This is a genomic window from Xenorhabdus siamensis, from assembly GCF_037996745.1.
In the GTDB taxonomy this organism is placed as follows: Bacteria; Pseudomonadota; Gammaproteobacteria; order Enterobacterales; family Enterobacteriaceae; genus Xenorhabdus; species Xenorhabdus indica.
This window is the reverse complement of the sequence record NZ_JBBMXE010000003.1, coordinates 1-57,671: the sequence shown is the minus strand read 5'-3', so window position 1 is coordinate 57,671 and position 57,671 is coordinate 1. Positions and strand designations below refer to the sequence as shown.

The window sequence follows — 57,671 nt, the reverse complement described above, 5'->3', positions numbered from 1 at the left end:
CAGGCTGCTGATAGCAAGCTCATTCAATAAAGTAACATCAAGTACTTTATGGGCAGTCGCTCCCAGCTCTTTACTGATACGGCTGGCAACATCAATTTCAGCTCGGTGGCGTTGACCATAGTCAAAAGTGATACAGTGAACTTCATCATATTGGTGAAGTGCTTGAATTAAACAAGTGGTGGAATCTTGTCCACCACTGAATACAACAACAGCTCGTTTCATGATACCTACCTCTTTAAATTGAAGGAGATATGTTACTCATAACTATTGAGCTTGGGTAGTTGCGTGAGATATAGCGTGATGTCACCGATATTATTTTTGACCCATTCAGGGTTGTAATAAGTATCAAGGTAACGCTCCCCGCTATCACATAACAATGTCACGATTGAACCCTGCTGGTTGTTGTCATGCATTTGTTTGGCTAGTTGCAAAGCACCCCAGACATTGGTTCCTGTTGATGCTCCCGTTTTTTTGCCAATGAGCTTTTCGAGCCAGTAGATGGTGGCAATCGAAGCACAATCAGGAACTTGGAGCATATCATTGATAACATGAGGTATAAAAGATGGTTCGGCACGCGGACGCCCTATACCTTCGATTTTACTGCTTGTATTTTTGCGTATTTGTCTGCAATTTTGGTGATAGCAGTCGTAGAAAACCGAGTTCTCAGGATCAACAACAATGAGCTTAGTGTTATATCCTTGGTAACGCATATAACGGCCAAGTGTTGCGGACGTTCCGCCAGTCCCTGCACTCATGACAATATAAGTTGGCTCAGGGAATGGTTCTAATTCCATTTGACGGAAAATGCTTTCTGCAATGTTATTGTTGCCACGCCAGTCAGTGGCTCGTTCAGCATAAGTGAATTGATCCATATAATGACCATTCAGTTCTTTTGCCAGGCGTTCTGACTCTTCATAAATCTGGGCTGAATGTTCTACAAAGTGGCATTTACCGCCGTAAAATTCGATTTCCTGAATTTTGCGTTTAGCAGTACGAGCGGGCATCACTGCAATAAAAGGCAAGGCAAGTAAACGAGCAAAATAGGCTTCAGAAACAGCAGTACTACCGGATGAGGCTTCAATAATGGGAGTTCCCTCATCTATCCAACCATTACTGAGTGCATAAAGGAAAAGGGAGCGTGCAAGTCGGTGTTTAAGACTACCAGTGGGATGAGTGCTTTCATCTTTGAGATACAGATGAACTCCAGGAAACATGGGGAGGTTGAGTTTAATCAGATGCGTATCAGCACTGCGTTGATAATCAGCTTGAATAGATTTTATGGCATCGGTAGCCCATAAAGACGACATAAATTGACCCCGGATAAAATACATTTTTGATGTATAGATTACTCTTACATTCGGAGAAATAGATTGTTATTTTTCTGATATTTCAGTTTATATTTAGGAAATATTTCTACAGGATATAGGTATGTTAGATAAAATAGACTGTAAGCTACTGGAGCTGCTCCAACAGGATTGTAGTTTGTCCTTAAATGCTTTAGCAGAAGCCGTTAATTTGACATCTACACCGTGCTGGAAGCGTCTTAAACGGCTTGAAGATGAAGGGTATATTGTTGGAAAAGTTGCGTTACTTAATGGTGAAAAACTTGGGTTAGGCTTGACTGTGATTGTGATGATAAAAACTCAACAGCACAGTAGTGAATGGTATGAACAGTTTGTTTCTTTTGTTAAAGAGATGCCGGAAGTCTTAACATTCTATCGTATGGCAGGGGAATATGATTATTTAATGCACGTAGAAGTTGTTGATATGAAAAGTTATGATCATTTTTACAAACGCATGGTTAATGGGATACCTGGTTTGATTGATGTAACATCAAATTTTGCAATGGAAAAAATAAAATATACAACGGCGTTACCCATACCAGATTAGATAATTATTCAAATCTCTTTGGTGAAGTGGTCGCCGATCCTTTCATTTTTACCTCAGGAATAGGTTTGTGAGATTATTTTCTCAATTAAGTTGGTATTTTTTCAGTGAATGGCGTCGCTATTTAGGTGCTGTCATTTTTCTTGTGATGATTGCGATATTGCAATTAATTCCACCTCGTTTGGTTGGAATTATTGTTGATGGCATCAGCGCAAAAACAATGTCATCCAGTCAATTATTGATGTGGATAAGCATTATGCTCATCATTGCGCTGGCCATATATGGCCTACGGTACGTTTGGCGGGTATGGCTATTTGGTGCTTCTTATCGATTAGCTGTTAAGTTGCGCAGTGATTTCTATCAGCGATTGAGCAACCAAGATCCTGAATTCTATTTACGTCATAGAACAGGGGATTTAATCGCCCGGGCGATCAATGATGTTGATAGAGTTGTTTTTGCTGCAGGTGAGGGAGTACTTACTTTAGTTGATGCTTTAGTCATGGGGTGTGCTGTACTTATTGTGATGAGTGTGGAGATCAGTTGGCAATTGACACTATTATCACTGCTACCTATGCCTATTATGGCGTTAGTGATTAAACGATATGGTCAACAACTTCACCATCGTTTCAAGTTGGCTCAAGGCGCATTTTCGACGCTCAATAACCACGCTCAGGAAAGCTTGACCAGTATTCGAATGATAAAGGCTTTTGGACTAGAAGAGTTACAATCCAGTCAGTTCGAGGAAGTAGCCACTGAGGCAGGACGTAAAAATATGCGTGTTGCACGTGTGGATGCACGCTTTGACCCTACTATCTTCATTGCTATTGCGCTTGCAAATTTATTGGCTGTTGGTGGTGGAAGCTGGATGGTTGTGAATGGTTCTCTGACATTGGGAGAGCTGACCAGCTTTGTCATGTACTTGGGGCTAATGATTTGGCCTATGCTAGCGCTAGCATGGATGTTCAATATTGTTGAGCGTGGCAGTGCTGCATATACACGGATCGGTAGCTTATTACAGGAGCCTCTGGTGATCGTGGATGGTTCACACTCTTTATCTGCTGAGCGCGGGACATTGATAGCAAATATCAACTCCTTTGTTTATCCAAAGCATAGTGTACCTGTTCTTCGAGATATTCGTTTTCAGTTACTACCAGGTCAATTATTAGGAATTTGTGGTCCGACGGGGTCAGGAAAAAGTACGTTGCTTGCTTTATTGCAACGCCAGTTTGATATTGCTGATGGCGAAATACTGTTTCAATCCCGCAATGTTTCTACACTCAGGCTGGAAGAATGGCGATCACGATTGGCGGTTGTGAATCAGACTCCTTTTCTGTTTTCGGACACGGTTGCGGGGAATATTGCCTTAGGGTGTCCTGATGCTACTCAACAACAAATTGAAGAAGTGGCTCGTTTGGCGAATGTGCATGATGATATTTTGCAGTTACCACAAGGTTATCAAACCGAAGTCGGAGAGCGTGGAGTGATGCTTTCTGGTGGGCAAAAACAGCGTATTTCTATAGCAAGAGCATTGCTATTAGATGCAGAGATTTTGATCCTGGATGATGCACTTTCTGCTGTAGATGGTCAGACTGAGCATCGTATCATGAAAAATCTCAGCCAATGGCGGCAGAAACGTACTGTTATTATTAGTGCACATAGATTATCAGCTTTAGTAGAAGCAGATAATGTTTTGGTGATGCAAAATGGTACGATTTCTCAGCAAGGGCAGCATAAATGGCTTATTACGCAATCTGGTTGGTATTCAGATATGTACCATTACCAACAACTTGAAGCCGCATTGGATGGTCAATATGAGTAATACTGATATGGAGAAGTCTAGTACACGTAAACTCTGGTCATCGTTAAAACGCCTGTTGGCTTACAGTAAAAACTATCGTAAGCCCATTGGTCTGGCTGTATTGATGTTATGGATTGCTGCATTGGCTGAAGTTAGTGGCCCGATGATTATCAGTTATTTTATCGATAACATAGTTTCAACTGGCAATCTTCCACTTGATGTTGTTAGTGGTCTTGCGGTTGTGTTTTTGATATTACAGTTGGTGGCAGCTACCTTACATTATTTCCAGTCCTTGTTGTTTAATCAGGCATCTATTGGTGTTGTACAGCAGATCAGGACGGATGTCATGGATTCAGCGCTACGCCAGCCTCTGAGTACTTTCGATAACCAACCTGTTGGGCAATTAATATCTCGTGTGACGAATGATACTGAGGTCATCAAAGATCTATTTGTGAATGTCATCCCTACAGTTTTTCGAAGTGTTGCGCTGATTGGAGCAATGTTGATAGCAATGTTCTTTTTGGATTGGCGTATGGCATGTGTTGCACTGACGATCTTTCCTGCTGTTTTTCTTGTGATGATAATTTACCAACGTTTCAGTACACCGATTATTCGACGAGTTCGTGTGTATCTTGCTGATATTAACAATGCTTTTAATGAGTCTATTAATGGCATGACTGTCATTCAGCAATTTCGTCAGCAAGCGCGTTTTGGTGAGAAATTGTTTGCCATTAATCGGGCTCACTATCAGGCGCGTATGCAGGCATTACGATTGGATGGCATTCTGTTAAGGCCTTTATTGAGCCTGTTTTCTGCCGCAGTGTTGTGTGGTCTATTGTTACTGTTTGGCTTACAGGGAACAGATTTTATTGGGGTTGGTGTATTGTATGCATTCATCAGTTATCTTGGACGCCTAAATGAACCACTGATTGAGCTGACAGCTCAGCAATCGTTATTACAGCAAGCTGTGGTCTCAGGCGAACGGGTTTTTGAGTTAATGGATAGTCCACAGCAGCAGTATGGCGTTGATCAACAAGCTTTGGCGAGCGGCAGAATTGATGTCGAAAACTTAAGCTTTTCCTATCGTAATGATAAAGTTGTGTTACATAATATCAATCTGCATGTACCGTCACGGGGCTTTATCGCGCTTGTTGGGCATACAGGAAGTGGCAAAAGTACGTTGGCCAATTTGTTGATGGGGTATTACCCATGGCAAAACGGTGATATTTATCTTGATGGACGATCGGTATCTTCTTTCTCTCATTCTGTCTTGCGTAATGGTGTAGCAATGGTTCAACAAGATCCAGTCGTTCTGGCTGCCTCATTCTTCGATAATATTACGTTAGGACGAGATATTAGTGAGGAAAAAGTTTGGCAGGTTATGGAAGTTGTACAACTGGCTGAGTTTGTTCGCAAGTTACCGGGAGGCATAAATTCAAGATTGGGAGAACAAGGAAATACTCTTTCTGCCGGACAAAAACAGCTTTTGGCAATGGCTCGGGTTTTGGTGCAAACACCGCAAATTCTGATTTTGGATGAAGCGACAGCGAATATTGATTCGGGAACAGAACAATCGGTGCAACAAGCGCTACGGATGATCCGCAAACATACAACATTAGTGGTTATAGCTCACCGCCTTTCAACGATTGTTGAGGCTGATTCTATATTCGTGCTGCATCGTGGTGCAATTGTAGAACAAGGTCAGCATCAACAGTTATTGGCAAGGCGTGGCCGCTATTACCAGATGTACCAGCTTCAACAGGTTGGTGAAACTTTAAATGAACCGCTGCACATTTAGTGTGCATATCGGGAGTGACTGAAAAGGTTACTCCCTGTCTTATATTTCCTATCAATACAAGTTCTTTGTAACTATTTGATTAATATTATTTTTAAATTTTTGGCATTCCCTTTGCAAATATCTTTGTAATGCGTTTCTGCAAATACCATTTTACAAATACAGATAAAGACGGGGGGAGTATGAAATTGATCACTACCATCATTAAGCCTTTTAAATTAGAAGAAGTACGGGAAGCCCTTTCTGATATAGGTATACAAGGCATGACCGTTACAGAAGTAAAGGGATTTGGGCGCCAAAAAGGTCATTCAGAGCTTTACCGGGGAGCTGAATACAGTGTCAATTTCTTGCCCAAAGTAAAAATTGATATTGCTATTCATGATGAACGAGTAGATGAAATCATTCATGTTATAAAACAAACTGCTTTCACTGGGAAAATGGGAGATGGCAAGATTTTTGTCTTTGAATTACAGCATGCTGTCAGGATCAGGACAGATGAAACGAATGATGCAGCACTGTGAATGGGGAGATGAAAAATGAGAAAACAATGGTTCGCTATTATCAGCATTATAGCTGGTGTACCTTCTTGTGCTTTTGCTGCGGGAAACACGGTTGATAAAGCTGATACGGTATTCATGCTGATAAATACGATTCTTGTGATTTTTATGACGATACCCGGCATTGCTTTATTTTATGGTGGGTTGTTGCGTCGTAAGAATGTTTTGTCATTGATGTCGCAAGTGATTGTCAGTTTTTCACTTGTTTGTGTGCTTTGGGTTATTTATGGGTATAGCTTGGCTTTTGAGGCGGGAAACCCTTTCTTTGGGGGATTAAAGCAAGTCATGTTGAAAAATATATCCATTACTGATTTAAATGGCAGTTTTTATCAATTGATTTATGTCGTTTTTCAGGGCGCTTTTGGTTGTATCACTGTAGCTTTGGTTGTTGGGGCTTTGTGTGAAAGAGTCCGTTTTTCTGCTTTATTGATTTTCATTGTCTTGTGGTTTACTGCTTCCTATATTCCTATGGCCCATATGGTATGGGGTGGTGGTTGGCTGGCTCAGGACGGTGCGTTGGATTTTGCAGGTGGAACTGTTGTACATATTAATGCTGCGGTTGCAGGTTTAGTTGGTGCTTACTTACTGGATAAACGTTCAGGATTTGGTAAGGAAGCTTTTAAACCACATAACTTACCCATGACTTTTATTGGCACAGCCATTCTTTACATTGGCTGGTTTGGTTTTAATGTTGGCTCTGCGGGGGCCGTGAATGCTATTGCTGCTCTGGCACTAGTGAACACAATGGTAGCAACAGCGGGGGCAGTACTGTCATGGATTTCTTCAGAATGGTTATTACGCGGTAAGCCTTCTCTTTTGGGTGCATGTTCTGGTTGTATTGCCGGACTGGTTGCTATCACTCCTGCTGCCGCAACGGTTGGCATTGGCGGGGCTCTGGTAATTGGTGCGATTGCCGGGATCACCGGTTTGTGGGGCGTAGTCGTATTAAAACGTTGGTTGCGTGTTGATGATGTTTGTGATGTCTTTGGTGTTCATGGTGTATGCGGTATTGTTGGTTGTTTATTAACAAGTATTTTTACTGCTTCCGCTTTGGGGGGAACCGGGTTTGTGGAAGGAATGACTATGCTAAGACAATTTGGCATACAGGTTATCAGTATATTGGTGTGTGTTGTTTGGTCAGCTATAACTGCTTATTTCTCATTCAAGATTGCTGACCTTGCGGTTGGATTGCGTATTAGCGTTGAATCAGAAAGAGAGGGATTGGATATTACTTCACACGGAGAAAGCGCCTACAACTGATCAATTTGTTTAAACGTTCACCTTTCTATTTTTTGTTTTGTTGACTATGTTAACCCGTTCTCAAGATACCCTAGGGCATAGCTTATCTATGCTCTGGGGTTTCTATATTGGGTGTATTTTATTGAGTATATTTTCATTGGGTATGTTTTCGCTTACGGATCACACCCTCTTGAGCAGCAGAGGCAATAAGTAGACCTGCACGGTTATAAATATGACCACGAACAAAGCCACGACCTCCTGATGCTGAGGGGCTCTCAATTGCATAAAGTAGCCAGTCATCCATCCTAAATGGGCGGTGATACCACATAGAGTGATCAATAGTGGCAACTTGAATACCTTTCTCCATAAAATGAACACCATGAGGTTGTAATGACGTAGGTAAAAAATTTAAATCTGAGGCGTAGCCTAGTAGACAATAGTGAATAAAGAGTTCTTCTGGCAGCTTGCCATTGCTACGAAACCAGACATAACGAATAGGCTCTTCTGATGAATTATTAATAGGACTATGGAAATTAATAGGTCTTATTTCTAACGGGAGAGAAGCTGAAAACACATTTTTCAGTTTGTCAGGTAGTTGATGAGAGATATTTTTAATGATTTCCTGTTGAGGTGCTAACGTTTCAGGAGGAGGAACCTTTGGCATCGAACCCTGGTGTTCAAAACCTTCTTCATGGACCTGAAAAGAAGCTGTCATATAAAAAATAGGATGACCATTTTGTATGGCACTGATTCGGCGGGCACTGAAACTAGATCCATCACGTAATATTTCAACATCGTAAATAATTGGTTTATGACTATCACCTGGTCGGAGAAAATAGCTGTGGAAGGAGTTCAGTATGCGTTCATCTGCAACAGTCTGCTTTGCTGCATATAGAGATTGACCAATAACTTGCCCACCAAAAACTTGAGGTAATCCCAAATCTTCACTTTGTCCCCGGTAAATTCCTTCTTCGATCTTTTCCAGATGCATCAGGTTGATTAAATTTTGCAATGCCTGACTCATAATGTGCCCTTATTTTTGTCATATTAGGTAAGCCTTTATATACCTGTCGTATTTCAAGCTTGCGTCTTTGTTGGCTTCACTCGCTCACCCAAGTTACAGAGTTATCTATGTTCCTGGGAATTAATGAGAGGCTCTTGCCTCTCACCGGAGATCAGCCTTTGGCTGGCAAATTCATTCCCGGCGAATTTGTCGCTCCCTTGCTGTCGTGATGCATTTTGAAATCCATAGGGTGTAAAACAATAATATATTAATTTCTGATAGTATTTTTTACTTTATGAAGAAAATAAAAAATCTATTCAGTCTGTAAATTTTTTCTTTATGTTTTCATCATGAAATGAGATAGGGTGTTATTAATTTTATCAATTCTTATTAAAGAATACGATAAGTATTGGGATTTATTCTTATTTGTTGATTTTTATGGCTATTTTTAGAGTTTTTGTCAGGTTTTTGTGGGTAAGTGACATGATGGTTGACATGAATATATTTTGAGAGATTTCATAAATTTCATTACATCATTTTAAATTGATATCTTGGCTACCGAGTTTGTTTATTGATTATTATGTTTGTTAGTTGTTCCAGTCATTTTTATTGATTAGATATTTAGGTTAATAACTGTTTAGATGTGATCAAACACAAATTTTTAAGCGCAATTATTTAAACAAGCATCTTTCAAACATGATGTTGATTAAATATATTTAAATAGAAAAGTATTAATGATCTATCTTATTAAACTATTTTATTTGTTATTTTGGTTAAGAGTACGATTGTAACTCTTATGTATTAGTCCTTAAAAGATGGCATCTCTATTCTGGTTCTGATATGGAGCTTGTAATTAACTTGATGGTAATGATACTTAATCAAATGAATAGGCCCTGATTTCATGAGGCTTGAGTTGTTTTGTTATTCTATTTGAACAAATTGTCAGTGATGACATGAATCTATCTGTAAGCTGTTTTGTATGTTAAAACAACTTTTCTGAAGATTTACCTATCATTATGGGTAATAAATGGACATTTAAATTGGAGTAGCTTGCTATTTGAGGTTGTATGAAAGATAATAGCTGCCGCTTTGGAGTTTGAAGCTAACGTCAATGGGGGCTCTATTGGTTCTCCCGCAATACTAACTTGTTAACTTGGTCAGGTCTGGAAAGAAGCAGCCATAGCAGGGGATGTGTGTGCTGGGATGTCGCTGGTAGAGCCCTCGCCCATTTTCAAGATGCGGTTTTTAGCCTACCATTTTTAACTCACAGTCAGTTTACATATCACCCAATATATGGGGAGCCGATAATAGTTACCGGCTTTCACTACTTCCTATCTGATCACAGCAGCTTAGCGGACAAATTTCCAAACAGATGACGGGATTTTATCATAGAGTTTATTCATAGTCAGTTCAGCCAAGCGGTGATCAGCGGCGGAATAGAACAATTCTAGTTCATCGTCCGAAAGCTCATATTTATTTTTCTCAATTACACGTTCCAGTGTTTCAATAGAAGTGCATTTTCTCAAACGCATCAGATAGTCAGTTTTAGTCATAATCGCCTTATCTTATTTGGTATAAAAATAGTTAGAAATATATTTATCAGATTTTGCTTAAAGAAGCGTTTAAATCATGTAACAGAATGTTAGTTAAGTGTTTATTTGTTTTTTGCCACTTTGTCAGTTCAACAAAGCTTATCTTATCATTTCCAAACAAATTATATGTTTCATCCAGATATTTATCAATTAAAGTACTGAGGTTGTGGTTGTCAGTATATTTAATTTTAAAACTCCAAACAAACGCCGTAATGTGTTCGATGAATTCATTTAGTCTTAAGCTTTTTTCAGAAGTCAGATCGTTTATCCAATGATTATCAGTGCGATTCAACACTGAAAATGCTTCGTGAATTAAATTTTCACATAAGTACTTTAATTCAGCAATATCATGTCTTTTTGGTGAATATTCATCCATAATCACCTCCCGTAAACAACGCACGGCTTATTTGAGCTAAGGCTTATACATATCAATTATTATAGTCGTTCTTTTAGAATTAAGCCTATCAAAACATGATTATTATTTATTAATAATAAGACTCTATATTTTTTGCGTTCACCAATCCGCTTTTTTAAAGGTGAGCAATTTACACGTAGTTAAGGCTAAAAGCTAGTATGCTACTAAAATATGGATGTAAACACATATGACATCAAATATATTGGATTATACTAATATAGTAGATGTTATAGCAAGTAGGTACAAAAATCATTATATACCCTTCATCTTTCAAATTGCTACTTTTTTGCTGATTATAGCGTTGGCTGCGTTCACTCACATATGTTATCCAAGCACAGTTATCTAGGTATAGTTATCTATGGCTTCTGGAGGTTTGTCAGTTGTTTGTTATCACGCTGCAACTTGAATTCGTCTTGGGTATGAGTAATTGTATTGGAACTTTCAAAATCTATATAACATCATTATTACATATATCATCATCAAGGGGGAACACTTTTTACCATTAAAGGTGTAATCAGAAGAAACAGATGTCAAGTTACCAACTTATCTTCCATTTATTATAAAAAACGTAAAGATATCACATTTTAAATGTAGAGCATTTTTCATAAGTATTTATTTTAACTGTGGTAAAGATGGTTTTCTGAGTTGGATACAAGAGAGGATGTTTTGTTGTTGATGTCATTGGGTTGATATAAAAGGCCACGGATGTGGCCTTTTAAGTTAATTACTGAATTTATTGAGGAGATGAAATGTGTTTTATTTCCTCATTTTTTTGGCTAAAACGGCGTCTAATTACAACAAAGAATACAGGGACGAAATAGATTGCCAGCGATGTTGCAGCAATCATACCTCCCAGTACGCCAGTTCCTACGGCATTTTGAGCACCAGAGCCAGCACCATTGCTTAAAACCAAAGGCATGACACCTAGCATAAAGGCTAAAGAAGTCATCAGAATCGGACGTAAACGCATTCTCGCAGCTTCCAGAGTAGCTTCTATTAGTCCTTTACCTTCCTTCTCCAGCAAGTCCTTGGCGAATTCAACGATAAGGATGGCATTTTTTGCAGACAGACCGATTGTGGTTAGCAACCCGACTTTGAAGTAGATATCGTTGTCCAGACCACGAATTAAAGTTGCCAGCAATGCACCAACAATTCCTAGCGGTACAACTAACATGACAGAGAATGGTATGGACCAACTTTCATACAGCGCTGCCAGACAAAGGAACACGACAATTAATGATAGCGCATATAGTGCCGGAGCCTGGTTACCTGACAGACGTTCCTGATAAGACATTCCCGTCCAGTCATAGCCGACACCCGGTGGCAACTGTGAAGCAAGTTTTTCCATCAGAGCCATTGCATCACCGGTACTTTTCCCGCGGGCGGCTTCACCGACAATTTCCATTGATGGTAATCCGTTATAGCGTTCCAGACGCGGAGGACCATAAATCCACGGATCTTTAGAAGTATCTATGAATGCAGAGAATGGCACCATTTTACCGAAATAGTTACGGACATACAGCTTGCCAATATCTTTTGGCAACATACGGAAAGCTGAATCGGCCTGAATATAGACCTTTTTAACCCGACCCCGGTCGATGAAATCATTGATATAAGCACCACCAAACATCGTACTTAATGTTGTGTTGATATCATTGACGGAAACACCCAGTGCTTCTGCTTTCTCCTGATCAATATAGAAGCGGTACTGAGGAGTATCATCCTGCCCATTAGGACGAACACTCGTGAGCATATCTGGATGTTGAGCAACCATGCCCAGTAATTGGTTACGTGCATTTGTCAGCGCTTCATGTCCGAGGTTTCCTCTATCAATTAGCTGGAAGTCAAAACCGCTGGAGGAGCCTAATTCCACAATCGCCGGAATATTAAATGCGAATACCATCCCTTCCTTGATTTGTGAAAAACGGATGTTAGCCCGTTCTAGGATTGCCGGGACTTTGTCTTTTGCAGCCTTACGCTCATTCCAATCTTTTAAGCTGACAAAGGCCAGCCCCATATTTTGTCCCATACCGGCAAAACCAAAGCCGTTTAAGGTAAATACAGATTGAACAACGTCTTTTTCATCGGTATAGAAGTAATCATTGACTTCATTCAATACTTTTTGTGTCTGCTCCTGAGTTGATCCGGAAGGTAGCTGAACCATTGCCAGCAATACCCCCTGATCTTCTTGTGGAAGGAAAGAAGAGGGGATACGCATGAATATCAGAGCCATAACTGCGATCAGTCCGACATAAATCAGCAGATAACGTCCTGTGCTACGTAGCATACGCCCGATACTATCGGTATAGTGATGCGTACTTTTTTCGAACAAGCGGTTAAACCAGCCAAAGAAACCGGTTTGAATGCCATGGCTGCCTTTAGTAACGGGCTTAAGCATGGTTGCACAGAGTGCGGGTGTCAGGATCAAGGCAACAAAGACAGACAATATCATTGCTGAGACGATTGTCACCGAGAATTGACGGTAAATTGCACCGGTCGATCCACCGAAGAACGCCATTGGAACAAATACCGCAGAAAGTACCAGTGCGATACCGACCAAAGCACTTTGGATCTGTCCCATTGATTTTTTTGTCGCTTCTTTTGGTGAGAGTCCTTCTTCCTGCATGACGCGCTCAACGTTTTCCACCACGACGATTGCATCATCTACGAGTAGCCCAATGGCAAGTACCATAGCAAACATGGTTAACGTATTGATGGAGTAACCAAATGCGGCCAGCACTGAAAATGTACCCAGCAATACGATCGGAACCGCAATAGTTGGGATCAGTGTTGCCCGGAAGTTTTGTAGGAACAGATACATGACAACGAAAACCAGCAGGATAGCTTCTGCCAGTGTTTTCACCACTTCGAAAATAGAAATTTTAACGAAGGGGGTTGTGTCATACGGATATACAACGGTTAAACCATGCGGGAAGAATGGTTGCAGCTCAGCCAGTACTTTTTTGACAGCTTTAGACGTATCTAAGGCGTTGGCACCGGTTGCTAATTTGATACCGAGCCCTGACGAAGCTTTACCATTGAATCGGGCGATGAAGCCATAGTTTTGAGCACCCAGTTCAACAGTGGCAACATCACTCAGACTGATTTTTGAACCATCCGGATTTACACGTATCAGGATTTTGCTGAATTGTTCGGGAGAACTTAGACGTGTCTGGGCAATGATGGAAACATTCAGGCGTTGTCCGGGAACAGGCGGTGTTCCGCCTAGCTGACCGGCTGCAACTTGGTTGTTCTGATCTCTGATGGCCTTCATGACATCTTGTACAGTCATTTTATAATTGACCAACTTGTCAGGATCGAGCCAGATACGCATGGCATACTGAGTACCAAGCAGCATAGCTTCACCCACACCAGTAACGCGGCTGAGTGAGTCTTTGACACTGGCTCCGACATAGTCGGAGATATCATCCTGAGTCATAGAATCATCTTCAGAAATGAAGCCCGCGACCATTAAAAATGAACTGGTTGTTTTATCAACGTTAACGCCTTGCTGTTGAACTTCCTGAGGTAACAAAGGCATTGCCAGTTGCAATTTATTTTGTACCTGCACTTGTGCAATATCAGGATCTGTGTTCGCTTCAAAGGTGAGAGTGATACTCACGTGGCCCGCAGAATCACTATTAGAAGACATGTACACTAAGTTATCGATACCATTCATATTTTGTTCAATAACTTGAGTGACTGTATTCTGTACTGTTGTAGCGTCAGCTCCAGGATAATTTGCTGAAATAGAAATCGATGGCGGTGCAATAGAAGGATATTGCTCCACAGGTAATTTCATTATTGCCAACAGACCAGAAAGCATAGTGATAATTGCAATTACCCATGCAAAGATTGGTCGTTCTATAAAAAACTTAGGCATGAATCCCCAACTCCTTATTGAGATTTTTTGGCTGATTCAGTTTTAGTTGTTGTAGGCTTGGCATCCAAATCAACTTCCGTTGGCTGAACTGTTATTCCCGGCGCGATTTTCTGCAACCCTGTGACGATGACTCTATCACCTGCTTTTAGGCCTTCGGTAACCAGCCATTTGTTCCCAACGGCTTGAGTGGCATTGATATAACGCAATTCCACTTTATTATCTTTATCAACGACTAGTGTCGTTGCCTGACCACGAGGTGTTCTGGTCACTCCTTGTTGAGGAACTAAAATCGCATTTTTGCGTACTCCTTCTTCCAGTTTGGTACGGACAAACATACCGGGAAGTAGTTCTTCATTCGGGTTCGGGAAAACAGCACGCATCGTTATGGAACCTGTTGTTTCATCCACAGTAATGTCTGAAAATTCAAGGTGACCAGTCTGACTATATATTTTCCCTGTATCAGTGATTAAGTGAATTTTGGGTTTACCATTTTCTCTCTGAACTGTGCCTTTTGCGATCTCATTCTTAAGCCGAAGATAGTCATCGCTAGATTGCGTGATATCAACATAGATAGGATCAAGTTGTTGAACCGTTGTCAAAGCATTTGCCTGCCCGCCAGAAACCAGGGCGCCTTCAGAAACGGTAGATTTACCTGCACGTCCTGAAATGGGAGAGGTGACTTTAGTATAAGCTAAGCTTATACGGGCACTTTCCAATGCCGCTTTCAAAGATTGAACATCTGCCGCAGCCTGAGCATATTCAGAATTTGCTTTATCAAATTCCTGTTTACTAACATATTGTGTACCCAGCAATGACTTATAGCGTTCTACAGTTAAACGAGCGACGCTCTCGTTGGCCTCTGCTCTGGCCAGATTTGCTTTGGCCTTACTGTAATCTGCCTGATAGGTTGCTGAATCAATTTGATACAAAGATTCTCCGGCATGAACATCGCTGCCTTCTTTGTAGTTACGTTTCAGAATGATGCCACCGACTTGAGGGCGTACTTCAGCAACACGATAAGCTGAAGTTCTGCCCGGTAATTCTGTGATCACTGTCAGAGGTTCAGCTTTCAGCGTTACGATACCGACTTCAGGAACCTGCTCGCCAGCAGCCCCTTGCTGAAAATCTTGACTGTCATTACATCCTGAGAGAATGAAGCTGCCTGAAAGTACCAGTAATGTGGCCAGAGGCACAACCCCTCTGATTTTTCGCATAAGTAAACCTCAATTTTTCAATGTAAACTCTCGAATTGATGAGTGCTAACGAGTGAAATTATTACTTCATTGATGAGCGATGCTATAGTACAAACATACATGAATGTATGTAAATTAGCCTCGGTTAAAAAACAAAGTTTATGGCATAAAAATGGCACGAAAAACTAAACAGCAAGCTAAAGAAACTCGTCAACAAATTATAGAAGCTGCGATAAAGGTTTTTTCTGAGCGTGGCGTTTCTGCTACGTCATTATCAGATATCGCAATTGCAGCCGGTGTAACACGTGGCGCAATTTATTGGCATTTTAAAAACAAAACTGATTTACTTTTTGCTGCTTGTAAAATGCCCGAAAGCACAATAGATGCTTTTGAAAAAGAGTATCAAGCAAAATATCCTAATAATCCACTACTTGTATTGAGATCTCTGTTGATTTTTCTGTTAAAAATGATGACGGATAATTGCCAGAATCGTTTGTTAATGGAAATTTTTTTCCATAAATGTGAGTTTGTTGGAGAAATGTCTTTATTGGCTAAGCAGATTCGGGAGGTATGTATTTCCGATTATCAAAAAATAGAAGATGTGTTGATTGCTTGTATTCAATCGGGAGAGTTGCCTCATGATATCGATCCCAAACGTTCAGCTATTATGCTAAGAGCATTAATGACTGGGTTATTGGAGAATTGGTTATTTGCACCGGACAGTTTTAATATTCAAGAGCAATCTGTATATCTGGTGGATAGTTTCATTGATACACTAAAATATAGCCGTCACATGCGCCATATTGAAGAAAACAAATTTTGAATAACATGAGATAAATATGAATAGAATCAATTTTTATTATGGCTAGTAATTATATTCTCAAGAGTAAGCTCTTGACACTGACCTGAAAAATAAACATAGCAGTGTTACCCGCACTTCAGTGCTATCCTTCCATTATCTGCAAACGATGAGTAGATGAATTCATGGTTCCATTTAACCACTATTTGAGTGCAGTACTCGATAAGGGGGTCTTGTGCAATAAAAGACCTGGGATACTGTATTTTCGCTTTTTGGGGCTGGTGAGCCTGTTTATTCTTCTGTCATGCTTTTTCCATCCAGCTATAGCTGCATTCAGCAGTGATGTTCCAACGCGTGATGATATCCAGAATCAACTTAAAGTGTTAACAGAGCGTAAAGAGCATACTGTTGAGGAGAAAGCCTCAATAGTCGACTTAGAAAAAACGCTCTCTTTCTTTGATAAAATAGATCAAGTTAAGCTGGACTATGAGCAACTTAAAAAAAATTTACAGGGATTACCACAGAAATCACAACAGCTCACCACTGAATTAGCAAGCCTGAAGAATAATTCCCAACAGAATGAGAATGAATATAAGCAAAATCTGGCTACTTTATCTCTGAAACAACTTGAAACCAAACTGAACAATACACTGAACAATCTGCAAAAAGCACAGGACAATCTCGCCAGTTATAATAGCCAACTGATTGGGTTACAAACGCAGCCAGAGCGAGCACAAAATTTGCTGTACCATAATGTACAACGGTTGCAGCAAATTCGTAATCAGCTTAATAACGCAATCACAGAACAGTCTGAAGTTCGCCATACCGAAATCGAGTTATTATTGGTAGAGCAATCTTTCTTGATGCAACAAAAGGACTACCAAAAAGAGTCCTTGCAAGTAAATACCCAGTTACAAACCCTTTTACAGCTTCAACGTGATTACACTTCTTTTCAAATTGAACAATTAGAGCGGTATGTCCAGTTAATTCAGGATATTGTTAATGGAAGACACCTAATTGTTTCGGAAGAAACTGCCAAAGAGGTGCAGAATTCAGATGATACTAATCCCCATATTCAGTCCAATCCGCTGGTCAAGGAAGAAATCGAGATAAATCGAGATCTCAGTGAACGTTTGGTAGCGGCAACACGGGATAATAACCAACTAGTGCAGAAAAAAATTCAGGTAAAGAATTTTCTGGATAGAGCTATCCAATCTGAACGTGGTTTGAAAGAGCAAGTTAAAGTGTTACGTGGAAGCTTATTGTTATCACGCATTTTATTTCAGGAACAGCTCAAAGTGCCCCGAAATGTCCTGACAAAGGATTTACCAACGAAAATTGCCGACTTGCGGTTAGAACAGTTTGAAATTGCTCAGCAACGTGATCATCTTTACTTGGTTAATGACTATATCAATCAACTATTGAACCAACATGTCAGTGAGATACAAAATGAGCCTCAAGAAGTGGTTGGGGAAATTCGTAATGCGATAGAGCAATTGCTTGAGATCCGTCGGGATTTATTGAACCAATTGAACAACCTGCTTGGTCAGCAGATTACACACGCCATTAATTTGCAGATGGATCAACAGGAGTTGTTGGATGTGAGCCAATCGCTGGAACAGACGCTTGTCCAGCAGATTTTCTGGGTTAATAGCAATAAGCCTATGAACTGGGCATGGTTGAAATCGCTGCCAGCATTAGCTCATGAGGAGCTGACGCATTTTAATATTCATTTTACGATCAGCGGGCTTATCACCGGGTTGCAGAATTCCATTCACTTTGTTATTCCCCTTTTGCTTGTAGGGCTGTTTTTACGCTGGCAGACAAAAAGTATTAATGTACAACTAAAGAAAATTTCTGCTGAGGTAGGGCAACTACGCAGGGATAGTCAATTACATACTCCAATGGCTTTGATTCTGACGCTGATAAAGACACTACCTTTGGCTTTTATTATTCTGGCAATAGGTTACTGGTACTCGAAGTCAGGTGATGAGTTAGGGGAGTTGGTTTGGGGATTTACCCGTCAATTGGCGTTATTCTGGATTGTCTATGGATGCAGTTACCAAATTTTGGATAAAGGAGGGATCGGAGAACAGCATTTCTCACTGAATAAAGAATTGTGTTCACTATTTCGCAAAAACCTCGCGAGATTGTCACTCGCTTTATTGCCGCTTCTGTTCTGGATAACCCTGGGTGTTAAACATCCACTTCGTTTATCTGATGATGTTATTGGTCAATGTACGGTACTGATTTGTTTGTTCTTTGTTTTCATTTTTATTTTTCCATTTTGCCGTCAGGTATGGCGTGAAAAAAGTTCGCATATGATCCAAACCATCGTGGTAACGACATTGACTTTTGCCCCGTTGGTTCTGATTGTGCTGACGGTATCCGGCTACTTCTATACGACATTACGTTTATCTGAACGTTGGCTTTACAGTGCTTATCTGCTACTTCTCTGGCATATTTGCTATCAGTCCTGTCTGCGAGGATTAAGCCTTGCAGCGCGTAGTATTGCGTATCGCCGGGCGGTTGCCCGTCGTCAGGCTCAGGCAAAAGAAGGTGCAGAAGGTGAAGTGGTGGAGGAACCACCAATGGCGTTGGATCTCATTAATCAGCAATCATTACGTTTAACCACGATGGTGCTGTTTCTGATCTTTTTTATGGCATTTTACTGGACTTGGTCTGACTTGGTGACGGTATTCTCTTACCTTGATGGAATTAATCTGTGGCAATACAGCACGGCAACAGAACTGGGAAATGTCCTGCAACACGTCACCTTGAAAGATTTGGCACTTTCCATAGCTATGCTGGTTATCTCATGGGTCATGATGAGAAACCTGCCGGGTTTGTTGGAAGTATTGGTTCTATCCCGTTTACAGTTACAACAGGGTTCCTCTTATGCTATTAAGACAACGCTGACTTATTTTATCATCGGTGTTGGGGGGATTAGTGCACTGGCAACACTGGGTGTTTCATGGAATAAATTACAGTGGCTGGCAGCAGCACTTTCGGTGGGATTGGGATTTGGATTACAGGAAATCTTTGCCAATTTTGTTTCAGGTCTGATTATTTTGTTTGAACGTCCTGTTCGTATCGGCGATACCGTTACTATAGGAACATATTCTGGTTCAGTCAGTAAAATCCGTATTCGCGCAACAACAATCACTGATTTTGATCGTAAAGAGGTCATTATTCCTAACCGGGCATTTGTTACAGAACGCCTGATTAACTGGACACTTTCTGACACAATCACCCGCATTATCATTAAGGTGGGTGTTGCATATGGTTCTGATCTCGATAAGGTGAAAGAAGTGATGTTACAAGCGGCGAAAAGTAATCCTCGCGTAATGAATGAACCAGAACCACAGGTTTATTTTATGAGTTTCGGGGCTAGCACACTGGATCATGAATTAAGGTTATATGTGCGGGAATTAGGTGATCGCAGTCGCACGGTTGATGAAGTTAACCGCAGTATAGATAAATTGTGCAGGGAAAATGATATCAATATTGCGTTCAATCAGTTGGAAGTCTATTTGCATAATGGACAGGGAAATAGTCTGCAAGAAATTCAAAAGACTATGGTTCAAAATTCTGTGGCTCAACCCCTCATGAACAGTGGTCAACGTTATTCAGATGAACCTCCAACCTCTGACGACAAGCCGCTTTTACCTTAAAGAATGACTTTAAAAAATATGCCTGATGATTGTTTATCAGGCATTTTTCTCAGATTGGTGAGACTTTTGTTTTAGTTTCCCTTGAAAGTCATGTTTAACGATTTCCAGTGCAGCTAATGCGATTTCAGGGGAAATGTCATTGCATTCGAGTAGATAAATGAGATCTACTGCAAGTTTAACTTCAACGGGTGCATTTTCGAGAACCATAACGATTATTCCTCTAATTAATCTGAATGTTCCTGCTTTTCTATCGCTTTTTCTATACGCATCAATGCCTGACGGCAACGGGCAAGCCTTCCTGCCAGAGCGGCGATTTCTTTTTGCAGTTTATATTTATTTGCTAATACAACTTGTTGATCTAGTTGTAACTCACGATCATCAATCATTGCCATTAAACGGCGTTCATAATCTTGATGTTCGGCTAATCGTTGGTAAAGATCTCGCTCTTGTGATTGTCGATTAAACTTATCTTCTTGCCTGCGGAGTGATTGGGTGGAAAATTCTCTTTTTAGAGCCTCAATTTGCATTACTAAACGTTCAGAGAGAAACCTGACCTGTACACTACGATTGTTTCTGACACAATGTCTTAACTGAGCCATATTCTGGTTAATTTCCTGCATATATCCACTGAGTTTATTGCTGTGGTGATGAAATAAAGTCTGATCAAAACGAGCAATTGAAAATGGGGTATCGGGCAGGGAAGTTAACTCGGTTGCCAGCATACTGATTTGTTTTTCAAGCACATCTAATAAATTTTGTATACCCATCAGTATCCCGTTATAGTCAATAATCTTCTTGTTAAATTCTATTCCATCCGATCATCAAAGTTATGTTTAATAAAGATGCAGGATGTCATAGAGGATAAGTTTGACACATATCAACAAATATAAGCAGCAACGTGCTTTGTTGTTGCTTTTTTCCGGTGGTTTTCATAGATTTTAGCGTTTTCATTTTTTTAACTGGCTGGCATTAATTATGACCGCTAACGCACAACAACTGCAATTTATTAAAGAGAGTATTGAAACAATACCTGATTATCCCAAAGCAGGCATACTTTTCCGTGATATTACTACGCTATTGGATAATCCCGCGGCGTACCAAGCGACGATTGATTTACTGGTCGCACATTTTGAGGGAAAAGGTATCACCAAAATTGTCGGTACTGAAGCGCGTGGTTTCTTGTTTGGAGCACCTGTAGCACTGCGTTTGGGAGTGGGGTTTGTTCCTGTCCGTAAAAAAGGCAAATTACCCAGAGAGACATTAAGTGAAACTTATGATCTGGAATACGGCACTGATACATTAGAAATTCATAAAGACAGTATCAAAGCTGAAGATAAAGTTCTCGTTATTGATGACCTGCTTGCCACGGGGGGGACAATCGAAGCAACAGTTCGTTTAATCCGCCGTCTTGGTGGCGAGGTTTCTGAAGCAGCCTTTATCATTGGCTTACCTGATTTGGGTGGTGCAGAGCGTTTGAAAAATCAGGGTGTTGACAGCTACATTCTCGTCGAGTTTCCTGGTCACTGATTGTTCTGATTTTTGTATAATTGATACTTCAGCCTCGCCGTCCATGGTGAGGCTGTGCTAGCATGATAGATAGTCGTGTTCAATCTCCTCGGTATTCATGAGCTATCAGGTACTTGCCCGTAAGTGGCGCCCACAAATATTTTCTGATGTGATTGGTCAGCAACATGTGTTGACTGCATTGGCTAATGGTCTTGAACACCAGCGCCTCCATCATGCTTATCTTTTTTCCGGCACGCGTGGTGTAGGAAAAACAACTATTGCGCGTCTGTTGGCAAAGGGGTTGAATTGTGAAACAGGTATCACAAAAACCCCCTGTGGACAGTGTACAAACTGCCTTGAAATTGAGCAGGGACGGTTTGTTGATCTGATAGAAATTGACGCTGCTTCGCGAACAAAAGTAGAAGATACTCGCGAATTGCTGGATAACGTGCAGTATGCACCTGCCAGAGGGCGTTTCAAAGTTTATCTTATTGACGAAGTTCACATGCTATCACGTCATAGCTTTAATGCCTTACTCAAGACATTGGAAGAACCGCCAGAACATGTGAAATTTCTGTTGGCAACGACTGATCCGCAGAAATTGCCAGTAACCATTCTTTCACGTTGTTTACAATTTCATTTGAAAGCACTGGATGTTAATCAAATCAGTGGCCAGTTGGAGCGTGTACTTAAGGCCGAACAAATAGAGAGCGACGCTCGGACCCGTCAGTTATTGGCTCGTGCGGCGGATGGTAGTATGCGTGATGCATTAAGTTTGGCCGATCAAGCCATTGCTCTCGGTGGAGGAAAGCTGACAGCAGAGATTGTCAGCCAGATGCTGGGCACGCTGGATGAAGAACAGCCTCTGGAAATGATAGAAGCGCTAGTTCGTGCTGATGGGAAGATGCTTATGGCTCTGGTTGATCAGGTTGCCGTACGTGGTATGGATTGGGAAAATCTCCTGGTCGAGATGTTATCGTTGTTACATCGCATCGCCATGATCCAATTGCTGCCTCAGCAGCCAGATAGAGAATCGTCTTCAACAGAAGGGCGTTTGCGATTGCTGGCGAAATCAATTTCACCTAGCGATTTACAACTCTATTACCAGGCTTTATTGGTTGGCCGTAAAGATCTTCCCTATGCGCCGGAGCGCAGAATGGGAGTTGAAATGGCATTATTGCGTGCTTTGGCTTTTCATCCTAAAACAGTTGTTGAAGAAACGCCGGAACCCCATAATGTAGAAATGCCTACTGCATCGGCTATTACAACATCAACACCTGCACAGCAGCGTTTTATCGCTCAATCTAAACCTGATAATTCTGGGCCAAATAATTCTGTACCTGATAATAATAATGTTGTGCCTGACAATCATGTTGTACCTGACAATATTGTTAGCAAAAAATCTACTGAACAAAAAATGCCTCAGACATCAGAGGCAGAATCGGTAGCTGACAGCCCGACAGCAAAATTACTGCAAGCGAGGAATCTGCTTTCTCGTCAAGGAAACGCTCCTCCAAAAAAGGCTGAGCCGGCAGAGTCTGTGAAGACGAAGTCGGCAAGTTCGGCACTGGAGCGATTGGTTACGGTGGCTGAACAGCGGCCGCAATCTTTTATTCCCGAGGCGCGGGGATCTAAACCTGTAAAACAAGAAGCTTATCGCTGGCGCGCTAAAAATATTGAAAAAAAACCAGTCGCTACAACACCAAAAGCGATCAAATCAGCGCTTGAATATGAAAAGACACCAGAATTGGTAGAAAAGTTGGCTGTTGAATCTAAGCAAAGAGATCCATGGGCCGCTGAAATTGATAAATTGAATATTCCAAAACTGGTTCAACAGGTGGCATTGAATGCATTTAAAGAACAGGTTAACGAAAGCCAGTTCCGCCTTCATTTACGTTCAAAACAAGGTCATCTTAATTCAGCAACAGCGCAGAAAACGTTAACTGAAGCATTGAGTGAATTACATGGTAAACCTATTGAACTCAGTATCATTGAAGATGATAATCCAGCGGTAAAAACACCGTTGGAGTGGCGACAAGCCATTTATGAAGAAAAATTGGCACAAGCTCGCCAATCCATTATTTCGGATAGAACGATTCAAACACTTCAGCAGCTATTCGATGCAGAATTGGATGAAGAAAGTATCCGGCCTGTTTAACCCCACAGTGTGTATTTATACTGTGTCTACAGCAAAGAGAGAGAATTATGTTTGGTAAAGGTGGTTTGGGCAATTTGATGAAACAGGCCCAGCAGATGCAAGAAAAAATGCAGAAAATGCAGGAAGAAATTGCAAATCTGGAAGTGACCGGTGAATCTGGTGCAGGTCTGGTGAAAGTTACCATTAATGGTGCACATAACTGCCGTCGAATCGAAATCGATCCAAGCCTGATGGACGATGATAAGGATATGCTGGAAGATTTGATTGCTGCGGCATTCAATGATGCAGCCCGCCGTATTGAAGAAACTCAAAAAGAAAAAATGGCCAGTGTTTCCAGTGGAATGCAATTGCCACCTGGCTTTAAGATGCCTTTCTGATGCAAACCAGCCCTCTTCTTGAATCCTTGATGGAAGCATTGCGTTGCTTGCCGGGCGTAGGTCCTAAGTCGGCACAACGAATGGCGTTTTATCTTTTACAACGGGATCGCAGTGGCGGTATGCGGCTTGCGCAAGCATTGACGCGCGCCATGTCTGAAATTGGTCATTGTCAGGACTGCCGGACATTTACAGAGCAGGAACAGTGTACAATTTGTGCCAATCCCCGTCGCCAGCAAAATGGTCAAATCTGCGTGGTGGAAAGCCCTGCGGATATCCACGCAATTGAACAGACTGGTCAATTTGCCGGGCGTTATTTTGTCCTTATGGGGCATTTATCGCCGTTGGATGGTATTGGTCCAATGGATATTGGGTTGGATCGCTTGGAAAAGCGTTTGTCTTCTGAAACTCTGTCAGAAATTATTCTGGCAACCAACCCAACTGTCGAAGGAGAGGCAACAGCAAACTATATTGCGGAAATATGCTCACAATATGGTGTGACTGCCAGTCGTATTGCTCATGGAGTTCCCGTTGGGGGGGAACTTGAAATGGTGGATGGAACAACACTGTCCCATTCTCTTGCTGGCCGGCAGAAAATTACCGATTTGTGATTTTTCTCTCATTATTTTTAATGGGAAACTCCAATGGATGGTGTTGCAGAGAGCGCCACCATCCATAATTTTTCATTTAACTAATTGTTTTTACTGAGTTATATAATTAATTTCACATTCTTCTTGTCATCTGAACTTGAAACTTTCAGTTTTTATCCCCATCTGATTACCATCTTCCGATTTTACATATCTGAACTGGATTTAGATTGAGGTAATAAATGAGCATGAAAGATCAGGAAACCCGTGGATTTCAGTCTGAAGTTAAGCAATTATTGCAGTTGATGATCCACTCTCTCTATTCCAATAAAGAAATTTTTCTCCGCGAGCTGATTTCAAACTCATCAGATGCTGCTGATAAATTGCGTTTTCGAGCATTATCTGCGCCTGAATTGTACGAGAATGATGCTGAACTACGTGTTCGTCTGGCTTTAGATCAAGAGAAGAAAACTATCACCATTAGTGATAATGGTATTGGTATGACCCGTGATGAAGTGATCGATAATTTGGGAACGATTGCAAAATCCGGTACTAAGGCATTTCTTGAATCTATCGGCTCTGACCAGGCTAAAGATAGCCAGTTGATTGGACAATTTGGGGTTGGTTTTTACTCTTCCTTTATTGTTGCTGATAAAGTGACCGTACGTACCCGTGCAGCAGGTGCGAAGTCAGAACAAGGTGTATTCTGGGAATCGACCGGTGAAGGTGATTACACTGTTGCAGATATTGAAAAGACAGATCGTGGTACAGAAATTACCTTGCATCTGCGCGAGGGGGAAAGCGAGTTCCTTAACGCCTGGCGTCTACGTTCTATCATTGGCAAATACTCTGATCACATTGCTTTACCTGTTGAAATTGAAACCCAAACTAAAAACGAAGAAGACGATTCAGTTACAGTTGCATGGGAAAAAATCAATAAGGCTCAAGCCTTGTGGACTCGTGGTAAAGCTGAAATCAGCGATGATGAGTATAAAGAATTCTATAAACACATCTCCCATGATTTTGCTGATCCTCTAAGCTGGAGCCACAATCGTGTTGAAGGTAAGCAGGAATACACCAGCTTACTGTATATCCCTTCTCAAGCTCCGTGGGATTTGTGGAACCGTGAACATAAACATGGTTTGAAACTGTATGTGCAGCGTGTATTCATCATGGATGAAGCTGAACAATTCATGCCAAATTATCTACGTTTTGTGCGTGGCCTAATTGATTCTAATGATCTGCCATTGAACGTTTCCCGTGAAATTCTGCAAGATAGTTCAATCACCCGTAATCTGCGTAGTGCATTGACTAAACGCGCATTGCAAATGCTGGATAAACTGGCAAAAGATGACGCAGAGAAATACCAGACTTTCTGGCAGCAGTTTGGTCTGGTGATGAAAGAAGGCCCCGCTGAAGATGGCGGAAACAAAGAAGCTATCGCTAAGTTGCTGCGTTTTGCAACCACGCATAATGACAGCTCATCACAAACTGTTTCTCTGGAAGAATACGTCAGCCGCATGGCTGAAGGTCAGGAGAAGATTTACTACATTACGGCTGATAGTTATGCTGCGGCGAAGAACAGCCCACATCTGGAACTGTTCCGTAAGAAAGGTATTGAAGTTCTGTTGTTGTCCGACCGTATCGATGAATGGATGATGAGCTATCTGACTGAGTTCGATGGTAAATCATTCCAGTCAGTCAGTAAGGCTGATGAATCCCTTGATAAACTGGCTGATGAGAACAAAGCTGAGCAGGAAGAAGAAGATAAGAAATTAGAGCCATTCGTTGAACGCGTGAAGACACTGCTTGGTGAGCGTGTGAAAGAAGTTAAATTGACTCATCGATTGACTGATACTCCGGCGATAGTCACCACCGATGCCAACGGAATGACGACTCAAATGGCAAAACTGTTTGCAGCAGCAGGTCAATCAGTGCCAGAAGTTAGTTATAATTTTGAACTGAATCCGGATCATAACTTGGTGAAAAGAGCGGCTGACATTCAGGATGATACTCAGTTTGCTGACTGGATAGAATTACTGCTGGATCAGGCACTGTTTGCCGAACGTGGAACATTGGAGGATCCAAACCAATTCATTCGTCGTATGAATCAATTATTATCAGCTGAACAAGCATAATTTCGTTGAAATTATGACAATAAACCACGCTTCAATCGAAAATTGAGCGTGGTTTATTTTTTGATTAATGCGAAAACGTTTACCTGTTTTCTTGAGCCACCCCCCATTCCAATGGTATGGTGGTTCGTTTTCTTTTAAAAATACGAAAAGCAAAATAGCAAGGGGATTTACGCGATGCGTATTATTCTGCTGGGCGCGCCAGGCGCCGGTAAGGGGACTCAGGCGCAATTTATCATGGAGAAATTTGGGATCCCCCAAATTTCAACAGGTGACATGTTGCGTGCCGCAGTAAAGGCAGGCACCGAGTTGGGTTTGAAAGCAAAAGAATTGATGGATAATGGCAAACTGGTCACTGACGAGCTGGTGATTGCCTTGGTTAAAGAGCGTATCAAACAAGATGATTGCCGTAATGGGTTCTTGTTGGATGGGTTCCCACGTACCATTCCTCAGGCTGATGCTATGAAAGAAGCGGGTATCAAGGTTGATTATGTGCTGGAATTTGATGTTCCAGACGATATTATCGTTGAACGCATTATTGGCCGTCGTGTACATGTACCATCAGGCCGTGTTTACCATATCAAATTCAATCCACCAAAAGTGGAAAACCATGACGATATTACAGGCGAAGAATTGACCGTTCGTAAAGACGATCAGGAAGATACAGTTCGTAAACGCCTGGTTGAATACCATGCACAAACAGCCCCTTTGGTTTCTTATTACCAACAAGAAGCTCAGGACGGTAATACAAAATACTTCAAACTTGATGGAACCCGTCAGGTATCTGAAGTCAGTGAAGAATTAGTCAGGATCCTGGGCTAATCATACAACAGTTAGAGCAGGCGGTATGAATGCCGCCTGACTTTTACCTCACATACCATGAGACTCTCGCTCCATAAAATGTAATATGTGACTATCAGAGTGTTTTATTTTAGATTACTAGTCATTTTAATGGAGTGTTGAGGAATGAGTAATCGCAATTATGGTGTTCTATTGGTCAATCTTGGCACGCCAGATGAGCCTACACCAGCAGCAATCAGGCGTTATTTAGCACAATTCCTAAGTGACCGACGGGTAGTAGATATCCCTGCATTGATTTGGAAGCCACTATTACACGGTGTTATTCTTCCCTTCCGTTCTTCCCGTGTCGCTAAACTATACGAGGAAATCTGGACAGAAGAGGGCTCTCCTTTACTGGTTTATAGTATTCGCCAACAAAAGCGATTGAGTGAAAAGCTAAATATTCCTGTGGTTTTAGGGATGACTTATGGCTCACCTTCTTTACATCAGGCAGTAGATACTTTGTTACAACAAGGTGTTGATCATTTCATCATACTTCCTCTTTATCCCCAATATTCCAGCACAACATCGGCAGCTGTATTTGACAGTATCAGCAAAATATTACAGGGATATCGTACTATTCCTCATCTGAATTTTATCCGTGGTTATGCAAGGCACCCTGCTTACATTGCTGCGTTGAAGGAAACAGTAGAGCAAAGTTTTGAAAAGCATGGCCAGCCTGACCGCCTTATTCTTTCTTACCATGGTATTCCTGAACGTTTAGTTAATATGGGGGATATTTATCCAAAAGATTGCCTGGCAACAACTGAGTTTTTGTCGCAAGTGTTGGATTATCCGCCAGATAGAATTATGATGACCTATCAATCACGTTTTGGTCGTTTGCCGTGGTTAACCCCCTTCACGGATAAGACAATGGCATTGCTGCCAAAACAAGGTGTAAAACATGTTCAGGTACTATGTCCGGGATTTGCATCTGATTGTCTTGAGACATTGGAAGAAATTAAGCAACAGAATAAAGTTGTTTTTTTGGGCGCAGGTGGAAAAAAGTTTGAATATATACCTGCACTTAACGATAATGGGGCACACATTTCGCTGTTCGAACAATTGGTTAATAACATCATCAGATAATGAATTATTGGCAATCATGGATTGTTATCGAACTCCATGTTGGCAAGACCTTAGTAGATACGGATATTTTTGCCTATAGTTAACCAGCATATGTTTTGCGAGTTGTGTGATTTTTTAAGGATATTGCTTCAAAATCAACAAATTCCGTGAGTATGGAGTAGAAACTCGGCGGGCAATAATTGAGAAGCAAAATTATTTTGGATTGGAAATGTAGATAATGAGTAATAAACCAGTTAAGCACGCAGATTCTTATGAGGGGCATGCAGATTATTATCATTCAAGGCAAGAAGATGAAATTGATCTGTTTGAATTGTTCTCTGTAATCTTTCAATCAAAATATTTGATTATTGCAGTCTCCTTTGTGTTTGCAGTCATTGGCTTTGGTGTTGCATCATTCTTGCCACAAAAATGGACCAGTACGGCTGCGGTGGTACAACCAGGGCTGGAAGAGTTTCAGCCATTAAAGAACGCTTTAACAGAGCTGCATGTTCTTAATCTCGAATCAAATCTGACAGAAGAATCGTTATATAAGCGTTTTGTTGAAAACTATAACTCACGTGTATTACGTGAAGAATATTTGGTGGATACTGATTATTTCAAAGCACTGCTTGCCAATAAAGATGAAATTACTGCGCAGAGCAAAAGAAGCCTGATCGAACAGATTGTAAATAAAAGTATTTCTTCTTCCGTACCTAAAAAAGATAAAGATGACGAGTTTTATGAAACTACGCTCTCTTTTAGTGCCGATACGGCGGAAGATTCTTACAAACTGTTATCTGGCTATATCAAATTTGTCTCCGCAGTTGTGCGGGATCAGGTGAAAGATGAACTGAATGATACGGTGCGTCAGAAGCTGGCTTACTCGAAAAAACTCTATGAGATTGATTTAGCTCGTATCACAAATATGCGTGCTACAGATATTGAACGATTGAAGTATGCGATTTCCATCGCCAACTCCGCGGGTATCAAAAAACCCGTCTCTAATGGTGGTGCTATCATTAAGGATGATCCCGATTATTCAATTGCATTAGGTTCCGATGCGTTGCAACGAAAGTTGCAGATTACTGAAGGAATTACCGATTCAACAACAATAGATGCGGATTTGCGTAACCGTCTTTTGTATATCAAAAATCTGGAAACTGTGAATATCGATAAACTTGATTTCCATCCATTCAGATATATGCAGGAGCCTTATGAGCCGACAACGAAAGATTCACCTAAGCGTCTGTTGATTCTGATTGGTGCTGGTTTTATTGGTTTTATTCTGTCCATTATGTTTGTCCTGATGCGTCATATGGTGCGTAGCCGTCAGAAACAGCAGACAGCTTAATATGTTTTATAAGCTAATGCTTTGTTAGAGGCTTATAATAATCGTAATTTTAGCGGCCAATGTTTTAATAACATTGGCCGTTTTTCTTTCATAGATACTACTTTCATGGATACTATATAAACACTAGGTTTTTTGTTTCGCTGTGGTATTGTGTCAAACGGGATTATGCTAATATGCCGCATGTTTTGGCTCTATAGCAGCAATCAACTATGAAATTCCCCGGTAAGCGTAAATCTAAACACTATTTTCCTGTCAGCCTCAGAGATCCTCTACTCCAGCCCATCAAAGAGATGATGGATACTGAAAGTAATCGAGCCTATATTGTTGGTATTGACCAAATATTGGTAGATATTGAAGCAAAAGTGGATGAAAGTTTTATTCAACGTTATAACCTGAGTCAAGGGCATTCATTAGTTATTGAGGATGATGTAGCTGAGGCACTCTACAATGAGTTAGTAGAAAATAACTTGATTAGCCATCAGTTTGCAGGTGGAACTATCGGTAATACTTTGCACAATTACTCTGTTTTAGCGGATGATAAATCCGTATTGCTTGGTACGATGTGTAATAACATCCAAATCGGCAGTTATGCCTATTGTTATCTCTGCAATACTTCCAGTCGTATGGACTTAAATCATCTTCAGGGTGTTGATGGCCCGATTGGCCGTTGTTTCACTTTGATAACTGAAAATGGTGAAAGAACATTCGCTATCAGCCCAGGATTAATGAATCAACTCAGTCCAGAAAATATTCCTGAACATATTATTGCGGAAGCATCGGCGTTAGTCATTACAGCCTATTTGGTACGTTGTAAGCCAGGTGAACCTATGCCGGAAGCGACGATGAAAGCCATCGAATATGCGAAAAAACATAATGTCCCTGTTGTACTGACATTAGGAACTAAATATGTCATTGCTGATGATCCTCAATGGTGGCGTGATTTTCTGGCAGAGCACGTTTCTGTAGTAGCCATGAATGAGGATGAAGCTCAGGAACTGACGGGTTTTAGTGATCCCCTGCTGGCGGCAGATATGGTGTTGAATTGGGTGGATCTCGTATTGTGTACTGCCGGGCCGGCTGGATTGTATATGGCGGGTTACACTGAAGAAGAGCATAAGCGTCAGACTTCACATCCATTATTGCCGGGCGCAATTGCTGAATTCAATCGTTTTGAGTTTAGCCGCGCTATGCGTCAGGCTGATTGCCAGAATCCAATGCGGGTCTATTCTCATATTGAGCCATATATGGGAGGACCTGAGAAGATTATGAATACTAATGGGGCAGGAGATGGTGCACTGTCTGCATTGCTGCATGATATTACGGCCAATAGTTATCACCGCATGAATGTCCCGAATTCCAGCAAACATATGCGCTCTTATTTGACATACTCTTCTTTGGCTCAGGTATGTAAGTATGCGAACAGAGTGAGTTATCAGGTATTGAGCCAGCATGCTCCGCGCTTGACTCGTGGATTACCAGAAAAAGAAGATAGCCTGGAAGAAGCGTACTGGGAACGTTGATAATTATTGTTCAGGAGTATCCCGTTAGTTTAATCGGGATACTCCATATCGCTAATAGTTATGCCGCTGATGGATTGGTTGGTGAAAGTGATGATGGTGGAGTTATTGGGCAACCTGCATCATTTTCCGGTAGTACATTAGCCATCGTTTTGGCGATTTCATGTTCGCCAATAATGATGTGATTGGCACCGCGTTCTGTAATGTAAGTGACTTCATCGTCATAATGAGCACGGACAATAATATTGATATCTGGTCTCATTTCCCGCGCATTTTCAACTATTTTACCCGCTTCATAACCATTTGGAATGGTCAGGAATAGTATACAAGCGCAATCCAGTCTTGCTAATGTCATGATATCTTTCTTGGCCGCATTACCCATTACGGCGCTGATACCAGCCTCTCCTAACTCTTCAAATCCGGCACGGGTATCTTCAATGGCTACCAGTGGAAAATTTCTTTCTTGTAAATGTTGGCAAAGCAGACGACCAACCCGGCCATATCCCACGACGATGGCATGACCACAAATATTGACAGGGATCTGAGTTTCTTCTTCTAATGTTTCTTCTAATAGCTGTTCTTCAATGGTTTCTGTTTTCTCTAGATAGCGATCCAGCAGGCTGAATAAAACTGGATTCAACATAATAGAAAGAATGGCGCCGGCAAGTATAAGATTACGAGCATCTTCATCCAACATACCTAAAGTTACTCCGAGCCCTGCCAGAATAAAGGCAAACTCGCCAATTTGGGCCAGGCTGACGGAAATTGTCAGTGCAGTACGTCGCGAATGACCAAAGATCTTAACCAACAACATGGCGGCGGCTGATTTGCCAATAATGATAATGGCAAGAGTTCCTAAAATGGCAATTGGCTGTTGTAAGAGGATCATTGGGTCAAACAACATGCCTACGGACACAAAGAATAGAACTGCAAAAGCGTCTCTGAGAGGCAAAGTATCTTGTGCCGCACGATGACTCAATTCTGATTCATTCAGCACCATGCCAGCAAAAAATGCTCCTAATGCAAATGAGGCATCAAACAGTGTCACGGCACCATAGGCGACCCCTAATGCGATGGTAAGGACTGCAAGGGTAAATAATTCACGAGAACCTGTACCGGCTGTTCTCGCTAAAAGCCAGGGGATAAGACGGCGGCCGACGAAAATCATCAATAAAATAAAGGCGACAACTTTGCCAATTGTAATAGTCAGTCCGAGCAGTAACTGGCCTATATCTGCATTCTGGTTATCTAAAATACCGGCAGATGCGGGGAGTAATACCAGAGTTAGTACCATTGCCAGATCTTCAACAATTAACCAGCCAATCGCAATCTTACCTCGCTGGCTATCAATGAGTTGACGTTCTTCCAGTGCTCTGAGAAGTACGACGGTACTGGCGGTTGACAAGCAGAGGCCAAAGACAATCCCACTGAATAATCCCCAACCAAGTAGTTTTGATAATCCGACTCCTAGAACGGTTGCAACAGCAATCTGTGCAATAGCACCTGGGATAGCAATTGATTTTACGGTTAATAAGTCTTTGAGTGAAAAATGCAGGCCGACACCAAACATCAGTAATATCACGCCAATTTCTGAAAGTTCGGGTGCCAGAGAAGTATCGGCAACAAAACCAGGTGTAAAAGGCCCGGCAAGTACACCTGCCATAAGATAACCTACTAAAGGCGAGATTCTCAGGCGCTGTGCAAACATACCGAGCAGATAGGCGAGAAGAAAACCGCCAACAATAGTCGTGATTAGAGGTGTCGAATGCTCCATCAAGGCTCCTTCTTGGTTAGATTGTTATAGATTGTATTATTAGGTGAGGTAATAATTTATTTTACAAATAATTTAAGACAATTGCTTGAAAAATATTCTTTTATATAGAAATGCAGATGATCTACATAAATATTATTGTAATGGTATTTTATGTAGATCTTTTCATTATTTACTCATGTTTACAAAGAGAAGTGACATTAAGAAAATAATATTTTTTAGTATCTTATACTATTTTTCTCATTCTTTTTTTCCATATTTGGCAAGAATAAGGTAAAAATACCAAGAAGTGGTAAAAAAGCACAAATTTTGTAAACCAATTCTATGCTGGTTTTATCTGCTACATAACCAAGTACCGCTGCTCCGATGCCGCCCATACCAAATGCCAAACCAAAGAATAAGCCCGCAACCATGCCTGTTTTACCGGGGATTAGTTCTTGTGCATAAACCAGAATGGCAGAAAATGCAGATGCCAGTATCAGACCGATAATAACGCTGAGAGCACTTGTCCAGAATAGCGATGCATAAGGTAATAACAGAGTAAATGGGGCAACCCCCAAAATAGATCCCCAGATGACATATTTACGGCCAATCTTATCACCAATTGGTCCACCAATAATCGTGCCTGTAGCCACAGCAAACAAAAATACAAAAAGATGAATCTGCGCATTTTGCACGGGAATGATTATTAATTTAATTTAATAATTAAAACAATAACTTATATAAAAATATATATCAATTAATTTAAAATGTACACTTTTATGTACAATTCTACGACAGTCGGGTATTAAAGAGAAAATTTGATAATTGTCACTTTACCCAAGAATAAGCCCCATAACGGGGCTTTTTTTTGACCTACGGAATATGACCTCGTTAGTTAAGCCTGATCTAAGCCCAAATTCGGGCTTTGCTGTCATTATCCAGCACCTGTGTCCAAGTAACCTATTGAAAATACGTAGATTTATTGCTTTTGTCCAGTACATAAATCAACCATAGGGATTTCCGTTACAGTTGGGTAACCTTTTGATTTTTCCGCTGACCGTCAAATTGACGACCCGAAGCAGGCTTATTTTTCCAGCACCCAAAGTGAGGACCTCGAATAAATCAATAGGTTACGCTAGACGGGATTTGAAAGCCCTTTTGACTCATTGATATTAGACAATTCCCTCTCAGAACCGGAATTCCTGCATCATGCTTGAATTCAATAAAATCAATAAGTTACACGTGAATAATTTGTAATTTATTGATTTAACATGATTTTATCAAAGGAGCGGAAATTAAGGGGATCGGGATGGTGGGAAGTGGGGAATGGTACTTGAATGGAAAACCCGCGCCGGCGGGTTAGTTATATAGCTTATCTTTACTTATGATATTGACTATGTGGTGACAGCAATCATGAGATATAGCATTAGGCTCCCATTTGGATAACTCGCTCATGGATAGACGCGTCGCACTCCAAACCTTAATTTTACTAATCTTCCCTACGCCGCCGATCTTCAGAATATCAATAAACTCATGTCGTATAGTGTCATATACCGAAATATCAGCTAATGTTATTATTCCGCTCGCCCACAAAGTACCACCTGCAACACTCTGGATATTATCGCAAATAATATGATCATACTTTAAGACTAACCGCCGATATATCGAACGCCCCAAGCCGCCAGCCTGATAATCTGGGGAAATAAACGCACCTCTTATCTGCTTACCTATCTTCTTTACACCTGAGATATAGAAAGCAAAATCACTGTACGCAATACGACCAATCACCTCATCTTCATCAGGGTTATGCATATCTAGGCCTATTAGATGCTGAATGATTTCATCTTCACTGTGACCCAAATCAAGCATATCAAGAGCATGCTCTTTGTAATACTCATCCGTAAAACATCCTAACCGAATGATTTCTATATAGTGGTGATAATCACCACCCGTCAGAAAGTATTCAATTACTTCTAACAAATCACCATTTTTTGATAAGTGATAGAACTTATCTACAATTTCTTCTTTTACACTGTAAGGTTTAACACTCAAATCTTTGGTATACGAATCATTCAGATCGGGAGCCATTGTTATCTCAGTCAGGAATTAGTGGCAAGTGGGATGGTAGCTCTGAATAAAATCACGAATAGTTCTTTCAATATTGGCATTTATTGAAATCAGCCAATCTACCAAATCAGGGTATTGATTTGCTGGTTTCACAAGATACCTAACTTTATCTCGGCATACTGTAAGTTCAGCATATGGAGTGACATAGAATTCGCATGGATTATCTATATTTTCAATAGTAACGATAAATAATTGGCGCTTTACATCATTTCGAAAACTTAAACGCCTAACAGAAAATTTTTTCTGTGATTGTTCATCAAAGAAAGAATCAATAACTTCTGTCGAGTGGCTAATAGTCTGTACAGATCTGGTATGTTCAGTTCTCATATAGCCCCCTAACGTTATGAAATTAAAAGAATAGGTAGTTTACATTTATCTTATTGATAAATATTCCTTGCGGTAATATTAGACCGTTTGAACCTAGTGTTCAACACAGTAAACTGTATTTATTTTGTTTCGTTGATGATTAAAATGTATCAACCTGTTTCAATTTTCAGCCCTCCGTGGCCTGAATTCATCGTCAGTGAGTCAATAACCCAACACTTCCCCACGGCAAGTAAGAGTTTCAGTTACCCACAATTAACATTGAATTAACTCATTTATAAATATGTAAGAATGGATATTGTTTCAATTTGAAATATATTCTTTATCACACGCCTATAAATTAGCTCTCTTTCCATGTCACAGATTAAGCTATTTCTGATCAACGGATTGGTGGAAATTGTTTAGTATGGCGGACTATACAAAAGTGCATGAATGATATGATGTGCGGTTTAGATAGGATTGAAGAACCCCCTATCAAAGATAGGTAAAACCGAATTGACCCATACATATTACCAAGCAATACTTTAAATTGAGTTTTGGATTTCGTTGATTAACTAGGTGTGAATATGGCAACAATTGAACTTCAATTGTCTCCCAAAATAATTGAGTGGATAGCTAATAAACAAGGTGTCTCCACGCAACACCTTGCGGAGGAATTCACACCTAAAAAACCACAAAAATTTCTCTCCGGAATCGTTAGCAAAACAATTGCTGAAAAACTGGCCAAGCATGCGGGAATACCTTTTGGATATCTGTTTCTTGAAACACCTCCAGTGATGGAACCAATTGAGGTGCCTGATTTTAGGAGGTCTCTTAACTACGCTGAATTATCTAAAAACTTTACTGATACATATAAAGATATACTATTCAAGATAGAGTGGTACAAAGACTATTTGCAAGATGTAGGGGCAGATGTTGCTCTGCCGTTTGTTAGTAAGTATACCATTCATGATAATACCGATACCGTTAGTGATGATATAGTCAAGACTATAAAATTTGATATACAAAAAATTATAAGAAAAGTAAGAAATGATAGCTATTTTAGCGTGGTGAGTAAATTAGTAGAAGACTCTGGAATATTAGTTTTTAAAAATGGAGTTGTAGGGAATAGCACAAGAAGAAAACTAAATATTGAGGAATTTAGAGGTTTCTCTGTTGTTGACAGCATTGCTCCTGCGGTATTTATTAATGGAGCAGATTCTTTTTCTGCTCAAGTGTTTACGTTGTTCCATGAGGTTGCACATATATGGATAGGTCAAGGTGGCGTTTCTGATTGGGATTATGAAAATAAAATTGAGGCATTCTGCAATAAAGTAGCAGCCAACATATTAATGCCAACCAACCTATTTATTCATCAGTGGAATAATGAAAAAGAAAACTTTAATGATGTTACTTATGTAAATAAGTATGTAGCCAAGTTTTTCCGAATCAGTGAATATGCTTGTGCAATAAAAGCTAAAGATCTAAAGCTGATATCCAATGAGGCCTTCTCTCAAATCAAAAAGGAATGCATCAGTAGAGCTGACTTGAACCAGAAAAGCAGCAATGGGGGATCTTCTTATAATACAATACCTTACAGAAACAGCAATAAGGTAACAGATGCCGTTTTATATCAAACCATGAGTCAAAAATTACCTCTTAGAGAAGCTGGCCGTGTACTAAATATTAGCGCTGATACTGTTATTGAGTTATATAAAAAAAGGACGTCTAGATAATGAATTCGGAACGCTTCCTAATTGATAGCAACGTTTTTATAGAAGCTAAATATTTTCACTATAACTTTAATTATTGCAAAAAGTTCTGGGATCTAATTCTAGATTTGCATCAGAAAGGAATAGTTTTTTCTATAAAGGCTGTAAGGAATGAACTTATCAAAAAAGAGGACGCCTTGTGTAATTGGGTTAAAACAGAAGTACCGGACAGCTTTTTTGAAGATGAGAACAAATCTTTCAGCAGCTATGCTCAATTAATGAACTGGTCTCGAAATCTTAATGTTCATGATAAAGCAAAAGCAGATTTTGCGGATATTAATAAAGCGGATGCATTTTTGATTGCTCATGCAATGACAAATAGTATGGCAGTTATTACTCATGAAAAAGAACAGCCTGGAGCAAAAAAAAGAATTCTTATTCCGAATGCAGCGAAAGCAAATGGTGTGAAAACGCTAACTATATTCGAATTCCTTACTCTGTACTCAGGACAAAATTTTTCTATTAAATTTTAACCCCAGCCCTCCCCCGCGAGGGCTTTTTTGTCACACTAACTCACCCCTCACTTCGGCGGTTCGGGCCATGCGATATCGGGGGCAGTGGAACAGTCTACCCGGTTGAGCAGGACACGGTATTTTTTCCATGTAAGAAGAGCCGCTTTTTCTTCGGCGGTTGCCATATTGAGTTCAACGGCGTCCTGCCAGATATCAATTTTTTCTTTGGCTGTACTCAGCAATTGCCGTTTTTTATATTCTGCTTGCTGCACTTTGTGTGCCTGTTGTGCGACAGTATCTGTCACCCATTGTTTACCATCCCATTTATCGAAGGGGGTGACGGGTGCGTCTGGGGTTGTATCTGGCGGATAATCACCCAGTACTTTAATCACCCAGACTTCTCTCGTTTTAGTGTTATATACCGTTTCCCCCCGGTGGTCAGCGACATATTCCCACGCGGATAAATCAGCCGTTCGGCAAATCGCATAACCGGCCTTACTTTCACCGGGGGCATCAATACAAGAATGCGCCGGAAGCCCAACACCGACAGGTAAATACTCGACAGAGGTAGAAAAATATTCACGCGTTTTGTCACTGTAATTAAATACGGTGACATTACCGGCCACAACGGCGTTGAATTCGCTATTCAATTTTGCCTGAGTCACTATACCGCCCTCACAATGTAGTTAAATGCAATGTTACGGGGCCGGGTTTCGTCCCCCCCGGAGTTATTAGTTGGGATAGTTTTTATGTCGGTCAAATAACCGCCTGCATCCGCACCAACAGGGTACACCCCACCTGTATAGTCATTTGCATTTGAAGCCCATGTTTGACTAAAAAAATGACTATGCGCCTTAAGCGAATCGCCTTGTGATGAAAGAAGCGCTCGCCCAGCATCAACTTCCTTACTGTCATCACTCCACCCACGAATAAATTCCCCTCTCAAGTCAGGTAATCTTAATGAGGGATACACCTTTTCCAGTTCTGGATATTGCCCTGCCGTGAATGTCGAACCGTTGCATTTCAACCATCCAGCCGGAGGAATTGCCAAGGGCCACGGAATGGGCACACCAATGGGTAATGCTGAACCTTCTGTTGTCGTCAGTGCATCAGCAGCTCCGGCATTGCGTAAAAATCCATTTTTATCTGTCGAGGTATTTCTGTCCGTCCATAATTCATAAACATAAGGCTGATATAGGTCATAACCGCCGACAACTTTAACACCCTGACCATTCACTCCGGCTGATATCGCAGTATACGTGTTGAGGGTTTTGCCATACAGAATGGCACTGTATCGGTGGCTCAGGCTGGTTGTGTAATCGCGATTCATAAAAACACTGGTGGGCGTGTTTTTATTTCTGAAATAGTCTTTGAATGCGGCTTCTTCCAGATTCACTTCACCATCGCTTAATCCAAGATTTTTCAAAAAAGCCCTCTTATCCGGGATATCCGCCCCGTTCTGCGCTTTGTCGAGGCGGCGGTTGGCGTTGTCGTTGGCATTAACCGCATTTTGATTTGCGGTGTTGGCATTGGTGAGCGCATTTTCGGCTTCTTTCAATGCCTGATTTGCAGTAGCAGAGACCTGCCGTACCGCTTTCGGTGTCGCCGCCATATTCTCTGCATGGCTATCTGTGGCATTACTCAACTTCGTAATGCCGGCTGTGGTAAGTGATGCAGCGGGGACATTAGCGTTAACCGTTTCCCTTATCGCATCGAGTAACCCGGCCTGTAGCGTCTGTAAGTTGCCATCGTCTAACACGTCTTTACCTGTCGTTTCCACAATAAACTGTGCGACAGTGGCTGCAATGACGGACGCCTGCCGCCAGACCTTATTCAGTTCCTGTGATTTCGCTACACCCGAATTGAATCCGTTAGTACGGGAAGCCAGTTTGCTGTACTCGTCGTTGGTTAAGACGTTTGCCCCGTCTGCAATGCCAAAAGGCAGAAATTCGTTTTTTGCCATAGTGTCCTCATAATCTGACGGCCCATCCGCCGGTATCAAAACCCGCGATCACGTCATGTTGAATGTCAAAGCCAAACAGCCCACAATGGGCTGAATTAATGTAATTATTTACGCGTACCGCTTCCGGCTTGATATTCAGGTAGCCTTGCCGGATAACGGCTTTAATAACTTCCGGAATAACACCCCCGGTCATAAACACATCCATTGTCATATTCTGGTTATCCACGAAAAACAACGTGGTCTTGCTGTCCGGTAATATCCGCTGATAGATGCTTTCCAGCATTTCACCGGAACCGTCCCAGTGATTGGCTTCAATTTTCACCCGCAGCAAGGTGCGGTAAGTTTCATCATCCAGTTCAGTAAAACCGCTGTCACTGTCATATTTTCGTTTCCAGCTTCCCTGATCGAACCCCACTGCCTCGGTATCCAGCGAAAAATACACACCGACAATCGGGGTCTTCACATAACGCGACAGACCTATCCATTCCCCGACTGCATCCAGTTGTACACCGACAGCCTTGTCCAGCGAGAACGCTTCGTTAAGTTGCAGGGTGGACTGGGTAATGTCTGACATTAAACGGGTGATGAGATTAACGTGGGCGACGAATTTAGGTGAATCGCGGTGTTGCGGGGTGATGAGTTTTAAGTAATCTCTCATGTTATCACCAGTTTGATACTTTCCGGTCGGCAGGTCACGGCCTCATTGAAACGGGTTTTCAGGTTACCGGTGACCGCGCTTTCCGCCGTGCGCCCGATTTTGATGTCTGTAATATCGTAGGTCTTGCCTTCTTCATCACCGGATAAGTTAGCCGGCGTAAACAACCTGGTCAGATAAACACTGTCCCCGATATGTATCGCGTTAATGTGATCGGCTACGGCTGTTTTAATCCGGTCACCGACCAGTGTGGTGTAACCGTCAAAAGGTATAAGATGAATTTCAATAAAAACAGCCACGTCTGCCGGACGGGAAAAGCGTATCGGGTGGGGGATTTGGTGGCGGTCAGCCACTTTAATCACCGTATCCCCGAACGTGCCACCGCCTGGCGTTTTCTTCAGGGCTATAGTCCTGGCAATCGTCGTCGCATCCCCCCCATCCACAATGAGCGCGATAGCGTGGCCGGGTATGCCGTACTCATTAGTCTGCCCGGTGTCATTTTCAAAACCCCTTAAGCGGGAAACACCGGGTATCAGGCTAATCGCCCCTAACATCCCATCCAGTACGGTACGCGAGGGCAGCGCCACCGATTTACGCTGACGTATTCGCAAGTCTGCATCGGTTTCAATGGTGCGGCCAGGTGTCGCCACGGAATGGTTGGTTACTTTCTGCCAGCCTCGTGTGGGCGTCCCTATCTCAGCAATATCCCCAATGGCGGCAGTAATTGATCCCTGAGTTTGACAGGTCGCGGTGACCGTCACGGTGCCGTGGGTGCCGACAGTGACTATATCCGGCAGTCGCCATGAATACCCCTGCACATCGCGTACCATACCATTTTTGATGACCGTACCGACCTGACCGATAAGTTCCACATCACAGGTTGACCGGGTTGAACTGTGCCGCGACATACCATTAATGGCGACATTGTTTGAGAGTGCCGCACCTGTCGCTGTTGAGGGACTGAACGAATTATAAGTGGCAATAACCGTATTGTTTGCATCATGGATAGCCTGCGCGTAAATTGCCAGCATCTGCCCGTCTTTACTGTCCGGATCAAGGTACGCATCCTCACCGTAAATCTGGCGAAAATAGCCTGTCAGCCGTTCTAATATGGCCGGGTAATCAGGCGCAGTGATGCCGCTCGCGGTAATTCTGGCCGCAAGCCCTAACGTATCGAAATTAAGCATAAGTTACCGCTCGCTGGTGACTGTGGTTCTGCCGTAACGGGTGTTAAGCGTGGCTGTAAGAGTGATTTTCCGGGTAGTGGGGTGACGCAGGGCCTCCAGAGTGATAATTTCTGTCACGCCCTCAGTACCCAGAATACGCTCCTGAAGCGCCAGTGCACTGGTGTAATTTTTCGCTAACACGGCCTCCCGGTAAGGTGTGCCTTCTTCCACATCCAAAAACCAGTCCCCGCGCCATAAATTCAGCCGGGTTTTAACGGCCTGTGCGACGGCTTCCGGGGAATCAATCAGAAACGTGTTATCGCCCTGACCGAAGCTGTAATCGCCGTCTATATCTTCCCGCCGATATCGCATTATTGCGGCCCTCCTGTGGTGTCACCGCCTGATTTAACGCCGCCGTGCGTGTGGCTCATCAGGCTGATACCGCCTGCGGTAACATCGTTTCTGACTTTTACCGGGCCATTCATCGTCGCTTCACCCCCATTAGATCCCATGCCTTGTGACAGATTGCCGTTAATGATCACATTGCCATTTAACACAATGGTCGGTGAAGTGATCTCCGTGCCTTTGTTAGCGGTGGCGGTCAGTTTGCCGGGGGTTTTGACCGTGATGTTATGGTTATCAGGGTTCAGTTCAATAAATGCCGCGCCATCATCCGTACGCAATTGAGCAGACTGAGTACTGATATTACTGATTCTCTGCGCCTGAGACTGCGGGCCAACAATGGCAAAGCCATCAGATAAGTGATGCTGGCGCGGGTCTACGGGTTCCTGTATCCCGCCGTTCTGCCACCAGTAATCAATGCAGCGGTCCGCAAACACCACCAGGCACTCATCACCCGGCTTAATTGGAAATGTCAGCGTCACCCCGCCACCGCGAGGAAAGATTACCGGGACATCCACCAGCAACGGTAATGCCACTGACTCGGTATTTCCTTCACTGTCAGTCACTTTCCAGCGTATCGCGGGTTGTGCTGTCACGGTCACGGCATCGGGATCGAATGACTGGATAATGCAGGGAATAGAGACATATAACCCTGAACTGACCGACTCTTGCATCAGTAAGAACGGCGTCTCAGGGTGATTCATACGTTCAAAATGAGTGATCATTATCGGGTATCCGTAGCTAGTGCTGCCTGAGTCATAAGTGTTTGGTCTGATTTAGCGACGCAAATTAAATCCATGTAGTACGCCTTCTCGCGGGTATCGCCGAAGTAGCTGACGTTTATCACGACATAATCGCCATCAGTATCAAAGGCGGCGGGGATCTCGTTAGGGGCGTTACTCGATGCGATAGCACCCGTAGACTTCCCTGTTTCATTAATCGAATTATTATCCAGCCGGATTAAAGTACCCGGACGGATCTTCGGATTAATCAGGCACTTCAAATTAATCCCCGCGCCAATCGTCTGTTCGGGCATCCCGATTAGCCCGGTATTGTGATTCAACACCACCGCCTCGGTGAGATAGACTCTCTTCGGGATAACGTGACACTGACCGTCCTCATAACGCCATTCGGCATTATTCTGTTTGGCGAAAATATTCATTTCGTCGCGGTGCATACCGAAAATAACCTTACCCCGTGGCGCTACGTTCAACTGAAATTCCGGGCGCATCCCAAACGTAATGCCGTACTTTTCAATATCCCGCATCAATAGCCTGTCTATATCCTGCTGCGTATAACCCGCCGATATGGTGATATTAACCGTCGCATTATTGTATGCCTGATCGCCATCCCCGGCCTGTATCACTACATAGGTATCGGTCGGGCTGTCACGTCCGGTATAGGTGTACTGGATTTGCCCGGAAAATATCTGGCCTGAGTTGTCTTTGTACCCGGCTGAGAACTGAATAATCTTGTACTCGTTCTTGCGGATCTTGTTGCGTGTTTCATCGTTCAGGTTATAGATTTTGAAGATACCGGTTGCCGGGTAGGCAAAAGAGGGGCGGGTAATATTGAATTTAATTTTCAGTTCCGAGAGGTCAAGGCCTTCCCCTTTCTCATCCGCCACAATCAGCTTGCACTCGCGAAGCCATTGTTTTGACATAGTGACTCCGTATAAAAGAAAAAACCGCACTAGGCGGTATATAAAGAAGATATTTTCACGTCACTACAACTTCAATTTGAGATAAAATATAGCCTATTGTTCTTGCCTAATGCTTCCGCGTTCATCTCATTTTGTTGTAACTATTTGCACAAAATAGGCTTACTTATCGGTTTTCCGGGTTTTTCTGGGGAACCATTAGGGAAAAATAGAAAATTTTGTTTGATTACTCGTCCTGTCGTTCCAGAATGAAACAAACGTACTATTTCTTTTGTCCCTTTATATCCATATACAAAAAAAGAATCGACATCACCGTTGTCGTTTATCTTATGGCTAATAGTGGCGATATTCGTAGGGATATTATTAACTCTAACTTCTTCAACTAGCCCGTTATTATCGACAATCTGAATAAAGTCACTTCCGCAAACCAGAGTTTGAGTGCCAGCCTTTGACGCAAGGGGCATTAAAAGAAATAAAACAGTTAATAATCTTTTCATTATAACCCCATTGATTACCTGTTAAGATGAAATAAAGTATAGCTTGTCGTTTATACCTAACTCTTCCCTGTTTGTCTCATTTTTTGGATTATCACTGTAAAAAATTAATGAACCGTTAAAACCTAAATAGCGGTGCTGTTCCAGAATATCCACGCCGAAAACTAGCGGCAACCCTGATACAATCGGCTCGCTATTTGGGTGCATAATATCTAACACCCATCCGGCACAATTCCGCCACTGTAACCGCATCCGGTAATTGATGCCGCCCAGTTGGATATCGAATTGTTGATTTTCAGCGCGTAAAGGTATCTCAACAAGATTCATTGGCTTCCTCCCAACCAGTCGCCCAGTTTTTCGAACTTATCTTTGAACCATTGCCCGCCACCGCCTGTACTTTTATCTAACTTAACTGCAATGCTCTCTTTTTGTTTTGGTACGACTGGCGTCTTGGTCCCTTTATCAGCAACCGGACCAGTATCGAGAGGGGATTTCATTCGCTCCGGTGGAGGGGTAACACCTTTGACCGTTTTCGTTTCAACAATAATCACTTCACGCAGTGTCAGCGTGACCATCAGAACGTTCTCAGAGGTTTTATCCGTGGTGACTTCTATGGCACGGATCAGCATATTTTTATACTGGCGCTTCCCTGTGGTGACGTTGAACGGCTGCTTTGAGGCTTTCAATGCTAGTAACTGCTGATAAACGGCTTTGGGGCTTGAACCAAGTGAACCACTTTCACCCAGATCAAATATGTCAATCAGCGAGCCGCCACCCGCAAAGCCCAGTTCCATTGTTACCTCTGACGGCTTGTCATACGCATGATCACTGATAGCGGCTCCTCGTTGTACCGGGTGCTCGGTAATTTCAGCAGTATCCTGGTGCTTTTCTGAAATCACCACACTGGGAACTATCATTCCAATTTTTCTCGTCCCCTGAGAAAATAACATTGATAAAATATCCATCAGCCCACCTTCGTTTGCAGATTGCGTACCAGTATGGCGTTACTGCGCTGTACCGTTTCGCCCGTTAACGCCGCCGCTTCATACGGTGACTGAACCCCGGTGACATGAATATTGTAAGTGGGGGCAATCGTTGTTTGGTTCTGTGCCAGTGATTGTGCCGCCCGCAGATATTCCGGTGTATAACTGGTATGACTCAGCATGTTTTGGATATTGGGCATGGCGTTCTCAAACATGCTCAGATCGAAATCAATCCCTTTATTACCGGGTTTAGGTGCTCTTGCCATGTGACCTTTAACACGAGGCAGGAAGTTTCGAGTTTCCTCCGGTAAGTTATTGATGCCCTTTTCAAGCACATACTTGATCCCCCAATTATACCCCGCCAGTGCCTTATCCAAGTTGCCATTAGTCTGTTTCAAGAGGTTGCTGAGCATTCTGGCTGCGGCTTCCGCAGATTTATACGGGTTGAAAACATCATTCCCTATTAACCCATACTGTTTAGCTGTACCCGGCATAAATTGGAACATACCCAGAGCTATACCTGATGCGGTTGGTTTACCTCTCGCATTAGGATTGCCTGACGATTCAGTCATAGCAACACCGTGCAGTAGCCCCGGAGGTAAGCCATGCTTCTTCTCCAACATAGCAAAGTGCCCTGCCATTGATTCAAGCAATGGCGTTCCTTTGTTTTTCTCTGTTCCGTCAGATGCCTGCTTCTCTTCTTTGGGTTTATTTCGATTATCAATCCATTTACCGTCAACCCATTTGGCATCGCCTTTACCCATTAATGCATTGCCAAAATCAGACCATGTTTGCGCTGTTCGGGCACGCTGGAACCAATCAAAGTCACCCAACAACCAGTTAAGCGCGGAATCTATGTATTCTTCACTCTCATAAGCGACGCCAGCGGCAACCCCAACAGCACCTGCCTTCCCAATCATTCCCCCGCCGGGAAGTTTTATATTTTTTGCAGCCCTGCCGACTTTACCCAATGTACCCAGAATACTTGTTAACCATTTACCCGCCAGGAATAGAGCAAATCCCCAGAAGACATTTTCCCAACCGCCGACTGCATCCTTGATTTGCAGCACCCAGTCTTTCATTTGCTTAATGCCTTCCCCAATTTGCTTAAGTGTGCCTTCCCATTTGCTCCAGTCGATAAGACTTTTACCGCCATCTTTCCATGTCTGGTAATCGTCATACAACAGGAACAGGGCCGCCAGCAATGCCGTGATAATGCCAATCGGTGAGGTCAGAAATCCTTTGTTAAGCGCCCACCATGCGGCGGCAATCGCCCCGAATGCTTTAATCAGTGTCTTGCTTTCACTGTCCAGCTTGCCCCACCAGCCAATAATGTCTTGTATCCCCTGTGCGCCGCGATAGACCATTTGCCCCAGAATGTCCGCCATCGTGAGAATAGCCTCTGCCACCGACATAATGACTTTTTCAATAATGGGCCAGTTCTTGAGTATCAGGTTGGTCAGCTTTTCCATGCTGGGTGTTAGAACACGCGATAATTCCCCGCCGATTTTATCTTTACCCATTCCCATGACCGACTTTAACCGGTAAAACTGGGTCATAAAATCGTTGGCGTGTTTCGCTGCCATTGTCGGGTCAAAACCCATCGTGCGCATGATTTGACGGTAATCCGCCGCATAGCTTCCCATCCCACGGCGCATGGCGAGCATCGTATTCTCATCAATACCCAACATACTGGCGTACTGATTGGCCCGATAGCTTGGCATCCCGGACAACCGTTCGCCCACCAGCGCGACTAAAGAGGCGGTATCACGAAGCTGTCCGTTGGTATCACGGGTCTGGATACCCATATTACGCAGGAAGCCTTCACCGCCCGGATTGTTACGTAAGAACCGGGCTACATTCTCCAGAGAAGCGTTCAGCCCCTCGACCGTCCCCCCTGCCTGTGTCACGGCATAACCTAACGTCTTGATTTGTTCCGCTGCACCGCCTGTGCGTTGTGCCTGCCAGTAAAGCTTATCCAGATTGGCCGCCACCTGCGCCGTAAAGCCCACGACTGCCAGTGCCGCACTTTCCACGGCAGCACCCAGTTTTAAAGCATTGGCGGTAACCCCGGACAGCACCGCACTGAATTTTTTTGAGTCAGATTCTTTGACATCAAAACCGAGTGAGATCAAAAATTCTTTAATCACTTCTGCGTTAGTGTTGCTCATCTCTCCACCGTGCTATCAGGGCCTCATTTTCAGCGTCTACATCCAGCGCATCATTCATCAGGGCGATATCGGCCAGATCGATATCCCCGTTCTTTAATGACTGAAAAGTACACATACCGTGGCGAACCGGACGCATCAGGTAATAGCGTCCGTCAGGAAGGGTTTCTAAATCGAGACTGGGTTGTCCGGGAATGACGCTTCGCTCTCTGGCAGAACGGGAAAAAAATTCCCCAGTGCATCCTTAATCACCTGACCGACGATTCGCAGTAATTCCATGCCGTTGATGTCATCAAACATCAGTTGCCCGCCTGCATAGACGGCTGACCAGACACCCCCGGCTTCCCGGCTCACGACCGAGAGACAGATATCGTTAATCTCATAGCGGGACTCTTTCCCCAGTGAGCGGATACCCCCCACCAGCGGCGTGATCAGATCGGCCATATCCTCCAGCGAGAAGATGGGTTTGCCGTCTTCATCCACACCGGAAGGTTTCAGGTTTTCCCAGATGCCTTTTAGTGCCGGCACCACCGGGATTAATGCCACCGCTAAATCCTGTTGCTGAAAGGCGTTTAGTTTACCCGCGCGGTATTTTTTACCGCTGATTTCGAATTCCATATTATCCCCTGTTAAAATGTACCCAAGATGGTATCGATTTTGCCGCAGTCAAATACCCAACTGTGCGTGTTACCGACTTTGGCGTTGGAAATATCCGGTATTTTCTGGAACGCAACAGAACGTGCGGCGATGGTGTCCCCAGAGACTTTGTTACGAATCAGTATCGCGTTATTGCCCCATGTGGCTGACGAGAACTGCTGCGCGTTATACATCATCATCAGTCTGGCATTGGCGGGTGATGTTTTCAGTAAGGTTACGGTAATCGTGCCCCCTTTGCCTGCATGTAAAGAGTGCATCACTTCACCGTCTGCACCAATGGTCATGGTGTTTTTGGCTTCAATCATCGCCACCACGATCCCCTCTTCTGAGGTCGCCGCACCATTCCCCAGATCGACCGAACCCCCGACTCCGGTTATCGTGGCGGACACGTCGATAAATGAATAAGTATTCGCCATGTTATTACCTGTTTACGTTAATAATGACATCAGCGAAGTGCACCGCACCCGCCAGTTTGATAGCGCATTGAATCACCGGGGCTTTACGTTTTTCGCGTTCGGCCTGTACCTGTTCCGCAATTGGCTGCGCGTAGGTGTAATAGCCTTTGGTCAGCATCTCGCCGCGATTCAGTGCCCCGAAGCTGTCGCCGCCCCAGACCCCCGGCGCAATCAGACCGTTAGTGACTCCCTGCGACAAAGATTGTTCGACGTTCACCAGCAGTTGGGTCACGCCCTCATCGGTCTGGGGAATTTTGGTGGTACTGGTGTACATCAGGTTATACAGGTTGGTCTGGACATAGTTTTGTAACCAGTCCAGCCCGTGACGCTCGTCAATGAACGTGCCATTTGCCATCACCCCCTCCTGCACAATCGCGGTGTCGTTGTTGTAATGGACAAAGACGTTACCGTTTTTGGTTTTCAGTGCATTGGCCTGTGTTGCTGTCAGCAGTTCAGCCCGGATCGCCGGTTCCTGTTTAAATTTTAGGGTGATAGTGGTGTTATTGCCCTGAAAGTTGACCGTAAACAGGCGGCCAAACAGAGACGCAACTTGAATGCCGAATGATTTCATGTAGGCACTGTCGCCAGTGCGGATAGCATGGTTCAGCACCTGACGTTTCAGGCCCTTATCGCCTGTGGGTTTAAAGCCCGGACAGATGATTTCCGCATCCGCAATAATGTAACGACGGTAAGCGGCATCACCAGTGACTTTCCGGTCTTCCTCTTCGTCTTCATCCCCTGTTTGTTTATCAGGGTCATCAGTATTGCTATCGCCCGTTTTACTGCCCAAAGCCTCAACCTTAGCAATTAGCGCCTTGCCCCATTCCGGGATATCGTCATCGCCCGTGGCTTTCTCCGGCTCTTTCGGGGTATCGTCGGTAGTTGTCCGCTCAGCCGTGGGTAATGCTGTAGCCTGTGCGGGCGTATTCATATTGATAGTGACGCCCGGAATCGACGCCATGCCATCAGAGGGCAACTCCGGGGCGTTGTCAGCCAGTTGTGCCAATGTATTACTATCATTGGTTTTCAGGGCATTCACGACTTGCTTTAGCCAGTCTTTCATACTCGTTTTACCTTTCTTAGTGGTGGGGGCTGAATCCCCGATTGAACAACGGGAACCCGCACGCCCTTTATCAACAATAGCGAGGTGGTTTCCGGTGATATGATATTGTTTACCCTTGCCGGGTGAGATTTGTTTGTACTGGGCATCATAGCCACAACTGACCTCAGTGATACCTGCCTTGACTGCATCAATGGCTTCCTGACGTTTAATCAGGGCATCCGCTATCAGTAAATCCGCCTTATCGCCCGTACCTCGCCGGACGTTCTGGATATGACCATGGGCCAGTGCTGAGAAGTTGGACGGGTTGACGAACACAATATTTTTGTCTGCGTCCTCTGGGTGTCCCAGTGTGACCGCGACCCCCTCAAAAGAGGCCATCGTTGCCGGTGAGAACACTTCATCTTCGGTGCGGTAAACGGTGACCAGTCCATCAAAGCCCCCTTCAAGGCCGATTTCTTCCGGCAAATAGGTTTGTGCCCCTGTACGTGCAATGGGGACGTCCTTACAGAGCAGTGAGCCATCCGCCATCTCATAGCGGGTTTCGCCCAGTTGCGTAGTGAAAAAGTATTTCATGCTATGTTCTCGGTGCGGGTACGTGAACTTCCGGCCAGCATTTGCAGTTAGGCAAACAGCCCGCATGTCCTGTCATGCCGTCCAGCGTGGGCGGATCTTCCCATCGCACAAATTTATCGCGCATCTTCTTGTGTGATGGTCGGGTGCCTGCGCCTTCAATGCGCCACCAATACCCTTCGGAACCGATGGATAGCGCTCTTGCCTGCGTTAATGCGCCCGTGGCTCTGCCGATTTCGGTACGGGCGATCATGCGTGCCCGTCCGGCTGCTACCACGCCGGATTGCATAATCATCTGGTAGAGGGCGGCGGGTCGCTCACCATTGATCACCGCCTGAATGGCGCGAGTCTGAATATCCCTGACCCGTTCAGCCGCTTCCAGCGGTAACGACTTCATGAGTTGAATCTGACGATAGACAATATCCTGTGCCACCTGACCGATCGGGGTGTTGCCGACCACATCACGTAATCCTGCGGAAATGGCATTAGAAACTGAGCGCCATTGGTCCCACTCTTCCCTTTCGACCTGCAAGAACATCTTATTCCCGACTAAATACGCCCAGTCATCAAGGGCCTGTGAATACTCAATCAGACGCCCGATTATCTGGTCAGCGCTGGCCTGTGAACCATCGTAAGAGTCCTTGACCAGATTGTTTATCTGGCCGGCTATCGCCAACAGGCTGTTGTGATACTTCATTTCCGAGTGGCGGCGCTGTGCCGGTTTCAGATTCAAACTCCGCATACTGCGTTTTTGCTTCCTCGATATCCTCATCAGTGATTGATCCTCCTATGCCGATGATATCCGCCAGATTACGTAAATCTGACATGGCGGCATGTATCGGCAATATTTGTCTGTCCACCAGTGTACCGATGGCAGTAGCAACGTTGTTTGCCATTGTGGAGCGGTCAGTATCTGACATCTCCCACAGCTTGTTAAATTCGAAGGTGAAGTCATCCGGCAACGGTTCGCCAAACAGTGAACGGTGGGAAATATCCAGCAACCAGCGAAGAGGGCGACGCAATCTCCGCTCCTGCAAGGTATTCACCCGGCTGTAGTAGTTCTCCAAGTCGCCATCGCCGGTACTGAACCCAGACGGGGACTGTCCAAACAATCTCACTAATGGAATACCCGTTGCTCCAGAGACCTGTTCGGCAAAGCGCAGAATGACATCCGCAATACCTGCGAATGAATAGCTGTGAGTCTGGAATTCGTCCTCTTCATCCATGATGGTCATGCCTTCGATGGTCTGGAATTCCCGTATCATATCAATATGTCTCATCAGGCCATCTTCCAGTGTGCCGCCTGTGGCGAGGATTGTACGTAATCCCTTAATACTGTAGGTACGCAAGTGAGCCTTGTGTATCAACTGGGTTGTGCCTACCGTGGCAGTATCAAATGCTTGTATGCGCTCATAGATCCGTTCAACAACTGACATTCCCCAACCATTCTCGGTTCTCGCCTGTTGCCGAGGTAAGGTTTCCCCCTCCATACGAATGATGCGGGAGTAATGGATTTGCCACTGTGGTAGCCCTTGCTGGTCACCGATCACGGTATAAAACTTGGGCTTACCAAAATAAGGCCCGTACTCATCAATCAGGTCATTGTATGAAGGGGTTACTGTCCAGCGGTCGAGGCACATCACGCCTTTGAACTGGCCTTCCTTGATGGTTTCCAGGTTGAGCGGTGTTGCCATGTCCTGACCATCAATCATCAGCACCAGCAAGGCACCCCCGTAAAGCCGGGACCATTTCAGGGTGTTATTGAGTTCATCCCACAGACCGATATCTTCCCACAGGGTTTCAAGTTGCCCTTTGGCATCCGGTTTCATGCGGGAACTGATCGTAATCCCCTTGCGGGTCATATCATCCGCCATCGCATCCACCGCCGCCCCCACAAGAAAGGAACTGCGATAAGCAAACTCAATTTGTGTTCGGTTGCGGGAAACGTAGCCCGGTAAATAGGTTCCCCCGGTCTGAATGTTGGGGGTATAGCTCCCCAGTTTGGCAGTAAAGTTATTATACCCGTCAGCATTCCTAACGGGCTTTTGTGCGCCGTTACGGCGTTGTTTACGGGCCATCTCTACCTCATAGATAATTTGTTAAAAACCGGGCCTATTTAACATAATGGCACTTATGCGCACCGCCGATTTTCAACTCAAGCAAAATGTCATCTCAAGCAGGTAAAATCCTTACTCTTCTGCCTGATTTTAGGGTGATTATTTGTGACTGATTTGTTAACAAAATCCCGAAAACTATTTCGAGGGGATTTGGGGGTGAAAGGCTTATTTATCCCTGTTTTCCTATTGCAGCCCAAATACCTAAATCGCCCACACTGGTAATGTAACCATCCAGTGAATAGCGTACCGCATCCCAACAGTGGTTATGCTTATCCAATACCACTGGCAAGACTTCCCCCGTCAGACGATCAGTCTTGTAGGAATACAGCCTGGCTTCTTCCAGCATATGCTTACAGCGTGGGTGAATAATAATTTCCTCAAACCCTTTCAGATAGGTGATGCCATCCTCGACACTGCCGGGCCATTTCGTCGCGCCATCAATCACAAATCCCTGCCTCGACAGATAGCTGATCGTCTCCGGCCGGCTATTATCGCCGTGAATAGGCCACTTACGGGATAGTGGTATGGAGTCGTAGAACTGAGGCAACTCATCCAACTCCACTCCGACCCCGTAGGCCTCATATTCGATATACAGCTTGCGGTCGAGGATAAAGCACCGGATTAACGTACTGGGGTCGTTGGCAAAGCCGAAGTCAGCGCCAAAGAACAATCGGTCAGCCTGCTTCCACAGATCATCCGGGAATATGGCTTCACGGTACTTGCCAGAGAAGATAACCGCCTCACTAATGGATTTAGGCAACCCTAACCAAATATGCTCATAGGCTTCATAATCTACCCGCTTGCAGTACTCCATTTCATGCCGGAGTACATCGGGGAAGAATGAATTGTCGTTGTAATTCACCTTACGGATAATAACGCCACCATCAGGTGGATCGGACTCATGGCGCTTCATTAGCTGATAGGTCGGGTCTTCTTCTTCCCGTGGGTTATAGGATACCCACACTTCCGATTGACTGGCGCGCACGGTGGGACCGAGGATATCCCAACTGTCCTGAGAAACGGTCTGCGCTTCCTCCACCCAACAGATACGGATACCGTGCATCGATTTGATGCTGTTAATGTTGTTACGCAATCCCTTAAAGGTGAAGCGAGTGCCGTTCAGCCCTTCAATCTCATTATTCTTGACCCGGTAGAAATGGGATAAGCCGAGGCTGTATATCTCCGATTCCAGTAAGGCCAGTACCGAATCATTGATGGAGTTCTGGAACTCACGCGCACAGAGAATGGTCATGGGTTCAATCGCACCCAACAATACCAATGCGCGGGCAATCTCAACTGATTTACCCCCGCCACGACCGCCATAAGTCCAGCGCCAGCGTACCGAACCGACTGTTTGGTCATACAGTACACCCGGCACCCAGTCACTACTGAACGCATAGAGGACGCCACTGATTATTGTTGGGTTGTCACCTTTCCCGTGCGCAGTTTATCCATGTACGCAGCCCACGCATCAGGCGGGCAGTTTGCCGGGGTAACAATGCAGACCTTACCGTAACTCAATCCCGCCAGATCAACATTCACCTCAGTTTTGTTAGAAGACATGTCAATGCCAGTCAGTTGTGCAGCGTTCTTGATATTCGGTGCAACCTGTCCGAATTTTTTGGCGCCCAGCGCTGCTTTGGCTGATTTAAAAGAAAGGTCAGCAAGGTCTTTCGCTGTGAAGGACACTAGCAGCGCCGCTTCTTGTCTCAGATCCCGAATACGTCTGCGCACATCCGGTCTGCGCATCAGGACAGCGGCTTGCGCATCAGCCCGGTTAGGTGAATAACCTGCGCAAATGGCCGCCTCTTTCTGCGGCATACCCTGAACGATGTTATGCGCAAACTGTTCATGTTGTTGCTTCAAAACACTGTCGTTTTCTTGCGCTTCTTCCTGCGCAGCTTGCGTATGAGTATTTTGCGCAATATTGGAAGTCTTCTCTGCTTGCGCAGTTTTGCGCACTCCATTTTGCGCAGCGGGTTTTCTTATATATCTACGCGCAGTTGCATATTTTAGTCCCTGCGCTTCACACCACTCTTTAGGAGTGACGCCCGTTTTGGCATGTTCGGCGAGGAACTGGTTTTGTAATGCTCCCCAGTCCGGTTTAGCCATTGTCCTGTTCCTTACTCATTAACATGGAATAGCCCTCCGATAAGAGGGCTATGCGATGGAAACAAAACCACCTCATTTAGCATAATCAACTGCGCTGGTTGATATAATCCCGACAATTTTTGCACGGTGGTTATATAAAATGCTGAAAAAACATTCAGAATGTAACTTATCGTCCAATATTCGCAATTTCCTGTTTACCGCCTCCAATCAACTCGAAACCCATCCGACCGAGGTCATCAATCAACTTTTCGGCTTTATCGAGGGTAACCAAGTCATCTTGTCGTTTTCTTAACCTGCGCCCTGCATCAGAGGAGTCTTCGTCAGATGTCCTTCTTGCCAGAACAAGCATGTCTTGCAGTTGTTGGATAGTAAATCCGAAGCCAGATTTAGCTTCCAGTTCCGTCATGTGGTCGAACACTTGAGCTTGCAGCTCATAGCTGTAACTCATTGCCATCAGACAGGCTTCACGTTTGGGGAATCGATAGCATGGAAGCTCTCGACCAGTGCTATCTTTGTACTGAGCCGAAAATTTGGCTGAGTGTTCTTCCCCTAATACTTTCGGGACTTTCTGCAAAAAATGCTTATGTTGCAATCGAGTGTATTTCTTACAGGGAAACGTTAATCCTTCCGCCTCAGCTTTTGCCTTGCGGTCAGCGTTAATGTAATCCACCATCTCCAGACTGGTCATGGTAGGTGCTTCTGTGACAGGCAAGTTTGTTTTCTTGGTTGTTATTAACGTCATAGGGTTTAGTTCCTTTTAGTGATAAACCTTGCGCTCAGGAATAACCAGCCCAAAGAGGGTTAACCAGACCACTACTGGTATTCCTCAAGGCTTATCCTGAAAGGTTCTTTGGTGTTTATGCTTCGAGCGAGAAGCGGTGAAATTCAGAAATAAAAATGCCACCAGCCGTGTGCGTTGGGTACGCGATGGGAACGGGTGGCAGCATGCGTTATTCCTGTAGCCACTCAGGGAATGGGTACGGGAATAAAAGGCCTGCTTTTAGCCACATCAGGCGAGGTGGTTTCCTGCTTTCCACAGTCAAGGAAAACTGATAAGTTGGTTATTCCACAGTCAAGTGAGGAATGCTATTAATGAGCAAGATTGGTTTTAAGTGTCCTGGCTGCCGTAAGGATCTCGTTGTACGCTCCAGAATCGATATCAAGAAGGTAGACGATATCAACGGCACCAAGTGCTCTTCTTGTGGTAGAACAATTAGTAAAGATGATATTGCTAAACAGGTTGGTGATCTCGTTAAGAATCGACTCAGGGATGCCTTCAAGAAAAACGGTTTTTAGTTCATCTAGTTTTTTATCTAACTCGCTGGTATCAAACTTTATTGATGCCAGTATTGGTGCTTTCATTTCTCCCTCCTGCATTCAGTCTTTATATAATCCTGCAAGTACTTAACCTGTCGCTCGTTCTCCGCCATCATTTCTCTGAGACGGTAATAATCTTGTCGAGCTGATTCGGTAAGTTGTGGGGTTCCTGCATCGCCCACGCTGGAGGAGGTAACGGTTTCAGACACGGGACAGGTGGCTTTGATGCGCAGCTTGCGACGGCCAGCGGCAACATCAGCCCGAAGAGTGTCAATTTCAGTCCTGGCATGGGCGAGTTCCTGTGTGTGCGTTTTGTCGATTTCGTGGAGTTGCTTGATGCGCTCTTGCTGCTTATCTATCGCAATGACCTGTTCGTCATACTGTTGTTTTAACCTGCGGTATTCTTCGGCCTTGTTATGATACTCACTGTAATAGAACCAGAGCAGGCCAGAGACAATCACAAAAGCACTGAGGGTAAAATACTGGCTATTGAGTTTCATCGCTATGAATTTAACCTTACTTGTTCTTCTATCAGGGGGTTGCGATAGTTTTTGTCAAAAATACCTTTTAACGCAGGTTTCCTTTGGTGATAATCCCAACCCATTGAGATAAAAACCGTGTTTGCTCTCTGTAATTCGGTAATGGCTTTAATCTGCCACTCAGTCAGGTAATCCCTGATTGCTTCGCTTTTACCAATGTCATTGGTCTTCTTAAACTTGACTGATTTCATGCCAAGCACGATGTCATTAATCAGGTCGGCTTCATTACTGTAATGAAAATGCTCCGTTTCTTTCCCGTCCTGTTCCCGGCTATTTTTAATAGCATCAGTCATCGGTCGGTATTCAACTCTGGCTCTTTCCCGCTCCAGTTGAATTTGAGATTCTTTTGTTGCCTTTTCACGAAACTTAATGAAACTGTCAACCAAGCGCACTTGTCCATCACGGGCTTTTTCGCCACCAATGAACGGCATAGCAATCAAGAAGCCACGTTCAGTTAACTCATAGCAGGGTAATTCTTTGTTTTGTTTGCTGATATATGAGGAGGGCTTGAAATCAAGCTCTCCTAAATGACTGCTTTCTATCAATCCCCTCACGCTCTGTAAGACGTTTTTATGATCTCTACCAAACTCATTAGCGATAACATCTGTTGTGACTACAGGCTGGCCGTTGGATTTTTTAACTAAAAGTCTCATCTTGCGTCTTTCCTATAGAAATAAGAGCCTGCTGACGTAGAAATATCGCCTCATGAAAGGTCGCCACCTAGCGATATCTCTCAGGCTCTATTTCTATAAGCTCATGATTGGATTTAGCGCACGTCAGTACGCAGATAAAAGAAGCCCCGCATTTGCGAGGCTCAGGATTCAGAGTAAGCTGTAGGCTTTTTCAAACGTTGCCTCAGAATACGGTTGCCTGCCGTTCTCGTGCCGGATAATGGCTTTTGATAGTCCAATCAGCGTCGGTTTATTCACTTCAATCTTTTCGAACTGATCTACATTGAGTGCCTTAGCCACACTGTTAATATAGGCAGTGGTGTTATTTTCCGAGTTTGGGGCGTAGCGGTTGATGATTTTAGAGACGCTGTTGTGCCCGCCTTTATGGTAATTAACCTGAACAAAGTTTTGGTGAAAGCCTAAAACGACTCCGGGGAGGAACAGGCCATGGACAAGTTAGTTGAAATTTTCTGCGATGTCGACGACTTTTGTCGTCTTTTCATGCCCCAGTGGGCGCAGTTTTGTCTCGATAACGGATACCGCCTGCGCCGCAGACAAGGCCGCATGTATCCCAGTGAAATCATGACAATTTTAATCCTCTTTCAGCGGTCGCATTACCGTGATTTTAAAAACTTTTATTTGGAGCATATCTGGCGATACCATCACCGCGACTTCCCCTCCTTGCTCAGTTATACCCGTTTTATCAGCGTTGCCCCGTCCCGGTTTGGTCCCCTTATCCAGTTATCTGACTCGATTAAAAGGGAAACCGACAGGCATTGCTTTTATCGACTCCACGAGTTGCGCGTTTGTCATAACATCCGTATTCCTCGTCATAAGGTCTTTCAGGGCATAGCGCAACGCGGAAAAACCTCAATGGGATGGTTCTATGGGTTCAAATTAT

At 43.5% G+C, this 57,671-nt stretch carries 53 protein-coding genes, 1 other RNA gene and 2 pseudogenes (1 of these 56 running past the window's edge); 21 read left to right on the top strand and 35 right to left on the bottom strand.

Going from position 1 to position 57,671, the window contains the following annotated elements; translation table 11 throughout:
• Positions 1-222, bottom strand: the 5' end (the start) of a protein-coding gene (gene queC, locus AAC852_RS02775; protein WP_340619705.1) for a 7-cyano-7-deazaguanine synthase QueC. It extends 477 nt beyond the left edge of the window; only the first 222 of its 699 coding nucleotides appear in the window; its start codon is at positions 220-222; its stop codon lies beyond the left edge, outside the window.
• Positions 223-254: 32 nt separating this feature from the next.
• Positions 255-1,307: a PLP-dependent cysteine synthase family protein gene (locus AAC852_RS02770; RefSeq protein ID WP_340619704.1), complete on the bottom strand. Its 1,053-nt coding sequence runs from the start codon at positions 1,305-1,307 to the stop codon at positions 255-257.
• A gap of 121 nt (positions 1,308-1,428) precedes the next feature.
• Between AAC852_RS02770 and AAC852_RS02765 the strand changes: the two genes are divergently transcribed.
• From AAC852_RS02765 to amtB, 5 genes are all read left to right on the top strand, one after another.
• Positions 1,429-1,890 carry an Lrp/AsnC family transcriptional regulator gene (locus tag AAC852_RS02765; protein ID WP_340619703.1) on the top strand — a complete coding sequence of 154 codons (462 nt, stop codon included), beginning with the start codon at positions 1,429-1,431 and terminating at the stop codon, positions 1,888-1,890.
• 67 nt (positions 1,891-1,957) lie between these two features.
• Positions 1,958-3,706 (top strand): SmdA family multidrug ABC transporter permease/ATP-binding protein, encoded by a 1,749-nt coding sequence (locus AAC852_RS02760; RefSeq protein ID WP_340619702.1) that lies wholly within the window; start codon positions 1,958-1,960, stop codon positions 3,704-3,706.
• Complete coding sequence (locus AAC852_RS02755) at positions 3,690-5,483, top strand: SmdB family multidrug efflux ABC transporter permease/ATP-binding protein (RefSeq protein WP_340619780.1); 1,794 nt, start codon at positions 3,690-3,692, stop codon at positions 5,481-5,483. Before AAC852_RS02760 ends, AAC852_RS02755 begins: the two co-directional genes overlap by 17 nt.
• 179 nt (positions 5,484-5,662) lie before the next feature.
• Entirely contained in the window at positions 5,663-6,001 is a 339-nt protein-coding gene (gene glnK / locus AAC852_RS02750; protein ID WP_340619701.1) for a P-II family nitrogen regulator, read from the top strand.
• Between the two features lie 15 nt (positions 6,002-6,016).
• On the top strand, positions 6,017-7,297 hold the full coding sequence (gene amtB / locus AAC852_RS02745) for an ammonium transporter AmtB (protein WP_340619700.1): 1,281 nt from the start codon (positions 6,017-6,019) through the stop codon (positions 7,295-7,297).
• 133 nt (positions 7,298-7,430) lie between these two features.
• On the opposite strand, the gene tesB is transcribed toward amtB, so the two are convergent.
• On the bottom strand, positions 7,431-8,300 hold the full coding sequence (gene tesB / locus AAC852_RS02740; RefSeq protein WP_340619699.1) for an acyl-CoA thioesterase II: 870 nt from the start codon (positions 8,298-8,300) through the stop codon (positions 7,431-7,433).
• Between the two features lie 1,100 nt (positions 8,301-9,400).
• Between tesB and ffs the strand changes: the two genes are divergently transcribed.
• Positions 9,401-9,497: signal recognition particle sRNA small type (gene ffs / locus AAC852_RS02735), an RNA gene on the top strand.
• A gap of 131 nt (positions 9,498-9,628) precedes the next feature.
• On the opposite strand, the gene AAC852_RS02730 is transcribed toward ffs, so the two are convergent.
• The 4 genes from AAC852_RS02730 to AAC852_RS02715 form a co-directional block, all read right to left on the bottom strand.
• A complete protein-coding gene (locus tag AAC852_RS02730) occupies positions 9,629-9,832 on the bottom strand; it encodes an HHA domain-containing protein (RefSeq protein ID WP_010845060.1) in 204 nt (67 codons plus the stop codon).
• 46 nt (positions 9,833-9,878) lie between these two features.
• Entirely contained in the window at positions 9,879-10,247 is a 369-nt protein-coding gene (gene tomB / locus AAC852_RS02725) for an Hha toxicity modulator TomB (protein WP_340619698.1), read from the bottom strand.
• Positions 10,248-11,019: 772 nt separating this feature from the next.
• The gene (locus AAC852_RS02720) at positions 11,020-14,169 is read right to left on the bottom strand and encodes an efflux RND transporter permease subunit (protein WP_340619697.1); all 3,150 of its coding nucleotides are present in this window, start codon (positions 14,167-14,169) and stop codon (positions 11,020-11,022) included.
• A 14-nt stretch (positions 14,170-14,183) separates the two neighbouring features.
• The gene (locus AAC852_RS02715; RefSeq protein ID WP_340619696.1) at positions 14,184-15,383 is read right to left on the bottom strand and encodes an efflux RND transporter periplasmic adaptor subunit; all 1,200 of its coding nucleotides are present in this window, start codon (positions 15,381-15,383) and stop codon (positions 14,184-14,186) included.
• A 151-nt stretch (positions 15,384-15,534) separates the two neighbouring features.
• Here AAC852_RS02715 and acrR point away from each other — a divergent pair, with 151 nt between their 5' ends.
• Together acrR and mscK are read left to right on the top strand one after the other, a co-directional pair.
• Entirely contained in the window at positions 15,535-16,185 is a 651-nt protein-coding gene (gene acrR, locus AAC852_RS02710; RefSeq protein ID WP_340619695.1) for a multidrug efflux transporter transcriptional repressor AcrR, read from the top strand.
• Positions 16,186-16,346: 161 nt separating this feature from the next.
• Positions 16,347-19,835, top strand: coding sequence for a mechanosensitive channel MscK (gene mscK / locus AAC852_RS02705; protein WP_340619694.1), 3,489 nt, complete (start codon positions 16,347-16,349; stop codon positions 19,833-19,835).
• 36 nt (positions 19,836-19,871) lie between these two features.
• Here mscK and rsmS read toward each other — a convergent pair whose 3' ends face one another.
• Both rsmS and priC read right to left on the bottom strand, forming a co-directional pair.
• Entirely contained in the window at positions 19,872-20,042 is a 171-nt protein-coding gene (gene rsmS / locus AAC852_RS02700) for a pleiotropic regulatory protein RsmS (protein ID WP_340619693.1), read from the bottom strand.
• Between the two features lie 17 nt (positions 20,043-20,059).
• A complete protein-coding gene (priC, locus tag AAC852_RS02695) occupies positions 20,060-20,602 on the bottom strand; it encodes a primosomal replication protein PriC (RefSeq protein WP_340619692.1) in 543 nt (180 codons plus the stop codon).
• A gap of 208 nt (positions 20,603-20,810) precedes the next feature.
• Between priC and apt the strand changes: the two genes are divergently transcribed.
• The 9 genes from apt (at position 20,811) to AAC852_RS02650 (ending at position 31,374) form a co-directional block, all read left to right on the top strand.
• Positions 20,811-21,362, top strand: coding sequence for an adenine phosphoribosyltransferase (apt, locus tag AAC852_RS02690; protein WP_340619691.1), 552 nt, complete (start codon positions 20,811-20,813; stop codon positions 21,360-21,362).
• A 97-nt stretch (positions 21,363-21,459) separates the two neighbouring features.
• Complete coding sequence (dnaX, locus tag AAC852_RS02685; RefSeq protein ID WP_340619690.1) at positions 21,460-23,499, top strand: DNA polymerase III subunit gamma/tau; 2,040 nt, start codon at positions 21,460-21,462, stop codon at positions 23,497-23,499.
• A gap of 47 nt (positions 23,500-23,546) precedes the next feature.
• On the top strand, positions 23,547-23,876 hold the full coding sequence (locus tag AAC852_RS02680) for a YbaB/EbfC family nucleoid-associated protein (RefSeq protein ID WP_047679982.1): 330 nt from the start codon (positions 23,547-23,549) through the stop codon (positions 23,874-23,876).
• Positions 23,876-24,484 (top strand): recombination mediator RecR, encoded by a 609-nt coding sequence (gene recR / locus AAC852_RS02675; protein WP_340619689.1) that lies wholly within the window; start codon positions 23,876-23,878, stop codon positions 24,482-24,484. The genes AAC852_RS02680 and recR overlap by 1 nt, the downstream gene beginning before the upstream one ends.
• A gap of 224 nt (positions 24,485-24,708) precedes the next feature.
• Positions 24,709-26,598 (top strand): molecular chaperone HtpG, encoded by a 1,890-nt coding sequence (gene htpG, locus AAC852_RS02670; RefSeq protein ID WP_340619779.1) that lies wholly within the window; start codon positions 24,709-24,711, stop codon positions 26,596-26,598.
• A 174-nt stretch (positions 26,599-26,772) separates the two neighbouring features.
• On the top strand, positions 26,773-27,417 hold the full coding sequence (adk, locus tag AAC852_RS02665; RefSeq protein ID WP_340619688.1) for an adenylate kinase: 645 nt from the start codon (positions 26,773-26,775) through the stop codon (positions 27,415-27,417).
• Between the two features lie 144 nt (positions 27,418-27,561).
• Positions 27,562-28,524: a ferrochelatase gene (gene hemH / locus AAC852_RS02660; protein ID WP_340619687.1), complete on the top strand. Its 963-nt coding sequence runs from the start codon at positions 27,562-27,564 to the stop codon at positions 28,522-28,524.
• Positions 28,525-28,741: 217 nt separating this feature from the next.
• Complete coding sequence (wzz(fepE), locus tag AAC852_RS02655) at positions 28,742-29,854, top strand: LPS O-antigen length regulator Wzz(fepE) (protein ID WP_340619686.1); 1,113 nt, start codon at positions 28,742-28,744, stop codon at positions 29,852-29,854.
• Between the two features lie 209 nt (positions 29,855-30,063).
• Entirely contained in the window at positions 30,064-31,374 is a 1,311-nt protein-coding gene (locus AAC852_RS02650; protein ID WP_340619685.1) for an inosine/guanosine kinase, read from the top strand.
• A 58-nt stretch (positions 31,375-31,432) separates the two neighbouring features.
• On the opposite strand, the gene ybaL is transcribed toward AAC852_RS02650, so the two are convergent.
• The 4 genes and pseudogenes from ybaL to AAC852_RS02630 form a co-directional block, all read right to left on the bottom strand.
• The gene (ybaL, locus tag AAC852_RS02645; RefSeq protein ID WP_340619684.1) at positions 31,433-33,145 is read right to left on the bottom strand and encodes a YbaL family putative K(+) efflux transporter; all 1,713 of its coding nucleotides are present in this window, start codon (positions 33,143-33,145) and stop codon (positions 31,433-31,435) included.
• Positions 33,146-33,360: 215 nt separating this feature from the next.
• A pseudogene (locus tag AAC852_RS02640) lies at positions 33,361-33,825 on the bottom strand (MFS transporter); the annotation flags it as partial.
• A 658-nt stretch (positions 33,826-34,483) separates the two neighbouring features.
• On the bottom strand, positions 34,484-35,212 hold the full coding sequence (locus AAC852_RS02635) for a hypothetical protein (protein ID WP_340619683.1): 729 nt from the start codon (positions 35,210-35,212) through the stop codon (positions 34,484-34,486).
• A gap of 18 nt (positions 35,213-35,230) precedes the next feature.
• Positions 35,231-35,578, bottom strand: a complete 348-nt coding sequence (locus AAC852_RS02630; RefSeq protein ID WP_340619682.1) for a hypothetical protein — start codon at positions 35,576-35,578, stop codon at positions 35,231-35,233.
• Between the two features lie 563 nt (positions 35,579-36,141).
• On the opposite strand from AAC852_RS02630, the gene AAC852_RS02625 reads away from it, so the two are divergent.
• Positions 36,142-37,290: an ImmA/IrrE family metallo-endopeptidase gene (locus tag AAC852_RS02625; RefSeq protein ID WP_340619681.1), complete on the top strand. Its 1,149-nt coding sequence runs from the start codon at positions 36,142-36,144 to the stop codon at positions 37,288-37,290.
• Entirely contained in the window at positions 37,290-37,799 is a 510-nt protein-coding gene (locus tag AAC852_RS02620) for a DUF4411 family protein (protein ID WP_340619680.1), read from the top strand. Before AAC852_RS02625 ends, AAC852_RS02620 begins: the two co-directional genes overlap by 1 nt.
• A 47-nt stretch (positions 37,800-37,846) precedes the next feature.
• Here the strand turns inward: AAC852_RS02620 and AAC852_RS02615 are convergent, their stop codons facing one another.
• The 20 genes from AAC852_RS02615 to AAC852_RS02520 all read right to left on the bottom strand — a co-directional run bounded on the left by AAC852_RS02615 (position 37,847) and on the right by AAC852_RS02520 (position 54,985).
• The gene (locus AAC852_RS02615; protein ID WP_340619679.1) at positions 37,847-38,443 is read right to left on the bottom strand and encodes a tail fiber assembly protein; all 597 of its coding nucleotides are present in this window, start codon (positions 38,441-38,443) and stop codon (positions 37,847-37,849) included.
• The gene (locus AAC852_RS02610) at positions 38,443-39,741 is read right to left on the bottom strand and encodes a phage tail protein (RefSeq protein ID WP_340619678.1); all 1,299 of its coding nucleotides are present in this window, start codon (positions 39,739-39,741) and stop codon (positions 38,443-38,445) included. Before AAC852_RS02610 ends, AAC852_RS02615 begins: the two co-directional genes overlap by 1 nt.
• A gap of 7 nt (positions 39,742-39,748) precedes the next feature.
• Positions 39,749-40,399 (bottom strand): DUF2612 domain-containing protein, encoded by a 651-nt coding sequence (locus tag AAC852_RS02605; RefSeq protein WP_340619347.1) that lies wholly within the window; start codon positions 40,397-40,399, stop codon positions 39,749-39,751.
• On the bottom strand, positions 40,396-41,583 hold the full coding sequence (locus tag AAC852_RS02600) for a baseplate J/gp47 family protein (RefSeq protein WP_340619346.1): 1,188 nt from the start codon (positions 41,581-41,583) through the stop codon (positions 40,396-40,398). The genes AAC852_RS02605 and AAC852_RS02600 overlap by 4 nt, the downstream gene beginning before the upstream one ends.
• 3 nt (positions 41,584-41,586) lie before the next feature.
• Positions 41,587-41,934: a contractile injection system sheath initiator gene (locus tag AAC852_RS02595; RefSeq protein WP_340619345.1), complete on the bottom strand. Its 348-nt coding sequence runs from the start codon at positions 41,932-41,934 to the stop codon at positions 41,587-41,589.
• Positions 41,934-42,689 carry a phage baseplate assembly protein V gene (locus AAC852_RS02590; RefSeq protein ID WP_340619344.1) on the bottom strand — a complete coding sequence of 252 codons (756 nt, stop codon included), beginning with the start codon at positions 42,687-42,689 and terminating at the stop codon, positions 41,934-41,936. Before AAC852_RS02590 ends, AAC852_RS02595 begins: the two co-directional genes overlap by 1 nt.
• Entirely contained in the window at positions 42,689-43,627 is a 939-nt protein-coding gene (locus AAC852_RS02585) for a phage protein (protein ID WP_340619677.1), read from the bottom strand. Before AAC852_RS02585 ends, AAC852_RS02590 begins: the two co-directional genes overlap by 1 nt.
• 140 nt (positions 43,628-43,767) lie before the next feature.
• Entirely contained in the window at positions 43,768-44,121 is a 354-nt protein-coding gene (locus AAC852_RS02580) for a hypothetical protein (RefSeq protein ID WP_340619676.1), read from the bottom strand.
• 21 nt (positions 44,122-44,142) lie between these two features.
• Positions 44,143-44,445, bottom strand: coding sequence for a phage baseplate plug family protein (locus tag AAC852_RS02575; protein WP_340619675.1), 303 nt, complete (start codon positions 44,443-44,445; stop codon positions 44,143-44,145).
• Positions 44,442-45,083: a phage baseplate protein gene (locus AAC852_RS02570; protein ID WP_340619674.1), complete on the bottom strand. Its 642-nt coding sequence runs from the start codon at positions 45,081-45,083 to the stop codon at positions 44,442-44,444. Before AAC852_RS02570 ends, AAC852_RS02575 begins: the two co-directional genes overlap by 4 nt.
• Positions 45,083-47,272 carry a transglycosylase SLT domain-containing protein gene (locus AAC852_RS02565; RefSeq protein WP_340619673.1) on the bottom strand — a complete coding sequence of 730 codons (2,190 nt, stop codon included), beginning with the start codon at positions 47,270-47,272 and terminating at the stop codon, positions 45,083-45,085. The genes AAC852_RS02570 and AAC852_RS02565 overlap by 1 nt, the downstream gene beginning before the upstream one ends.
• Entirely contained in the window at positions 47,259-47,408 is a 150-nt protein-coding gene (locus AAC852_RS02560) for a DUF6889 family protein (RefSeq protein ID WP_209028292.1), read from the bottom strand. The genes AAC852_RS02565 and AAC852_RS02560 overlap by 14 nt, the downstream gene beginning before the upstream one ends.
• Positions 47,409-47,437: 29 nt before the next feature.
• A complete protein-coding gene (locus tag AAC852_RS02555; RefSeq protein ID WP_340619338.1) occupies positions 47,438-47,887 on the bottom strand; it encodes a phage tail assembly chaperone in 450 nt (149 codons plus the stop codon).
• An 11-nt stretch (positions 47,888-47,898) separates the two neighbouring features.
• Complete coding sequence (locus AAC852_RS02550; RefSeq protein WP_187650784.1) at positions 47,899-48,342, bottom strand: phage structural protein; 444 nt, start codon at positions 48,340-48,342, stop codon at positions 47,899-47,901.
• 4 nt (positions 48,343-48,346) lie between these two features.
• The gene (locus AAC852_RS02545; protein WP_340619672.1) at positions 48,347-50,017 is read right to left on the bottom strand and encodes a DUF3383 family protein; all 1,671 of its coding nucleotides are present in this window, start codon (positions 50,015-50,017) and stop codon (positions 48,347-48,349) included.
• 1 nt (position 50,018) lies between these two features.
• Positions 50,019-50,552: a phage head morphogenesis protein gene (locus tag AAC852_RS02540; protein ID WP_340619400.1), complete on the bottom strand. Its 534-nt coding sequence runs from the start codon at positions 50,550-50,552 to the stop codon at positions 50,019-50,021.
• A 70-nt stretch (positions 50,553-50,622) separates the two neighbouring features.
• The gene (locus AAC852_RS02535; protein WP_340619329.1) at positions 50,623-52,092 is read right to left on the bottom strand and encodes a DUF1073 domain-containing protein; all 1,470 of its coding nucleotides are present in this window, start codon (positions 52,090-52,092) and stop codon (positions 50,623-50,625) included.
• A 208-nt stretch (positions 52,093-52,300) separates the two neighbouring features.
• Positions 52,301-53,509 carry a PBSX family phage terminase large subunit gene (locus AAC852_RS02530; RefSeq protein ID WP_340619328.1) on the bottom strand — a complete coding sequence of 403 codons (1,209 nt, stop codon included), beginning with the start codon at positions 53,507-53,509 and terminating at the stop codon, positions 52,301-52,303.
• Positions 53,510-53,544: 35 nt separating this feature from the next.
• Positions 53,545-54,243 carry a terminase small subunit gene (locus AAC852_RS02525; RefSeq protein ID WP_340619327.1) on the bottom strand — a complete coding sequence of 233 codons (699 nt, stop codon included), beginning with the start codon at positions 54,241-54,243 and terminating at the stop codon, positions 53,545-53,547.
• A gap of 166 nt (positions 54,244-54,409) precedes the next feature.
• Positions 54,410-54,985 (bottom strand): Rha family transcriptional regulator, encoded by a 576-nt coding sequence (locus AAC852_RS02520; protein ID WP_340619671.1) that lies wholly within the window; start codon positions 54,983-54,985, stop codon positions 54,410-54,412.
• 341 nt (positions 54,986-55,326) lie between these two features.
• On the opposite strand from AAC852_RS02520, the gene AAC852_RS19905 reads away from it, so the two are divergent.
• Positions 55,327-55,539, top strand: a complete 213-nt coding sequence (locus AAC852_RS19905; RefSeq protein WP_420856083.1) for an ECs_2282 family putative zinc-binding protein — start codon at positions 55,327-55,329, stop codon at positions 55,537-55,539.
• Positions 55,540-55,601: 62 nt separating this feature from the next.
• Here AAC852_RS19905 and AAC852_RS02510 read toward each other — a convergent pair whose 3' ends face one another.
• Together AAC852_RS02510 and AAC852_RS02505 are read right to left on the bottom strand one after the other, a co-directional pair.
• Positions 55,602-56,060 carry a lysis protein gene (locus tag AAC852_RS02510; protein ID WP_340619670.1) on the bottom strand — a complete coding sequence of 153 codons (459 nt, stop codon included), beginning with the start codon at positions 56,058-56,060 and terminating at the stop codon, positions 55,602-55,604.
• Between the two features lie 2 nt (positions 56,061-56,062).
• The gene (locus AAC852_RS02505) at positions 56,063-56,752 is read right to left on the bottom strand and encodes a Rha family transcriptional regulator (protein WP_340619669.1); all 690 of its coding nucleotides are present in this window, start codon (positions 56,750-56,752) and stop codon (positions 56,063-56,065) included.
• A 465-nt stretch (positions 56,753-57,217) separates the two neighbouring features.
• Between AAC852_RS02505 and AAC852_RS02500 the strand changes: the two are divergent.
• Positions 57,218-57,671 (top strand): annotated as a pseudogene (locus AAC852_RS02500) (transposase); the annotation flags it as partial.

Excerpts from the sequence above, each read along its gene's own strand:
- AAC852_RS02770 (WP_340619704.1), bottom strand. The coding sequence starts at position 1,307 with ATGTCGTCTTTATGGGCTACCGATGCCATAAAATCTATTCAAGCTGAT.
- AAC852_RS02765 (WP_340619703.1), top strand. The coding sequence starts at position 1,429 with ATGTTAGATAAAATAGACTGTAAGCTACTGGAGCTGCTCCAACAGGAT.
- AAC852_RS02755 (WP_340619780.1), top strand. The coding sequence starts at position 3,690 with ATGGTCAATATGAGTAATACTGATATGGAGAAGTCTAGTACACGTAAA.
- glnK (WP_340619701.1), top strand. The coding sequence starts at position 5,663 with ATGAAATTGATCACTACCATCATTAAGCCTTTTAAATTAGAAGAAGTA.
- amtB (WP_340619700.1), top strand. The coding sequence starts at position 6,017 with ATGAGAAAACAATGGTTCGCTATTATCAGCATTATAGCTGGTGTACCT.
- tesB (WP_340619699.1), bottom strand. The coding sequence starts at position 8,300 with ATGAGTCAGGCATTGCAAAATTTAATCAACCTGATGCATCTGGAAAAG.
- AAC852_RS02730 (WP_010845060.1), bottom strand. The coding sequence starts at position 9,832 with ATGACTAAAACTGACTATCTGATGCGTTTGAGAAAATGCACTTCTATT.
- tomB (WP_340619698.1), bottom strand. The coding sequence starts at position 10,247 with ATGGATGAATATTCACCAAAAAGACATGATATTGCTGAATTAAAGTAC.
- AAC852_RS02720 (WP_340619697.1), bottom strand. The coding sequence starts at position 14,169 with ATGCCTAAGTTTTTTATAGAACGACCAATCTTTGCATGGGTAATTGCA.
- AAC852_RS02715 (WP_340619696.1), bottom strand. The coding sequence starts at position 15,383 with ATGCGAAAAATCAGAGGGGTTGTGCCTCTGGCCACATTACTGGTACTT.
- acrR (WP_340619695.1), top strand. The coding sequence starts at position 15,535 with ATGGCACGAAAAACTAAACAGCAAGCTAAAGAAACTCGTCAACAAATT.
- mscK (WP_340619694.1), top strand. The coding sequence starts at position 16,347 with ATGGTTCCATTTAACCACTATTTGAGTGCAGTACTCGATAAGGGGGTC.
- rsmS (WP_340619693.1), bottom strand. The coding sequence starts at position 20,042 with ATGGTTCTCGAAAATGCACCCGTTGAAGTTAAACTTGCAGTAGATCTC.
- priC (WP_340619692.1), bottom strand. The coding sequence starts at position 20,602 with ATGGGTATACAAAATTTATTAGATGTGCTTGAAAAACAAATCAGTATG.
- apt (WP_340619691.1), top strand. The coding sequence starts at position 20,811 with ATGACCGCTAACGCACAACAACTGCAATTTATTAAAGAGAGTATTGAA.
- dnaX (WP_340619690.1), top strand. The coding sequence starts at position 21,460 with ATGAGCTATCAGGTACTTGCCCGTAAGTGGCGCCCACAAATATTTTCT.
- AAC852_RS02680 (WP_047679982.1), top strand. The coding sequence starts at position 23,547 with ATGTTTGGTAAAGGTGGTTTGGGCAATTTGATGAAACAGGCCCAGCAG.
- recR (WP_340619689.1), top strand. The coding sequence starts at position 23,876 with ATGCAAACCAGCCCTCTTCTTGAATCCTTGATGGAAGCATTGCGTTGC.
- htpG (WP_340619779.1), top strand. The coding sequence starts at position 24,709 with ATGAAAGATCAGGAAACCCGTGGATTTCAGTCTGAAGTTAAGCAATTA.
- adk (WP_340619688.1), top strand. The coding sequence starts at position 26,773 with ATGCGTATTATTCTGCTGGGCGCGCCAGGCGCCGGTAAGGGGACTCAG.
- hemH (WP_340619687.1), top strand. The coding sequence starts at position 27,562 with ATGAGTAATCGCAATTATGGTGTTCTATTGGTCAATCTTGGCACGCCA.
- AAC852_RS02650 (WP_340619685.1), top strand. The coding sequence starts at position 30,064 with ATGAAATTCCCCGGTAAGCGTAAATCTAAACACTATTTTCCTGTCAGC.
- ybaL (WP_340619684.1), bottom strand. The coding sequence starts at position 33,145 with ATGGAGCATTCGACACCTCTAATCACGACTATTGTTGGCGGTTTTCTT.
- AAC852_RS02635 (WP_340619683.1), bottom strand. The coding sequence starts at position 35,212 with ATGGCTCCCGATCTGAATGATTCGTATACCAAAGATTTGAGTGTTAAA.
- AAC852_RS02630 (WP_340619682.1), bottom strand. The coding sequence starts at position 35,578 with ATGAGAACTGAACATACCAGATCTGTACAGACTATTAGCCACTCGACA.
- AAC852_RS02625 (WP_340619681.1), top strand. The coding sequence starts at position 36,142 with ATGGCAACAATTGAACTTCAATTGTCTCCCAAAATAATTGAGTGGATA.
- AAC852_RS02620 (WP_340619680.1), top strand. The coding sequence starts at position 37,290 with ATGAATTCGGAACGCTTCCTAATTGATAGCAACGTTTTTATAGAAGCT.
- AAC852_RS02610 (WP_340619678.1), bottom strand. The coding sequence starts at position 39,741 with ATGGCAAAAAACGAATTTCTGCCTTTTGGCATTGCAGACGGGGCAAAC.
- AAC852_RS02605 (WP_340619347.1), bottom strand. The coding sequence starts at position 40,399 with ATGAGAGATTACTTAAAACTCATCACCCCGCAACACCGCGATTCACCT.
- AAC852_RS02600 (WP_340619346.1), bottom strand. The coding sequence starts at position 41,583 with ATGCTTAATTTCGATACGTTAGGGCTTGCGGCCAGAATTACCGCGAGC.
- AAC852_RS02595 (WP_340619345.1), bottom strand. The coding sequence starts at position 41,934 with ATGCGATATCGGCGGGAAGATATAGACGGCGATTACAGCTTCGGTCAG.
- AAC852_RS02590 (WP_340619344.1), bottom strand. The coding sequence starts at position 42,689 with ATGATCACTCATTTTGAACGTATGAATCACCCTGAGACGCCGTTCTTA.
- AAC852_RS02585 (WP_340619677.1), bottom strand. The coding sequence starts at position 43,627 with ATGTCAAAACAATGGCTTCGCGAGTGCAAGCTGATTGTGGCGGATGAG.
- AAC852_RS02580 (WP_340619676.1), bottom strand. The coding sequence starts at position 44,121 with ATGAAAAGATTATTAACTGTTTTATTTCTTTTAATGCCCCTTGCGTCA.
- AAC852_RS02575 (WP_340619675.1), bottom strand. The coding sequence starts at position 44,445 with ATGAATCTTGTTGAGATACCTTTACGCGCTGAAAATCAACAATTCGAT.
- AAC852_RS02570 (WP_340619674.1), bottom strand. The coding sequence starts at position 45,083 with ATGGATATTTTATCAATGTTATTTTCTCAGGGGACGAGAAAAATTGGA.
- AAC852_RS02565 (WP_340619673.1), bottom strand. The coding sequence starts at position 47,272 with ATGAGCAACACTAACGCAGAAGTGATTAAAGAATTTTTGATCTCACTC.
- AAC852_RS02560 (WP_209028292.1), bottom strand. The coding sequence starts at position 47,408 with ATGCGTCCGGTTCGCCACGGTATGTGTACTTTTCAGTCATTAAAGAAC.
- AAC852_RS02555 (WP_340619338.1), bottom strand. The coding sequence starts at position 47,887 with ATGGAATTCGAAATCAGCGGTAAAAAATACCGCGCGGGTAAACTAAAC.
- AAC852_RS02550 (WP_187650784.1), bottom strand. The coding sequence starts at position 48,342 with ATGGCGAATACTTATTCATTTATCGACGTGTCCGCCACGATAACCGGA.
- AAC852_RS02545 (WP_340619672.1), bottom strand. The coding sequence starts at position 50,017 with ATGAAATACTTTTTCACTACGCAACTGGGCGAAACCCGCTATGAGATG.
- AAC852_RS02540 (WP_340619400.1), bottom strand. The coding sequence starts at position 50,552 with ATGTTCTTGCAGGTCGAAAGGGAAGAGTGGGACCAATGGCGCTCAGTT.
- AAC852_RS02535 (WP_340619329.1), bottom strand. The coding sequence starts at position 52,092 with ATGGCCCGTAAACAACGCCGTAACGGCGCACAAAAGCCCGTTAGGAAT.
- AAC852_RS02525 (WP_340619327.1), bottom strand. The coding sequence starts at position 54,243 with ATGGCTAAACCGGACTGGGGAGCATTACAAAACCAGTTCCTCGCCGAA.
- AAC852_RS02520 (WP_340619671.1), bottom strand. The coding sequence starts at position 54,985 with ATGACGTTAATAACAACCAAGAAAACAAACTTGCCTGTCACAGAAGCA.
- AAC852_RS19905 (WP_420856083.1), top strand. The coding sequence starts at position 55,327 with ATGCTATTAATGAGCAAGATTGGTTTTAAGTGTCCTGGCTGCCGTAAG.
- AAC852_RS02510 (WP_340619670.1), bottom strand. The coding sequence starts at position 56,060 with ATGAAACTCAATAGCCAGTATTTTACCCTCAGTGCTTTTGTGATTGTC.
- AAC852_RS02505 (WP_340619669.1), bottom strand. The coding sequence starts at position 56,752 with ATGAGACTTTTAGTTAAAAAATCCAACGGCCAGCCTGTAGTCACAACA.